Below are 53,564 nucleotides of genomic sequence, written 5' to 3'. Positions count from 1 at the left end.
AACCGAAACACTTAAAAAAGTGAGCTGAATACGGAACAACTAACTGAACACCCTACTTATTAAGCTTCATAGCTGCATTATAATGTATGACAGCATTTGCATAATCCTCCTCTTCCACACACATATCCCCTCTTAATATCCGCACATTATAGGTATATTTACATGGAGTCTTGATAAATTCTTCCAAAATTTTCAACCCGTTCTTCCTTTTCCCTATCTTCAGCATACACAATGCCATCCCGAAATGAGATTGTCTATTATCGTTATCCAACTTATATGCCTTGCTGAAATGTTGCAATGCCATTTCATAATCATTCTTTTCTCGCATACATTCTTCACCAAGCTCTGTAAACTCCTTTGAAATCTCCTTCAGAAGCCTATTCTTCGACTGCAATTCTTTCCGTAATTTAGTTATTACTGAAAGAAAACCGGCAATCATTCTTCTCACGCTTCTTTTTTCAAAAATATGCGTCAGGGTATCAGCCTCCCACAACATCTCAACTACATCATAGAAATCTCCTCGTGAAAAGGCATCAGCTGCCGATTTTGATAATCTGGCGGACTCTGCTTCCCTCAATACGCGCTCTATGACACGGTGATCATTATAGTTATAGCTGAATTCAGAAGCACCTCTACTTACTATTATATCACTACGTTGCAACGGATTGATAAAACGCACGCCTTCCAAACTCCTGCAACGACTCAAAGCCACGTAGGTCTGACCTGCCGTAAATGCTCCCCCCGTCATATCAATAGTGACATTTCCGAATGTTAGACCCTGGCTTTTATGTATCGTAAGTGCCCATGCCGCACGTAAGGGATATTGAGAAAAGGTGCCAATAACCTCCTCTTTTACTTTTCTCTCCTTCTCGTCATAAATATAATTAATATTCTGCCATTCCTCTTTTTCCACAGTCTCCACTCTATGATTTTCAAGCTCTACCTGAATCTTATCCTCAGATATATCTTTGACCATTGCTATAGTACCGTTCACCCATCTATGATCGCGATCATTTCGGATAAGCATCACTTGTGCACCTTTTTTCAATACCAGTTCAAGATCCGTGGGGAGTATCTTTTCAGGAAACTCATCCTTTATTTCCCCCTTAAAGATATACTCCTCCCCACTGAGAGCAGCCATCTTATCATAATTTATGGAAGAAGCCACATCCCGTCGTGTAGTCAGCGTTATACCAAAATCCCCACCATCATCAGAAGCAGTGGACATAATCCTTGAATTAAGTATCGCAAGATCTTCCTTTGTGGTTTGACTTAGACGAAGACGATCAAGCATACTTATGAATTTACGGTCAGTCTGACGATATATTTTCTTCAATTCCACCGATACCAGATTAGCAGAATCATACGCCCGCGCATTAAAAAAGAAATAATCTTGATAATATTTTGACAATATCTGCCTTGATTCATTCGTGACAACCGGCTCAAGTTGGAAAATATCACCGACGAGAAGAAGCTGAATACCTCCAAATGGTTTACCTCTACGTCCTGTAATTGCACGCAACACACGATCTATGAAATCAATCATATCCGGACGCACCATCGATACCTCGTCAATTATAATCAGTTCCAACTCTTTGATAAGCTTTATCTTATTTTTAGAATATCTTCTGCTTTTCTTAAGAGCCATGATTGAATAATCATCATCATCCGGAGGAACCGGTCGCAATGGCATCTGAAAGAATGAATGGATCGTAACTCCACCTACATTCACTGCCGCTACTCCGGTAGGAGCCAATACCACATATTTCTTCTTAATATTATTACAGATATACCGAAGAAAGGTAGATTTCCCGGAACCGGCTTTACCCGTAAGGAATACATTGGCATTCGTGGTGGTCAGCAATTTATACATCTGCTGAAATTCCTCGTTATCCAGATCTATGGTATGTGGAATATCTTTCATCTGCGCTTTTCTTTTCAATAAAGGTAGTAAGTAAATAATACCATTCCCACCAATTATGAACTCTTACATAATAAAATTGGGAACCAACTAAATATTGATTCCCAATCAGTTAAAATTTAGTGGAGCATATCGGACTCGAACCGACCACCTCTTGACTGCCAGTCAAACGCTCTAGCCAGATGAGCTAATGCCCCTCTTTTCTTTTGCAAATTTATAATATTCTATCTACTTTTCAAAATATTTCAAGAAATATTTTGAAAAAATTTTTATACCATATCATAATCATCTAAGAATCACAGATAAAAAAATCACACATCTCCATAAGAATAAATCTGGAGATGTGTGATTTTTTTATCCTAAATATCTGTTTCCTCACAAATTTTTCAGAATGTCTATCCGTTCATGAGGATTGGATGATCCAAACACGTAACTGCCGGCAACCAATATGTCGGCACCTGCCTCGGCAAGCTCAGCTCCTGTCCGATCATTCACTCCTCCATCTATCTGAATCTTGGCATGGCTTCCGCTTTCCTCTATTAGCCTACGTAATCTGCGTGTCTTTTCCAGCGTATGACGGATAAATGGTTGTCCGCCAAATCCGGGATTAACCGACATCAATAATACCAGATCCAAATCTTGGATTATATCGTTCAACATAACCACCGGTGTCGATGGATTCAATGTGACGCCTGCTTTCATCCCGGCTTGATGGATATGCTGAATCGTACTATGAAGATGCTTGCAACTCTCGACATGCACGTTCATCAGATACGCACCACAATCCCTTACTTGCGCCACCCATTTATCCGGCTCAACAATCATCAAATGTACGTCCATGGGCTTGCTGCATATCTTTCCTACAGCGTCAAGCACTGAAAAACCGAATGATATGTTTGGAACGAAAACTCCGTCCATCACGTCAAGGTGTAAATAATCGGCATGAGAATCATTTATCATCTCTACCTCTTTCCGCAGATTCAAGAAATCCGCAGCTAATAACGAAGGGGATACTTCCATGTTAGATTATAAGTATGTGTTGATTGCTTAAAGACTTTCCTTATGTTTGGGTTTGAATGCATTCCAAAGTATGAATATCAGACATACCAATGCTATACCATACCCAAACCATGTCAGATATTTGTTATACTCCTCCACCTTTTCGAAAAGCTGATCAGGTGATACTGTCGTCGACAACCAATAGCCGAGAGCTGCCAATATTCCATTCCATACCAATGCACCAAGACCTGTAAATATGGCAAACTGCCCTATATTCATTCGGGAAAGACCGGCAGGAATTGAGATCAACTGACGGATTGCAGGAATAAGACGTCCGATAAATGTGGATATTGCCCCATGTTTATCAAAATATGCCTCTGCCTTATCCACTTTCTGACGATTAATCATCAGCATGTGGCCGAAGCGACTGTCTGCAAATGCATACACCACAGGACGCCCTATCCATAATGCGATGTAGTAATTTATGAATGCGCCAACAAGAGCTCCCAAAGTAGCAAAACATACCACCATAAAGATATTCATATCCGACCCGGCCCCCGTATTAGTGCAGGCAAGATAAGCTGCCGGTGGCACAACAACTTCCGATGGGAAAGGGATGAATGAACTCTCCACTACCATGAAGAGAAACACAAAAAGATAATTTGCGTTCTCTACAAACCATTGAAAAAACTGGCTGGCATCAAATATTGCCAGAGGTATTAAATCAAGCATCATGTTCAATTTAAATAGGTTATTCAAATAAGTCCCGTAGATTCCAGCATACGCCTGTAATACCGGGCCTTTATCTCAAGTTTCATTGGATAAGCACGGGATGACGAGGGCATACGCCAATGACGAAAGACTCGTTCTTTGCCTTCAACTTCAATTCTACATTCAACCCATTCTCCGACCTTGGGCACTGTTGTCCCGGTAAGACCAGCCACAACACCAGCGGCCTTCTCACCCGTAGTGGCAATAGCGACACATTCCGGCAATGAGACAAGTGTTGACGACAGATCTATCGGCTTATTGATCTGAAGCCATTTGTCGGACGCATTATCCTTTATCCTGACCACTTCCTTGCCGGTATCGCTCAATGCTATCCCTTTTTCTCGAAGCAGGCTTTTGATTTTATCAAGATGAAATGTCTTGTGGGCATCATCCACTAATGCATCCTTACTTCCAAAATATATCAACCCGAATATTCGCCACATGTCGTTGATATAATTCGGATAATAAAAATGCATTGACCATCTATTCTGTTTCGGTGGAAATGTCCCACACATAAGCAGTTTGCTGTTTTCCGGAAAAAACGGCTCAAGAGGATGTGCCTCTGTCAAAATCTCATCCTTCATCTCTTCGTTAATACTGCAACAACATTCTCTGCCAACCGTGCTGCATCTTCAAATGTAAACTGAGTAGCCGACTGCTTCATATCCAGACTGTCAACAATATCCAATTTCATCTTTTCCGCATATTCCTTCATCTTGCCTGAAGCCGCCGATGCCCAAGTGAAGGAACTGAATGTAGCAAACACTTTATTCTTAATCTCCCTTGTAGACATTGCTATCAGAAATTGCTCCACCGGTGGGAAAATCTGCATGGAATATGTAGGAGAACCTACAATCAGACCCTCATAACGGAATGCATCTGAAATCATATAGCTCATATTTGATTTCGACGCATTATGTATCTTTATATTCTTGACGCCTCTCGCTGCAAGCTGTCTGCCGATTTCCTCTGCCACCTCTGCTGTATTTCCATACATCGACCCATATATGATTGTGACACCCGGCTCACTTTCATATTGGCTCAGGCGATTATAGATATCAAGAGCCTTCCCGATGTTTTCATGCCATATAGGTCCATGCGTGGAGCACACATACTTTATATCAAGACCTGACACCTTTGCCAAAGCCTTCTGCACAAAACGTCCGTATTTACCTACGATATTGGAATAATAGCGATACATCTCATCCCAATACCAATCCGTATTCATCTCTGTATCGATGACGCCTCCATTCAATGCTCCGAAGGTGCCGAGAGCATCTCCGGTAAACAATATGCAATCCTCCTCTACATAGGTCATCATGGTTTCAGGCCAATGCACCATCGGAGTCAAATAGAATTTCAGATTCTTATTGCCGAGATTCAGTTCTGCGCCATCTCCCACCTCTATGAAACGGTCATCCTCAATATGATAATATCCCTTGACCATAGATATTGTCTGACGGTTGCCCACAAGTTTTGCCATGGGATAATGTTCAAGTATCGACGGTATGCCTCCGGAATGATCAGGCTCCATGTGATTGATCACCAGATAATCAATCTGCGCATCTCCGATCTGCGATTCTATTGCTCTTATGTAATCGCGTATTGTGCCTATCTCAACCGTATCAATAAGAGCAATCTTTTCGCTCCCCTTAACGATATATGAATTATAGCTGACGCCGTAAGGCAATGGCCACAAGTTTTCAAATCTGTCGGTTGTTCGGTCGTTGACTCCAACATAAAAAACATCTTCTGTAATTTCGCGGATATTCATTATCTTTTTGTTTTACGCTCGGAATTTTATTCCGTTATGATTGTATCATATATTTGCGAAGCATTACGCCTCACCTATTATTTCTTTGCAAAATTACTTAAAAAACAATTCACAACCAAGATTGAATGACTTTATCTGACAATTGAAATGCACCTATACTCACTTTTTTCAATATCCAACCAAGAAATTTTTGTAATTTTGCATCGTTTTGAATCAATGATTTTAACAATAATGAAAACATCCTTAATCACCATCCTTCTGCTTGTCATATCTAATATATTTATGACATTCGCCTGGTATGGACATCTGAAGCTACAATCTTCAGGCATTTCTAAAAATTGGCCGCTTTTCGTGGTAATACTCTTCTCATGGGCTATAGCCCTTGCTGAATATTGTTTCATGGTTCCTGCAAACCGCATGGGTTATAACGGAAACGGTGGACCCTTCTCTCTCTTCCAACTTAAGGTAATGCAGGAAGTAATCACTCTCACTGTTTTTACAGTGGTAGCCATGTTCTTCTTTTCCGGAGAAAAATTGCAATGGAACCACATTGCTGCCTTCTTCTGCCTGATTGGTGCGGTATGCTTCGTTTTTCTTCCCAACAAATAATCTATTATGTTCTATCATTTCGCTCCGGTACAAGGTCATACCGATGCACCCTACCGACATTTCCATGCCTTTACATACGGCTCTGAGTCTATATACTATACCCCTTTCATCCGGTTGGAACATGGCGCATTGCGCCCTCGCGACCTGAAAGATTTCACAAGCGGTCTGAATGATAATCAAAAACTGATTCCTCAAATCATTTTCCGCGATAAGGATGAGCTTTCCGCTCTTGTCAGATTAATGATTGAGAACGGTGCTTCTGAAATTGACCTGAACATGGGATGTCCGTTCCCTCTACAGACAGGACATGGCAGAGGAGCCGCCACTGTCGCCAATAAGGATCTGGCTCATGACGTTGCCGAAATTATTGCGAATAATCCAGGGATAACATTCTCAGTAAAAATACGTCTTGGCTTTTCAGATGCCGATGAATGGAAGAATCTGATTCCTGAATTAAATAAAGTGGAGGTATCCCACATTGCAGTTCATCCGAGAGTAGCCAAACAGCAATATGGAGGACAGCTCATTCTCGACAGCTTCAAGGAAATTCTTGACCAAAGCAAGAATCCGGTTGTATTCAATGGAGAGATACATACCCCTCAGGATATTGATAAAGTCTTAAATGATTTCAATGGAATTAACGGAATAATGATTGGTAGAGGTCTGCTTGCCCGTCCCTCTCTTATTAAGGAATATCTATCCGGTAAGGAATGGGATAAAGCCGACAGAGTGGAAGAGATGCTGAAATTCCATCGTCTATTGCTCGACTATTATTCCGACACTCTATGCGGCGATAGCCAAATTATCTCAAAAATAAAACCTTTCTGGGAATATGCTGAAGAGGAAATCGGAAGAAAAGCCTGGAAGGCAATAAAGAAAGCCTCTAATATGGCAAAATACAATTCTGCTGTGGCTTTAATCTAACAACATTGTTCATAAAAACACTATATGCGTATTCTTATCTTAGCTGCAATGGACAAGGAAGTGCAGCTTATCAAAAACATCCTTGAGAATGCTAAATGCGAAAATGTAAACGGCAACTTACCTATTATCCGGGGATCAATAAATGGACACACCATATATGTCGGGAAATGTGGGATAGGGAAGGTCAACGCCGCCGTCAATACATTATTGCTTATTAACACTTTACACCCCGACTTGATTCTCAACAGTGGTGTGGCTGGCGGAGCAGGGCTTCCGATAGGATCAGTATTGGTGGCTGACAATGTGGCATACGACGATGTATGGTGTGGTCCCGGTACCACCTACGGACAGGCAGACAACAACCCTCTGTTTTTCACACCTTACACAGAAACAATAAATTTAATCCGCGACTCCGGATTGGATAGACATGTGGTATTCGGACTTATCTGTAGTGGCGACAAATTCATCTCTTCATCTGAAGAGATTGCATTCATCCGCTCCCACTTCCCCGACGTAAAGGCTGTCGATATGGAATCAGCAGCCATCGCCCACGTATGCCACATGACATCAACGCCATTCAATATAATAAGAGTGGTCAGCGACACTCCGGGAGAAGGTGAGAACATCAGCCAGTATAAGGATTTCTGGGTAAAGGCTCCGGAAAAGACATTTACCATCTTAAAAGATCTGATTCAACATATCTGACAGATGAAACTCACCATCAAAAAATCGCACATGAAGACCCTCATGCTTCCCATCGCAATGGTGGGAGGCGCGGTTTTCTCGCCTTGGATGCAATATCTCACTTTCCTCTCTCCTTACCTTATCTTCACAATGCTGTTCATCACCTATTGCAAATTGGAGATAAGAGACTTCAGACCTAACCGATTTGAAATCACCCTACTGTTCGCACAGATAATATTGGCTGCCGTGGCATACGGACTCACCTTTTTCTGGAATCGCACGCTTGCTGAAGGGGTGTTCATCTGCTTCTTTATCCCGACAGCCACCGCGGCTCCGGTCATCACCTCAATGTTGGGCGGAAGCATCTCAAAAGTTGCCACATACAGTCTGATGTGTAATGCTCTGGTAGCTGTGACCGGTCCGATTATATTTGCGGCAATAGGCGAACACTCAGAGATATCATTCTTTGATTCGTTCAAGCTAATCCTATCTCAAGTGTTCCCTCTTATACTGATGCCCCTTGCCATTGCGTTGATTCTGCGATATTCCGCGCCTGATATCCATTCAAAAATCGTTAGAATGCAACAATTGTCATTCTATCTATGGGCGATTGCCATATTCATCGTCGTGGGCAGCTGCGTAAGCTTCGCGATAAAGAATTGGACTCCTGACTCTACCGGCACAATATGCCTGCTGGCATTTGGTGCGCTTGTCGCATGCCTGCTACAATTCAAGTTGGGAAGAGTCATCGGCGGAAAATTCGGCGACAAGGTGGCAGGAGGACAAGGCCTCGGACAAAAAAACACGGTTCTCGCCGTCTGGTTAGCTCTCGCATACCTGAATCCATTGGCATCGCTTGCCCCGGCAGCCTACGTAGCTTGGCAAAATATCATCAACTCTTGGCAACTTATGAGACACCAGTCAAGAATAAATGCAAGGAGAATGGACAACTCTATTGGGCAGTAGTAGATGTATTATCCGATGATTTTGAAGGACGGGACTTCCCGTCCTTTTTTATTGTCCCTTTTTTATTACCATTCCTGCCACGTCCCTTTGTCCCGTGCCAATTCCCCTTTCTTTTTCTACTACCTTTATCCTCATCACGTTTATCATAGGAAGGTGCAGCGCCCAACTCCTCAGGCACCGGCAATTTCTCAACCTCTCGCTCCAGAAGGCGTTCAATATTTCTAAATTTACCTCTCTCCTTCTCGCTTATAAACGTATATGCACTCCCTTCTCGGTCAGCCCGCGCCGTGCGTCCGATACGATGCACGTAATCCTCCGCTTCATTCGGCACATCATAATTGATGACTGTCTCTATATTATCTATATCTATACCACGGGAAATGATATCCGTGGCAACCACCACATTAATCTTACCCGCCTTGAAATCAAGCATAACATCCTCTCTTACTTGCTGGTCAAGATCAGAATGCATCTCTCCCACTTTCAAATGCAGCTTACGCAGGGATTTCGCAAGATCTTTCACCTTATGTTTTGACGATGAAAAGACAATGACCCTACGTGGTGGTGTCTCCTTAAAGAATTTCTCAAGAATCGGCAGTTTCTGTGTCTCATAGCACACCACCGCCCGTTGACATATCTTCTCCGCAGGTTTAGACACGGCAATCTTCACCTCTACCGGATTATTAAGTATCTGGGCTGCCAATTGCTGGATCTTAGGAGGCATAGTTGCCGAAAACAGCAATGTCTGTCTATCTTTAGGAAGATGTCCTATAATTTGCATTATATCATCCAGAAATCCCATATCAAGCATACGGTCGGCCTCATCCAGGATGAAAAATGACACTTTCGACAAATCTACATACCCCATGCTGAGATGCGCGAGAAGACGACCCGGAGTCGCAATCACAACATCGGCACCCATTTTCAGTCCTTTTCTCTGTTGCTCATACGTGCGTCCGTCCGTACCTCCATAAATAGCCATGCTGCTGACAGGCATGAAATATGAGAATCCTTGCATCTGACGGTCAATTTGCTGGGCAAGTTCCCGCGTCGGTGCCATGACCACACAATTCACATTATCCTGAGAATAATTATCATTCACAAGTCGCTCTATCACCGGGAGAAGATATGCTGCGGTCTTACCTGTGCCTGTCTGTGCCACTGCAAGAAGGTCATGACCGGCAAGCACGGGGGGAATTGATAATTCCTGAATAGGAGTACATTCATCAAAATGCATATCATATAGTGCATCAAGCAAATCATCATTAGTCAATATATCTTCAAATTTCATTTCTGTCGATGTTATTTGTGCGTAGGCTGACGTCACAAGTTATTTTTTAGGGAGATGAAGTTCAGACAAAACTTCAATTACTCACTGCAAAATTAACGAAAAAAATCAGTTGACACAAATGATGATGTGCCAACTGATTCTTTATCCAATGAAGTTGTTTCCAATAATGAAAGAGACAGATATTATTATCTCATCATACGAAGCCATTTCCGATAGCCAAGAATAGCTATCACCGTGTAAATGGCATACAACAAGCAATAGAACGGAAGTCCCTTATAATAATACAATCCACTGCACACTATGTCTACGACAAACCATATCAGCCACTGCTCCGCATATTTACGCGCCATCATCCATAGCCCGACAATCGACAAAGCCGTCGTGAACGAATCTGCCACAGGCACCGTTGAATCGGTCAGACTCACAAGCATCCACCATATAGCATACCATAAAATAATGGCGACAATTGCTACACCACACCACACTCTTACCGGTGTATGCGTAATCTCACGTCCTGTCTGCTTATTATCCTGACTCTCATCCAACGCCTCCCCCGACTTTTTTTTCTTCGCCCCCCTTGTCCAGGAAATAAAGCCATACACCGCAATTATAAGATAGTAGATATTTATGGCAAAATCCGCATACAATCCTTTGGAATAATATATCCACATTGAAATCATTGGCATGACAACTGACGCAAGCCACACTTTTGCGTCTGCCTGATATTCCCACCAAAGATAAAGTATGCCTACTGCAAAGCCTAATATTTCTCTTATACTTCCGAAATCCATATAATCAGAACTTAAAAACCAAATTTGCCATCACGTGAGTGGGTGCCTGTGCGGCATAGCCTGCATACCGGTAAATCACCTTCTCTCCACCATCCATATAATAGCCTGCTCCGGCATAACCATTATTGAAATATTTCTTATTGAATATATTGTAGATAGAGAAGCCCACTTTCAATTCCTTTATACCCCACACCCTCTTGAAACTATATCCGAGATGCAGATCCGTCAAAAAATATGGATCAAGTTTTGCTTCCTCGCTATGCGCATTTGTCATATACTGTTTGCTTACATAACTGCTGTTGATTGAAGCCTCTGCATTTCCGTATGTGAAATTGAATGAATTGTTAAACAACAAATCCGGAGAGAATGATATCGGTGTGTCGCCTCGATCAAACGATATGGGATTGGTCCACTCATCCTCATATATATACTCCACAAAATTCTTTATACGGTTGCGCGACAACGTGAGATTAAACTGCCAGTCAAACCAATGACACGGTTTATACTCCGTCTGAAACTCCACACCCATTCTGTATGAATCAGGCACATTGACACTTAACGGATTGCCCGTATCAGATAATTCGCCAGTAGCAACCAATTGGTCAGTGTAGTGCATATAATAGAGATTCACTCCGGCAGAAAATACGGGAGTGCTATAAGAATAGCCTAACTCAAAATCATTCAGACGTTCCGATTCCGGTCTATGATTGGGATCACCATCCGTAAAGTTATCACGGGTAGGTTCTTTCTGGACCACCGACCAAGATGCAAACGCACGATGATTTCCACCGCTATAGTTCAATCCTAATTTAGGATTAAAGAAATTCCATATCCTATGCACGTCAAGCACCGCCGGAGCTCCAATATTCCAATCATAATTATCTGATTCTCCCTTTATAGTATAATGGATATGGCGATATTGTAAATCCACGAAAGCCGACAAATCTGAATTTATATCAAAATTTGTACGGACATAAGTATTTATATCGCTTTTCCTTCCGATATTATCATAATATCTCTGGAGTGGGTCGATCTCCCCTATATAATTCCTCACCCACTTTATCTCGCCATAATGATGTCCTTTGAAATTTGTGACAGCCACTCCCGCCACGGCATTCCACCGTGACCGTCTGTAGTTCAACGACACCTGAGCTCCATAGAAATCATTCACGTTATATTTAAGACGTATGAGATCCGACTTCTTAATCTCAGTCCCCGAAGCATCAATGAAAGGAGTCAGACCATACTCCACAAGCGTTCTGTTTGTCTTATACTGGTCATAATATCCATTATCCTTAGTATAATGAAGAGCAGCATTCAGACTGAAATAGTCGCCGAGGTGTCTGGATAGCAACGCCTGGAAATGATGCTGGATATAATTATCGTTCTGATCGGCATAATATGCCGTATTGCCATCCTTATCTGTATACTTACCGCATGGATTATATCTGCGCCCATATTTTACCATTTCTTCAAGAGAAGCATAATCCCATGCCATATAAGTCTTCTCCTTACCACCGAATACAAGGAAACGCAACTGCGTGTCAACATCTCGATATGCAGCCTGCGTGAAATAACTCCAAAGCTCACTTGACGCCCTGTCGATATATCCATCCGAACCCAGATGGCTGATACGCGCATCAAAACTCCAATGATTGCCCAAAAGTCCGGAACCTACCCTTATGGTCTCCCTATTCGTATTATAAGAACCATACGCACCCGACACCTCCGCATACGCATTCTCTGAAGGAGCATCTGTAACCATATTGACGCTTGCGCCAAATGCGCCCGCGCCATTCGTAGACGTGCCGGCTCCCCTCTGAATCTGTACATCCCGCAATGACGATGCCAAATCCGGCATATTAACCCAATACACATTATGACTTTCAGGATTATTTATTGGAATACCATTGGCTGTGACGTTTATACGCGAACCATCCGTACCACGTATCCGCATGGAGGTATACCCCATTCCGGCACCGGCATCAGAAGTAGTGGTCACAGACGGTGTCATTTTCAAGAGATAGGTCATATCCCTCCCATCATTCGTCTTCAGCAATTCCCGCTTTGATACGTTGGTATACGCAACCGGAGTCTTTGAGTTTGCCCGGTTTGCCACAATCTCCACTTCCTCAAGCATTGATGTCAAGGAATCATTCTGTTCAACCGACACATTTTGTCCGTTGGCAACAAAGCTGATGGGCAAGATAGCCATCGCCGATAAAATGTAAATTTTCATAAAAATTTCACTACGCCGGTATTATCCGGATCAGGTTCAAGGGTATAATCTCAGATCATCCAAGCTGAATCTCGTAGAATGAAGTCTATCCGGATTCAATAACCATACAAGGAATGAACACCCCAATTATGTAAATTATCTCTATGAATTACTCCTAATTCGGCTGCAAATTTATATCTTTTTATCAGAATAAACAAACATTTGTTTCCGATGCCATCTTCAAAATAAATAGTCCAGTATCATTTTCCTGCTCATTCCATTTTAAACTGCCTCAACTCATATTTTATAGACTGTCCATCACTTATAGTCATAAATCAACAAAATATATTTATCTTTTCAAAAATTATTATAAAGTTCTGAAACAATTTCTCATTCACGAATGTTATATGAATGTTAAATCAATTAAAACAACCGTCAAAATGAAAAAAAACGACTCATTCAAACAAAGACTTCTGGGACTACAGGGCAACCTCCTAAGTTTTGCATACCAACTCACCACTGACAAAGAAGAGGCTCGAGATCTTCTTCAGGACACCACTCTGAAGGCTCTCGACAACGAAGAGAAATACGTTGATAATGTCAACTTCAAAGGGTGGATTTTCACTATAATGAGAAATATCTTCATCAATAACTATCGTCAGACCGTAAGAAAGGCTACAGTTATTGATCAGACCGAAGATCTATATCACCTCAACATTTCCCAAGACTCCGGTCTTGACACTCCGGAAGGCTCCTTTGCTGTAAAGGAAATCTCTGCTGCCCTTGACGAATTTACCGATGATTATCGTATCCCCTTCAATATGTATGTCGCCGGATACAAATACAACGAAATCGCCGAGAAAATGAATCTTCCGCTCGGCACTATCAAAAGTCGTATCTTTTTCGCACGTAAAAGACTGCGTGAGCAATTGAAAGACTTCAGATAATTACCGACCCCAACAAGATTTATATTTATCCGACAATTATATTCATTTCAATTACGTATTATAACATTTTGACAGTTGACGTAATGAATTTAAATCAGGATCTAAGCAAAACTTATTTATTAAGGACTTATGCTTAACTGAATAACGTTCGGTCTAATTATTTGATTTCAAAGACCGGTCCGATGCTCGGATCGGTCTTTTCTATTTGGAATATGTATTGACAATTTTATAATACACCTCATCATAACTGCGTTTTAACATAAACTATACGTCGGCATAAGATGCCTGACAAAACTTCATATTTAATTTATCATCATGGTAAGTCAATTTGAATTTTCTCTAAAAGAACGGAATGCCGGATTCCATATCGTCACAAATGAGATTCTGTCTCATATTCCTCACCTACCGACGACAGGCATTATTAACCTATTCATAAAACATACGTCTGCAGCCCTCTCTATAAATGAAAATGCCGATCCCGATGTCAGGATTGATATGAAAAGTATTTTCAACCGATTAGTCAAGGAGCGAGAACCTTATTACCTCCACACCATGGAGGGTGACGACGATATGCCTGCTCATGCAAAATCCTCAATTATCGGGGTATCACTTACAATCCCCATCTCTAACGGAAGGTTAAACCTCGGAACCTGGCAAGGAATTTATCTTTGTGAATTTAGGGATTATGGTGGACCAAGAAAAATCGTGGCTACAATTATAGGGGATTGACACAATCCCCTATTTTCCACTTGACACGATTAAACCATCCGATAATCTCAGAACGAGAAATGCAACGATACCCGTACTCCGCTTTTATCACAATCCGGAGTGTCGCGGTAAGTAAGACGCCACACATAATCCACTCGCAGGAATGTCAATATATTGTCCAGACCAACCCCGATCTCCATATAGGGTGTGGATGACATCTTTCTTGCATCCGCATATTCAGGAAATCTGTAGATTGATGGATTATCCTCCGGATTATTCTTACGATTTAATCCACCGACAAGACCCTTGAACGTAACCGCTTCGCGCAACTTCAACTTATTCAGCAACGGGATATGATTAAATAATATGCCATTACCAAAATAAGTGAAATCTATTGAGGCATACTGATCATTCGCAAATTCCATCGCATTCATAAGAGAATAACTCTCAGGCTGGATAGTATACGACAAATTAGCATTTGGCCACATCAGAGCTGGATAATACACCTGACTCCATATCTTGCCGGCTTTAAGAATCAAGTCAGTATAACCAAATGCTGAAAGCCAAAGACGTTTTTGTATCGATAGCTCTGTCTTGTTGACCGTAAACGCTGACCCAAACATGCCTTTGGGTCCAAACTCATGCGTCAATTGAAAAACCCATGCATCCATGTTTACCGGGAGTCGTAGAGATCTTCCCTGAATGAATTTCTCACCCGGTGCCCATCTCAATGAAAGCCTGAATGCCGACTGATTATAACTCTTGTCATGTCTGCCATCTGCAAAATCAAACGGCACCCATCGGGTTGACTCCTGTGTCTCATATCTGAAACCTGCCTCTACAGAGAAATTATTCGGCAGTTCAAGCACATATCCCAACTCCGCAAGACGACGGTATGTGACAAGAATACTCTTTTTCCTTTTTAAGGAAAGAAACATATTGTCAGAGTTGGTGAAGAGGTAATGCTGTCCGAGCATATCAAGATCGTATGAATACGAACCATAAATACCATGTCGTGGCCATTCATACGAATGATTCTTTTTAGGCACAAAAGAATATTCGACATCTGCCTTATATTTCCATTTCCGGTCTTTAGTGCCATACGCCACATATCCCTTGGCAAACAAATGCGGATTCAACGGCGACATTGTCATGCCGCCTACTCGAAAACGCGCACCTTCAACCGTATTTGAACTGACAAGAGTGTTAAGTGGTCCGAAGTCAAATTTACTTGGTCTACCCGTTCTGACGTATCCGCTCTCCATCAGCGACAGCACCTTCTCCCCCCAATACAATATCGGCACCTTCCTCATCTCCTTCATCATACCCCCCATTCTTGATTCCGCTGCCGAGAGTGACACCATCCTCTCTCTCTGCCAAAAATCATCCGGACGCGTCCTTGCTTCCTCCAACTCTAAATTCCTGCCAAGTTTCTTATAAAAATCCTTCAGATCATCTCGCTTTGCATAGCTGAAATTATCGTAGGCGGTGGTTTTTCGTCCATACATCTTGGGTGTGCCTGACACTATCTGCATCTCCAGACAGATATCATCATACGTCTTATGTCTATTCCCGATGGAATCTTTCTCAAAAGACTGATTGATATACAGATTTTCCACATAATTAAGATTTATATCTTGCGGAGTTCGCATCGTGATTTTCTTTACAAACATCGTCGTGTCGTCGACAGGCACGTAAATCTTTCCATTAAAACCCATCGACTGTGGATTATGTGGGGCAAAGGATAACTCCACACACTTCTCATCTTCCACATACACCGTATCCGTGAGATAATACTTATAAAAATCCGGACCGATAGCTGAGAGAGGACTTACAAAACGATTCTGAAGAATCACCACATTATTGGAAAATATATCAATCTCCCTTATTGCATCCTCCAAGATTATCTGCATGTTCTCTTGATTAAGCACCTCATCAAGACCGGCACTCCTATATCCTCGCACAATCTCCTTATCAGCTCCCTCATCCCGGCTTGCTATTCTTGTGGAAGTCTTCTCCTTTAGCATCAGATCCAAGATTCTCTTACCGGTCCAGGAAGATGTGTCTACATAATTCTCAAACACCTTTCCTTTCTTAGACAAGAATCCCTTTGAAAAGTCACTACGGAAATCATTGAGTCCCAATACAGTCTTCTCATACTTATCATAACTGTAATACGGTGCATTCAGTGGATTATGCAATCCGTACTGACGGCGTATACTATTGACAAAATCAACTGCAGGATTATTCTTCTTCGAATATTTCTCCTTACGCGGACGAATCACAACCTCTGCAAGTTCCACTGACATTGGTGAAAGCCTAATCTCTATAACCGTATCCTTCAATATGTCAGGGATTATCTTTGTATCATAACCCGCATACGACACCTCCCATCTTCCCCCCAACGGCAAATCTAACCGGAATGAACCATTCTCATCCGCCACGAAATTATGACGGGGATTCTGTTTAGAATTAATATTGGCAAACGGGAGTGATTCCCCTGTGATTGAATCTTTGACATGACCAAATATCACTCCTCTGGCTCCTGCCGGAATGGCAAGAACGTTAGCTGAGAATATCGATACCACAGTCAACACCTTGGGCATATTTGCCCGCACAAGACCGATTGTCAGTATTTTTTCAATATATTTGGAAAATTTCCTTAATTTATATACCTTTGTCATAACCAGGTGTCAATATTAACGACATCTTTTGTGTCTATCTTATGAAGACCTTACCAAGGCTTACAGCAGGATTGTTAAATCACACGATTTTCAATCTCTGACTGATATTTACGGATAGACACTATATCATAACGTTTTTATATAGCAAAAATGTTATTTAAAAGAAAAGTTTTAGAAATATTATAAATATGGCACTTGAAATAGAACGGAAATTTATCGTTAATGACGACTCATTTCGGCAGATTGCATACAAATCAATAAGCATCCGACAGGGCTACCTCTCCCGCATCCCGGAAAGGACAATAAGAGTAAGGACAATTGATGACAAAGGATTCCTGACAATAAAAGGGAAAAACATCGGTATTGTCAGAAACGAATTTGAATATGAGATACCATTGGCAGATGCCTTAGAGATTCTCACAATGTGTGTTCCTCCTATTCTTGAAAAGACCCGCTACTTGATAAAATACGACAACTTAACTTGGGAAGTAGACGAATTTCACGGTGCCCGTCAGGGACTTATCATGGCAGAAGTGGAGTTGTCTACAAAAGACACTGAAATAACACTCCCACCTTTCATCGGGAAAGAAGTGACAGGAAATCCAGAATACTACAATTCCAATCTCTAAGGCTGCATTCCATTATACCCTTAAAATCGACCCTCAACGACGTTTCTCAAGGGCATTCAGCATAAGTTCCAGCTCGTCTCGCACGTCCTGGAGCTTACTGATTATATCCATCCGGTTGGAGATATTGGAACGGTTCAGTCGTATCTGTTCCTTTGCCGCATCCAATTTCAACCCCCTTATCTTTACCAGATAGTAAATCAGACGCAACGTCTCAATATTATCAGGAGTATAATACCTGATGTTCGTCGCGCTGCGATACGGTTGCACTTCAGGAAATTCACTTTCCCAAAAACGCAATGTTGACTGCGAGACACCCACCAATTCGGCGGCATCCTTTATCTTATAATATTTCTTTGTCAGATCAGATGAAGCCATCAGAAATTCAACCTTTCTTTTTAATTCTATTTATATAATATGAGATACTATTAATCCATCACGTGTCCGGCATTATCCGCCATCTGTATCATTTCCACGTACTCCTCTGGAGTAAGATCCATAAAATAATAGTTCACCGGATTCTGTGCCTCACCCTTGAATCTCACTTCATAATGAAGATGTGGTCCCGTGGATTTTCCTGTAGAGCCGACCTTGCCGATCATCTGTCCGCGTTTCACCTGACTACCCTCCTTCACAAGTATTTCACTCAGATGCGCATAACGTGTGAGATAGTTATAGCCATGGTCTATGTCAATACAATTGCCATATCCGGCCTCCCGCTTTGCCACCGTTATTTCCCCATCTGCCGTAGCATATACCGGCGTCCCTATCGACGCGGAGAAATCAAGACCTTCATGAAATTTTGAAGAACCATAGATAGGATCCCTGCGATAGCCATAACCCGACGACATTGTGTAATCCTCCACTTTTATCGGGAGCACCGACGGGATATGCGACAGTTTATCCTTCTGCTTCCCGACTGCATCTCGAAGCTGATCAAAACTCTGCACCTGTGCAAAAAGCTGTCGCTCCAGAAGATCCATCCGTTGGGTAAGGTATGTGACCAGACCGGCATCCGAAAGCTGCTGCAATTCCCGGTAGCGCGCCTCATTGTCAAGACCGGAATGACGCTGCAACGGACTCATCGGATCCATCTGCATCATGACTCGGTAAAAGTTATCATCCCTATCCTTTATCCGATCCATCACTTTTAGCGTATTGTCAAGACGCCTGTTCAATATCCCATACTGAGCTTTCAGTTCCGCATTTTCAGCACGAAGGTTCTCCTCTGTCGGGGAATCAAAACAATAGAACACGACAAAGAACAGGACTGCCGCAAGCACCACTGCCATCGACCAAAGCCGACCCCATGATGCCAGACGCATTCGCAACGACGGATAGACCCTTTCAAAGTTATCCGTCTCCGGATTATACTTATAATAAATATTCTTTGACAATTTACGTTTATTTATTCAGTAATCTGAAAAAATAAATTGGCTCATTCTAAAATTATTTCATTTCCAACTGTTCCAAGTTATTTTTTAGAGATTACACGGTAGTTTATATTGCAAAATTAACGAATTTTGAATAATTTTGCAATCCAAATAACATCAAGAAAATTTTCTTTAAGATGACATCTAACGAAATCAGAGAATCTTTCAAGACTTTTTTTCGCGAAAGAGGACACCAGATTGTGCCTTCGGCACCTATGGTAATAAAGGATGACCCTACCCTAATGTTTACAAATGCCGGTATGAACCAATTCAAAGACATCATTCTCGGCAACCGTCCGGCAACCCACAAACGCGTCGCCGACAGTCAGAAATGCCTGCGTGTATCCGGCAAACATAACGACCTTGAAGAGGTAGGTCACGACACATACCACCACACTATGTTTGAAATGCTCGGCAACTGGTCGTTTGGTGACTACTTCAAGAAAGAGGCAATCGACTGGGCTTGGGAGTATCTTGTAGACGTACTTAAGCTTGACAAGGACAGATTGTATGCCACCGTGTTCGAAGGATACAAGCCGGAAGGTCTTGAACGCGATAACGAAGCTGCCGGATATTGGGAACAACATCTCCCCGCATCACATATCATAAACGGCAACCGCCATGACAATTTCTGGGAAATGGGTGATACCGGACCTTGCGGACCTTGCAGCGAGATACACATCGACCTGAGATCTGATGAAGAACGTGCTTTGGTCGACGGAGCATCTTTGGTAAACAAAGATAATCCTCAGGTTATCGAGATATGGAACCTCGTGTTCATGCAATATAATAGAAAGGCTGACGGATCTCTTGAGCCACTTCCCGCAAAGGTGATTGATACCGGCATGGGATTCGAACGTCTTTGTATGGCTCTGCAAGGGAAGAAATCAAACTACGACACCGATGTGTTCACCCCTGTCATCTCCGTCATTTCCGACATTACAGGTCTTAAATACGGCGACAACGAGAAAATTGATGTCGCAATGCGTGTGGTTGCCGACCACCTCCGAACTATTGCATTCTCTATCGCCGATTCTCAGCTCCCCTCTAATGCCAAGGCAGGCTACGTAATCCGACGCATTCTTCGACGCGCCGTAAGATATGCATATACTTTCCTCAATAGAAAAGACGCGTTCCTTTATCTGCTCGTAGATAAACTTGTAGAACAGATGGGCGACAGTTATCCCGAACTGAAAGCTCAGTCCGATCTTATAAAGAAAGTGATCAAAGAGGAAGAGGAATCATTCCTTCGCACTCTTGACAATGGCATAAAGCTACTCGACTCTCTTATTGAGAAAGCAAAGGCTGATGGAAAAAATGAAATCTCCGGTAAAGATGCTTTCATCCTTTATGACACTTACGGATTTCCGCTTGACCTCACCGAACTGATTCTTCGCGAGAATGGCATGACCCTCGACCAGAAAGAATTTGATGAGGAGATGGAGAAACAGAAAGCCCGCGCAAGAAATGCCGCTGCTATGGAGACAGGCGACTGGATTGTCGTGAATCCCGGCGAACAGGTATTTGTCGGATATGATGAATCATCTGCACCCACAAAAATCCTGCGTTATCGTAAGGTAAAACAGAAAGGGAAGGAATTTTTCCAGATCATTCTTTCAAAAACACCTTTCTATGCTGAAATGGGCGGACAGGTGGGCGATCGCGGAACACTCACGTCTGCATCCGGCGAGACCATTGAGATTTTCGACACTAAAAAAGAGAATAATATCGGTGTGCATCTCGCTCACAAACTCCCGTCTGACCCGACTGAAGATTTCACTGCAAGTATAAACGAAGCTGCAAGAGCTGCCATCTCTGCCAACCACTCTGCAACCCACCTGCTTCACGAGGCTCTTCGCGAAGTGCTCGGTTCGCATGTGGAACAGAAGGGTTCTTACGTATCTCCTGATTCCTTACGCTTTGACTTCTCCCACTTCCAAAAAGTCTCTCCGGAAGAGATACGCAAGGTTGAGCACATCGTCAATGCCAGAATCAGAAAAGCAATACCTCTTGAGGAAGCAAGAGAGATGCCGATTGAAAAGGCTCGTGAACTTGGTGCCATGGCTCTCTTCGGCGAGAAATATGGCGACAAGGTTCGCGTCGTGAAGTATGGTACATCTGTCGAACTCTGTGGTGGAACACATGTGGCAAACACTGGCAACATAGGTATGGTGCGAATTGTATCCGAAAGTTCAATTGCTGCCGGAATCCGTCGTATCGAGGCTTTGACTGCTGCCGGTGTAGAAGATATGCTTGACAATCTGCAAGACACAATGAACGACGTATCTTCGTTCCTTGGGAATGCAGCAAACGTAAAGGTAGCTGTTGAGAAAGCCATAAAAGAGAATTCCGATCTTAAAAAGCAGGTGGAAGACTTTATGGAAGAGCGCACAAGGCATCTTGCTCTCGAATTGATTTCAAATGCCTCGACAATGAACGGCATAAAAGTATGCTCACTGAAAGGACTTCGTCTTCCCGAAATTGTAAAGAACGTGGCGTTCGCCATTCGCAAAAATTCTCCGGAACACACGATCTTCATCGGAGCTACAATAAACGCTGATAAACCCCTACTCACCCTCATGATCTCTGACGATATCGTTAAAGAGGGTTTCAACGCATCAAACATTGTGCGTGAAGCTGCGAAGCTGATAAAAGGTGGCGGCGGCGGACAGCCATTCTTTGCTCAAGCCGGCGGTAAGGATCTTGATGGTCTCTCTGCTGCATACGATAAGATTATCGCTCTCCTCCACTTGTGAATCTTATAAATTCTGATCTATAAAAATCGGGAGGTTCATTACAGAAACCTCCCGATTTTTTATATTGAAGTTGTTTAAGTTATGAAACGCGTGCATAATCCAAACATCACAAAAAAATCCGCGATTTTATCTATAACCTTCGGAATATTATCCGGCATCTCATTCAATATGGTTGCCGATGACTATGTAGTGGTTGGAAGAAACGCAAAAATATTTGATTCTCCCAATGTCAAAAGCTATGTGACCCTCAATTCAAAGAATCAGGAGGTAACACTCATTCCCGGAATGGCTCTGAAAAAACTTGAATCAAACAACGGATGGCACATGGTGGAATATTCACCGGGTCTGAGAGGATTCCTTTCCGTGCAATCCACTGCCAACGGACTGAAAATACCTGAAAGCGGCTCATATCCCATTAGAAATATTAAGAACAAACAATTAAAGGTATCCTGCAAGGAGAATATCTGGAAAGCCGAGACCGACAACAAGATCTACAAGGGTAAGCTATTCAATAATATCGTGATTTTCTTCAACGATAAAAATCAGCCGGCATATTCCCTCGTTGAATTAGAAGACGGAATCATCGCCATCTCCTACGATAATGCCGTCACTAATTTTTTTTAGACAGTTCAATTCTTTGACTTAGACGGCAGGAAATATTGCCCCTTACTTTGGGTGATTTTCCCATAAGCAACCGCATGACGGGGACAACTGTGATAGCATGCAAGACATGAGCAACAGTTGTCCCCCCATTTTGGACGACCATCCGACATCTGCACATTACCCAGCGGACAACTTTTTGCACATATCCCGCAACTCACACAAGTTTCCATACTATGCCATTTCCCCGGGAATATTCCCCAACGCTTAAACAGAGGATAGACCGTCTTGCTCTTAAGCCATGCCATGCTCCCTCTTACAACGTCAATAGTCTCCCGTTGCTGCATAATGCCCCTGCATATCTCCTTTAGCCTTAAGGGTGCATCTGCAAGTTTCTTATCTGCCAAATCCTTAGAATCAACGTCAAACCCGGGCAACAACACATAATTATTAGGCATTATCACGCTCCATATCGACCTGACCTCAACGTCCCTTCTCCTGAACGCATCCTGCAACATCTCCGGCGACATGGCAACCTCATCCCCACATGTCATGACACACCATATAGGGAGTTGACCTACTTTGACTTCATTCCAAAATGAATCCGGAAGACGATTGATAAAATCCATCACAAGCGGAGGTACCCCCCAAGAATACACCGGAAATACAAAACCGACCGACATTCCATCCGGTGATTCCTCTTCGGCAATCACCTTCGGAATAAACTCAACCCTCTCCAAGAGTTCCTTCGATAAGAAATTGGCTACATATCGCGAATTTCCGGTACCGGAAAAATAATATATCATCGTCCTAAAAATTTAATCAGAATTCAACTTGCCGTGAATATTTTAAATATAAGTTCCTTCAGCAATTCATATTCATTCTGCATGGAACCGATTCCTTTGCTTTGCGCATCATATTCCCGCAATGAATGTATCGCCGCCAATGCCATTCTTGCATTATAATACTGTAGGGCGGTGCGGTATTCCTTCAGTCCATAGCTCGATTTAAGGTCAAGAGCCGCCTGAAGGGAGGCATCCGACTTATCCTTAGTGACTGTCGCTATAAACAGTTTCGAGAAAAATCCAAACAACGTTGCCACTATCATTACCCCGGGATTCTGTTTCGGATTCTTTGAAAAATAATCCACTATCCTTATTGATTTATGATAATCCTTACGCGACAAGGCATTGATCAGCTCAAACGTATTGAAATCCTTTGAGATGCCGATATTTCGTTCTATCAGATCAGGAGTGATACGCTTTACGTCCTTCCCACACGCCAATATAAGTTTATCTATCTCTCCAAAAAGTTTGCTTAACGGATTCCCTATGTAGTCGCATAGCAACGACACAGCCTTATCATCTATACCGAATCCTTTTGATGCACAATAATCCGTAATAGGTCCCGGCAATTGATAGTCTTTCAACTTTTCACTCCTGAACACCACCGCAGAAGAATCCTTCAAGCTCTTCATCAATTGCGACGTTGCAGACAAAGAATCCCCCTTATACACCACCCCCAATACTGTAGTTGCGTTAGGGCGGACTACATACGATGCAAGCTTGTCAAGTTGTGATTTGGCCTTATCCATTGTCTGAGCCTCCTTAAGAAGCACAAGCTGACGCTCCGACATGACAGGATATTGCTGTGCACTCGCTATGATACTGCCGATATCCGCGTCCGCACCATAATACACGATGGAATTGAAATCCCGGTTCTCTTCATCAACTACATTATTTTCCAATGCCCGCGTCAACTCGTCAATATAATATGCCTCCTCTCCCATCAGTAGATAGACAGGCGCAAACTGCCCCTTCTTTATTGAAGTCATCACCTCGCGGAAAGATGGACCTGTAGATTTCTTTGCCATATCGGTATATTAGTTTTAGGAGTCTATTGCTGACTTTGTTTTAATGAAAAAATACTTTCTGAAGCGATACAGGAATATGGCTGTTGCCATCAGACTCGCCAATGCAGCCCATGGAATCTCACCATTCTCCACTATTCCCAATCCATTGACGCCATCTGAGTCTGCACCACCTATGAAATGATTGGAAACAACCACTACCGAGTTGTTCAATGCGTGTGCGAAGATAGGGAGCCACAAGGTTCTTGACCAATTAAAGAGATAGCCAAACATTGCGCCCATAAGCAAACGAGGCACAAAACCAAAAAATTGGAAATGCATTGTCGTAAACACGACCGCGCCTATCCATATAGAGGCTGTATTTCCTATTCTCGAACGGCTCATGATCCCTTGCAGTGCTCCACGAAAAAACATCTCTTCGGAAAATCCTGTGAGCACACCCACTACCCCTACGGTAGCAAGCATACCCCATATCCCTTGATAGTCCAAAGCCACTTTTGTCATGGTGGCAGCCTGATCCTCCATATCCCGAAAACTTTTCTCTATGCCTGAAGCCCATTCCGGGAAGTGGATATTTTCATTCCAATATATCACCTGGTTGAGAGCCGGTAATGCCAGCACAAATAATAATATCACCCCAATGATACCCTTTAGAGATGGTGACGTGCTCAACCCAAGCCAACCACCGGGAGAATCTGAGGAATATCTTGCACACAACCATGCCGGCAGACAGAACACGATTAGACACTGCAATGCTGAGGTCAACATCATATAGGTGTGATTCTGATCCCCTCCACAGGCGGCGGATAGTCCCAATAAGATGCCCCCTAAGACTAAGAAACAGACACTGAACGCACCGAACAATACCATCAGACGCAGCCCGGCATTACCCCTTAGATTTACCTTCCCGTCATTTGCTATCATCAAACTTCTTCCTCCTGAAAATAAAATTCCGTCCAAGATACTTCTCTCTCACCACAGGATTCTCCGCAAGCTGTTCGCTTGTGCCTTGGAACAAGATTTTACCCTCAAACAGAAGATACGCCCTGTCTGTGATACTGAGTGTCTCCGGAGCATTATGGTCGGTGATAAGGATACCGATATTTTTCTCCTTCAACTTGTAGACTATCTCCTGGATATCCTCAACAGCAATAGGGTCAACACCGGCAAACGGCTCATCAAGCATTATAAACTTAGGGTTTATTGCCAGACACCTTGCTATTTCTGTGCGTCGGCGTTCTCCACCCGACAATTGGTCGCCCAGATTTTTTCGGACTTTCCCAAGACGGAACTCTGCGATAAGGCTCTCCAGTTTCTCTTTCTGATACTCCTTTGTCGTAGGGGTCATCTCAAGGACAGCCCGGATATTATCCTCCACACTGAGTTTCCTGAATACGGATGCCTCCTGCGCAAGATAACCGATACCAAGTTGTGCACGCTTATAGACGGGATACCCCGTTATATCAATATTATTAAGGTATATCTTACCCTCATTCGGTGTGATCAGACCCGTGGTCATATAGAACGTCGTGGTCTTGCCTGCCCCGTTGGGACCCAAAAGACCTACGATTTCTCCTTGCCTCACATTGATGGAGACGTGATTTGCTACAGTTCGCTTGCCATATTTCTTGACAAGGTTATCCGTCTGCAATATTCCGGGTTCAGATTCAGTGACCACCATATTCTCCGAAATCTCACCCTCCGGAGTCTCTATCTCATCATCCACTTTCACCACCTGCTCAAGCATATCAGGCTCCGTCGCAGTTTCCAGTTGCTTTGCCTCTGCCTTCTCCTCAGCAGTAAGTGCCGGCGTGGATCTCTTTTTAAAAGGGAATAGCTTCATCAGTAAAAACAGTATTAACGTGCATCGGTAGGAAGAAGAGAACGGATGTAATCCGTAAGCAACTTTATAGCCACATTATTATTCCCCCCTTGCGGCACTATGAGATCGGCATAACGTTTAGAAGGCTCAATATATAGCTCATGCATGGGCTTAAGCATATCCCGATAGCGGTCTATCACCATCTGTGGAGTACGGTTACGCTCCACACAATCGCGGAGTATGACCCTTATCAGACGCTCATCGGCATCCGCATCCACAAATACCTTCACATCCAGCATATCCCGGAGTTCCTTATCTGTAAGAACAAGGATACCCTCGACCACAATCACTTCCCTCGGTTTGACAACCACCGTCTCCTTCATCCTGGAGCAAGTGATGAAATCATACGTGGGCATATCTATGATCTTTCCCGCTTTCAGTTCTCTGAGATGACGGCATAGCAAGCTCCATTCAATCGACGCCGGCTCATCATAATTCATCTTAAGTCTCTCCTCAAGAGGGATATCAGCATTATCCCTATAATAGGAATCCTGAGGAAGCACTGCCACCTCATCCTTAGGAAGAGAATCTATTATTTTCCTTACAACCGTAGTTTTGCCTGAGCCTGTGCCTCCGGCGATACCGATCACCAACATTATGCCTATCGTTTAATTAAATTTTCATATTATCCTCCGGAGAGGTGTGCATCACACACAAAAATACACGTACGTCCGGGAATAGCATCCCGGCAAACGCATCCTTTTCACGCAAAATTACTAAAAAAACATAAACAGACCAAACATTATGCTCCTTTAAGAAGTATATCTTTATGACCGAATAGTTATTCACTTTTTCTTTTGTGAATACCTGTTTGTAATTTTTTATTAATTTTGCAGTAAATATAACGGAATGTGTCTGTCGTCGGCTATCGGCGGGAGAATGATTCCAGACTAAATTTAGACTATGGTAGTTTCTTCAATTGCTTCTTTCGGACGATACTGCATGTTTATGATGCAGGTGTTCCGTACCCCCGACAAATGGAAAGTCTTTTTTCAAAGACTCGTCTCTGAAATCAGTAAACTGGGTGTTGACTCAATCCCATTGGTCATCATCATCTCCCTTTTTATCGGAGCGGTGATTACAATCCAGATGACCATCAACATCGTCTCGCCCCTTATCCCATCCTATTCCACCGGACTCGCCACCCGCGAAATCCTACTGCTGGAATTCTCCTCATCTATGATGTGTCTTATCCTTGCCGGCAAGGTAGGCAGTAACATAGCCTCTGAGATCGGGACGATGAGAGTCACCGAGCAAATTGATGCCATTGATATTATGGGCATAAACTCAGCCAACTTCATCGTGCTGCCGAAAGTAGTTGGATTCGTACTTTTCGTGCCGGTGCTTTGTGTGCTCTCAATGTTCATGGGTCTGGTAGGCGGATGGTTTATTGCCCGCTTCACCACAATGATATCTGTAGAGAATTACGTGTTCGGCATACAATCCTTCTTCAACGAATGGTACGTATGGTATGGCATCATCAAGACCCTTGTCTTCGCCTACATCATCGCAAGCGTGGCAGCATACTATGGCTACTACGTGAAAGGCGGTTCGCTTGAAGTCGGACAGGCAAGTACAAAGGCGGTTGTATCAAGTTCAATCCTCATCCTTCTCGCCGACGTGATCCTCACAAAACTCCTTCTCCAGTAATACCCTCCTCAATGCGTTTATAATATGATTGAAGCTAAAAACATATCAAAATGGTTCGACGGACAGAGAGTGCTGTATGACATCTCCGCCACATTCGACACCGGAAAGACAAACCTCATAATCGGACAGAGTGGTTCCGGAAAAACCGTATTTATGAAATGCCTCATCGGGCTTCTAACGCCGGAAGAGGGCACAATCATGTATGACGGACGAAATTTCCGCGAAATGTCGGTGCAACAGAAGAGAGCTCTGCGTTCTGAGATTGGTGTCCTTTTCCAAGGATCTGCACTCTTTGACAACGAGACTGTGCTCGGCAATGTGATGTTTCCACTGAAGATGTTCAGTCCCCTCTCTCATGCCGAACAACTCGAAAGGGCTCACTTCTGCATACAACGCGTGGGGCTCACAAATGCCGATGAGAAATATCCCTCCGAGATATCGGGCGGTATGCAAAAACGTGTGGCTATTGCCCGCGCCATCGCATTAAACCCCAAATATCTTTTCTGCGACGAACCGAACTCCGGACTTGACCCAAGAACGTCAATCCTCATCGACGAACTTCTGAGCGACATCACCCATGAATATGGAATCACCACGATCATCAACACCCACGACATGAACTCCGTGCTGGGTATCGGTGAGAAAATCGTGTTCATAAATAAAGGACATTGCGACTGGATCGGCAACGACAAGACTATCTTCCGCAGCACAAGCCAGTCGCTGAATGACTTTGTATTCGCATCACAACTTTTCCAAGAGGTAAAGAAATTCTTAGAGAGAGAGTATGAGGCGAATAAAAATGTCTGAGAACTGAGTCTTTACCAGCTCAATATCTATATCCCTGCCGATTTCTCGCGCCATGGAGGTAACTCCCCGGTCGACAAATCCGCAGGGATTTATTATTGAGAAACCATCAAGCGATGTGTTGACATTAAGGGCAAGACCATGCATCGTGCAGAAACGTGAGCATTTCACTCCAAGTGCACAGATCTTTCGTTCATCAGATGTGCCGGCGCCTATCCACACCCCGGATGCACCATCTACACGTTCACCCCTTATGCCATAAAGGGCAATCGTCTGTATGACCGCCTCCTCAATCAACCCGACATAATCCTTCACTCCAAGATGATGACGTTCGAGATCAAGTATCGGATACGCCACAAGTTGTCCCGGTCCATGATACGTCACATCCCCGCCACGTTCCACATGATAACAATCCACACCACGAGCTGCCAACATGCTCTCCGAGACCAAGACGTTGCTCTCCTTCGCATGTTTCCCTAAAGTGACTACCGGTGTATGCTCCACCAGCAGGAGATATTCTCGCGATGGCACTCCGCCACGCTTCTTAATCAATACCATTTCATCAAAAAGGGTATGTTGTAACCTCCATGCTTCACCGTATGCCATTACGCCAAGATTCCTGACCTCAATGGCAGGCTTGATATTATCCATTGAATATTATCGTGAATATTTAATTCCCCGGATTATTTCACATGCTTCTCTGCATGATAACTTGACCGCACCATCGGACTGCTCTCTATATGACGGAACCCCTTTCGCTTGCCTATATCACCATACTCCGCAAACACGGATGGATGAACATATTCCTGAAGAGGATAATTACTCTTAGCGGGCTGTAGATACTGACCGATGGTCATAACCTCACACCCTACCGACAGAAGATCATCCATAGTCTCCAATATCTCTTCGCGAGTCTCGCCAAGACCAAGCATTATACCCGACTTCGAACGTATCCCGCTCTTGGCAATATGCCCTATCACCTTCAGAGACGTGTCGTATGTAGCAAACGTCCTGACCTCCGGAGTGAGACGTCTGACGGTCTCCACATTATGGGAAATCACATCCGGATGTTCGGCTATCACAAGATCCACCAGATCCAGTCGTCCTTGAAAATCCGGAATAAGAACCTCCATCGTGATTCCGGGGCAATTCTCCTTCAGACTCCTGATCATATCCGCCCAATGATGCGCTCCAAGATCCGGAAGGTCATCGCGATCTACCGACGTGATCACCACATGACGCAGATTAAGCTCCTTTATGGAAGACACAATATCATCAATCTCCTTCCTGTCTATCGGCAACGGCTTGCCGTGAGTGACATTGCAGAACCTACAGTTGCGGGTGCATATATTACCACCGATCATAAACGTGGCTGTGCCGTTTCCCCAGCATTCCGCCCGGTTCGGACACATCCCGCTGCTGCATATCGTGTGGAGATGCTTCTCATTCAAAAGCCCTATCACCTGACTTGTCTTGAAGCCTCTCGGCAGTTTTATTTTAAGCCATTCCGGTTTCCTTCGGTAATCCACCTTGCCATTAGACGAAGTGCCATTCTCATCGGTTGTCATATCTGTTGTTTTCATTTATTTAGATTTAAGAGTTCGCTTTACAAAATTTGAATTATTCAATAAGTACCTGCGAATAATAAATGTGCATATATAGGGATAAGATTTTATGCCGTTCTGCACTCTTGAAGTTGGAGTGTAACCAGTACTACTCGACTGATGAGAGAGTATGACATAGTTTGAAAGATATTCATAGATTTGTTTATTTATTATTCATAGGTAATCATTCATAATGAAGTTGTCTAAACTTCATTACAAAATTAGCGAAAAACCTTATCATGTACAAATATTAATCCGTAGTTGTCACCCATACCAACCCAACAATGAATCTACAAAACACACCTTATTCAACCTTCTTTTACCTAGTCAATGAGAAAAAAATGATTATTTATAACAATTATACTAAATATATTATTGTCATTTAACAACCTTTTTTGTAATTTTGCGAAAGTTAAAAACGGATGCCGGCAAATCCGGATTACGTATAGAATATCATGGGAACGATAATCTAAATTAAGATAATCTAAAATTATGGAACTTATCAAAAATCACATATCTACATTTTTATGAAAAAGTATTATCTTACACTTGGGCTTATACTGTGGGCTATCGTGGCTTATGCTGCCGACGGCATCAGTTGGTCATTCCGACTGATCGGTGACAACACCGGGAATCCCGCAATTGAAGCCACTGCTGATGTCGATCCGGGCTATCATCTTTTCTCCGTTGACAATCCGGAAGGTGGCTCAGCCCCACTTGAATTTTTCTTCGAAGTGAAAGGTTGTCAGCTTGATGGGAAACCGGTAGCTAACAAGCCTTATACAAAAGTCTTCGACGAAATCTTTGAGGTTGACCAGCATTTCTACACCGGTAAGGTGACGTTCACCCAAAAACTGAAGCCTACGGAGAAAAATTTCTCCGTCAGCATGGAAATTAAAGGACAGATCTGTAACGACACAGGATGTATCCCCGTATTCGCATCCCATTCCTTCTCCGGTACTGCCCCGGTAGCTGAAAAAGCTGCTGCTCCGGAGCCTGAGACTCCGCTTGCTCCGACAGCCGAGAAGAACGACGCTAAGGAAGAAACCGTAGCCTCGGCAACAATGACAGATTCAATCACAGGCTCTCTATCAGCGGCAACCGCTACGCCTGACAATATCGGTAGTGATAATCTCGCCAAGGAATGGTGGAGCAATGTGGAGAAGGAACTTAACGCATTCTCCGACGAACCGGCTAAGCAAGGTCAATCTCTCCTCTATATATTCCTTGCAGGCTTTATCGGTGGTCTTATCGCCCTGGTCACTCCTTGCGTATGGCCTATGATCCCGATGACTGTAAGCTTCTTCCTAAAGCAAAATAAGTCGCGCAAGAAATCCGTGATGACAGCATCCATATATGGTCTCTCGATCATCGTCATCTATGTGGGACTCGGACTTATTGTCACAGCCCTATTCGGAGCATCGGCATTGAATGAACTTGCCACAAGCGCAGGTTTCAACATTGCATTCTTCCTCCTCTTGGTGATCTTCGCAATATCATTCATGGGTGGTTTCGAATTGACACTCCCCGCCTCTTGGACCAACAAGATGGACTCTAAAGTGGATTCCACCACAGGCTACCTCAGCATCTTCTTCATGGCATTTACCCTTGTGCTCGTGTCATTCTCCTGCACAGGTCCGATCATCGGCACACTCCTCGTGGAGGCTGCCGCCACATCCAATTTCATCTCCCCCGCTGTCGGAATGTTCGGTTTTGCGTTGGCACTCGCCCTACCGTTCTCTCTCTTCGCAATGTTCCCGACCATGCTTAAATCAATGCCTAAGAGCGGAGGCTGGATGAACACCGTGAAAGTGGTGCTCGGATTCCTCGAACTCGCACTTGCACTGAAGTTCCTCTCCGTGGCAGACCTCGCCTACGGTTGGAGAATACTCGACCGCGAAGTCTTCATATCTCTCTGGATCGTGATATTTGCCCTCCTCGGTCTATATCTTCTCGGCAAACTCACATTCCCACACGATGATGAAGTGGAGAAAGTGAGCGTCACTCGATTCATGCTTGCATGCATCTCCCTCGCATTTGCAGTCTACATGCTACCCGGTCTCTGGGGTGCACCTCTAAAGAGCATCAGCGCATTCTCACCGCCGCTCTATACTCAGGACTTCTCTCTCTATGAAGGCGAAGTGGCTGCTCAGGTAGATGATTTCGAAGAAGGCATGAAGCTCGCCAAGCAACTCAACAAACCTGTCCTGCTCGACTTCTCCGGATACGGATGCGTCAACTGCCGCAAGATGGAGGCTGCCGTATGGACCGACCCAGATGTAAAGAACTCAATCGACAATGATTTCGTGCTCGTCACTCTGATGGTCGATGAGAAACGCGCACTTCCGGAACCGATAAAAGTGACCGAGAAGGATGGCACTGTCAGGACCCTCCGCACCTACGGCGACAAATGGAGCTATCTCCAGAGGTCTAAATTCGGTGCCAACGCACAGCCGTTCCACGTGATTGTAGACAACGATGCCAAGCCCCTCGCTCCGGCATTTGTATATAAGGAAGACATTCCCGCTTATAAGAATTTCCTGAATACCGGCATCGACAGATACAAGAAGGGGAATTGATAACCACCATTTGAAGTGACCGCTTCCAACATTAAATAGAAGAACCGACTTCATCACAATCGTATTTTAACGAATTTTATAATAACGAAAGCCTTCCGCGCATGCAATTATGCACGGAAGGCTTTCGTTTATTTATTATGAAAAAATTATCCATGAAAGAATTATCTAAGATATCATCTCTCGCTATCGCTGCTCTTCTACTCACCGTAGGAACCGCACACGCAACATCTCCGGAATATCTCGCTCTCGTAGATTCTGCCGACAATTTTATCCGGCATCAACGCTGGATGGAGGCAGAAAGCACAATCATATCCGCGTTGCGTCTTGAGCCGGCAAACTACACCAATTCCATGCTCTTCTCAAATCTCGGAGTGGTGCGTACCGAACAAGGGAAATACAAGGATGCTGTTGAAGCTTTTAATCTCGGACTCTCAATCGCGCCCGAATCAAAAAGCATTCTCAACAATAGGGCACGCACATTTATGCTGATGAACGACTACGACGGTGCGCTTACCGACATAGACGAGAGCCTACGTCTCGATTCAATTCAGGAATGGCCTCTACAGATGCGCGGTCTTATAAGGATTAGCCGCAACGATACTATTGGCGCGAAACACGACCTCCTACTCCTCGCAAAAAATTTCTACAAAAACGACAAAGCATTTTCCGGATTAGCAAGAGTAGCGGAAATGGAAGGCAACAACGAGGATGCAATAAAATATTATGATGAGGCTATCACCATAAACGATGATCCCGACATCCGATCCGCACGCATACTTCTAAAGATAAAGATGGAGAAATATTCAGAGGCTTCAAAAGACATACGCGAGAGCCTTGAAAAACATCCGCAATACCCTCTCTTCTTCGTATGGAGAGGTTATCTGCATCGCCTAAACTACAGATATGAGGAAGCGGATGCCGACAAAAAGTCAGCCATCAGCAAAGGGGTTGACCCTCAATTTGTTGAGCAGTTCATTCCCAAAACATCAAAATAAACTGACTCTCATCCTTTTTAGAATCACGTCCAACAATCATGATTCATAAAAAATCAGGTGACAAATACCCCTACGTTACAAAAAAATTATTAACTTTGCACTCGTAAACGTAAAACCTCTTTTCTTTAGAAATCATGAATCCCTTTTTTCAACATATCGAATTTCTTCTATTGCGCCACGATTGCGTGGTTATTCCCGGATTAGGTGCCTTTATCGTAAACATGGTGCCCGCTCACATCGATTATGAAAAAAGGGTGGTCACTCCCCCATCTCGTTCACTGATGTTCAATCAGGCTGTCGCCCTTGACGACGGTCTACTTGCCAACTCCATAGCAAGAAAAAACAGCATATCCTTCGAAGATGCCCGTCAAATTGTGGTGCGCCACGTGGCTCTTTTCAAAGAGGAGCTTGAGAAATCCGGGAAAGCCTCGGTAGGCAATCTGGGCACACTCTCTATGGGCGAAGAGGGCAATATCATATTCTCACCGGCAGAATCCAACTTCTTCTCCCCCTTTGCCATCGGATACGCCTCAATCCCACTCCAATTCCATTCCGATTCAACCGACCCTCAACAGGAGAGCGAGAATACCCAATCATCCGACAGACGTTTCAATCTTAGGATAACCCCCACATTTACAAAAATAGCAGTGATGGTGGCAGTGATTCTGACTGTCGTGATAACCGTAATACTGAACCCACTCCCCTCCGACAATCGGGAGCAACGAGCTTCAGTCGTGCCTGTGGAATCAATACTGAAATCCACGCCTGCCACACCCGCAATTGAAAAAAGCATACACGTGACGGATTCCATACCGGCTCCTGCAATAAAGGAAGAGTCTGAACCTGCTATTCCCAACCACTACATAATAGTGGCTACATTCCGTTCAGCAAAGGAAGCAGAAGAGTATGCCACAAAAAATTCCACTTCCGAATTTCAACTCTCCGCCATACCATCACGCAAAGTTACAAGAGTGGCAGTAGCCGCCTCCGACAACAAAGCAGAACTGCAAAAAGAACTAAACTCCCGGACCATATCATCAAAATTTCCAAAAGCATGGATCTGGAGCCGCAATTAAAAAGAAAAAATGAATCATACCATAAAAAGTCGGAGCATCAAATTGACGCTCCGACTTTTTTCATCACACATCAAAAACGGCTCATAAAACACGACTCCATTATCATCCAGAAATAGGGGTACCGATTCCATATAAATACTCAGGAGCAAAGTCAGCTTCATTCGGCCATTCTATAGTATTGAATCGTATTGCAAATTTCTTAAAAAAATCCAAGTCTTTTAATGGCTGGAATACAGGTCCATTAAGAGAATCCTTGAGATCCACCATTCGCATCTCGCCATTGTTAAACCACAATTTGATACGATACTCGTTGACATATTGAGCTTTTATAACTTCAAGAAACATATTGCCTTTATTTAAGTGGTTCAATCTTATTCGGATGTTCTCCATTTATTGCCTTATTCCATGCCTCCAAGAGTTCCTCTTTATGCATATCCATCCATTCAAATATCATTTTGAGTGCACGAGCAGGCATTTCCCCCCTAACTATTCCATCCTTTATATTTACAATACATTTATGATCTCCATACCAAGCATGAAAATGTGGTGGCATGTGGTCCGAAAAATTTAGGAATATTATTATTCCATAGAATGAACTTATCTGAGGCATAGATTTCTTATTTTTGTCATATATCAATATTCTTCATCGGAATGTAAATCCGACATTACAAATTTATAAAATATTTCACAAATAGCCAACAACTTATATGTAAAATCAAACACATAATGCACGTCATGCCATTACATCATGCACAACAAATTATATTGTGCATGATGTAACAGCATATTATACATAATGTAACATCCTATTGTGCATGATGTAGCGCCATATTGTGCATGATGTCACTCCTTGATGTGCATGATGTCACCAACTTATTGTGCATGATGTCATTCCAAACGCATCAGCCACCGCCTTATACGTGATCTTCCCATCCACTATATTCACACCCTCGGCAAGACCAGGATCACGCCGGCATGCCTCCTTCCAACCCAAATCGGCAAGACGCAACGCATACGGAAGCGTCGCATTTGTCAATGCCTGCGTCGAAGTAAACGGCACCGCTCCCGGAATATTGGCTACAGCATAATGCACAATACCATCCACCACGTATGTTGGCGCAGAATGAGTAGTAGGATGCGTAGTCTCAAAACATCCACCCTGATCAACAGCAACATCCACCATGACAGTCCCCGCACGCATAAGACCCAACATATCCTTTGTCACAAGATGCGGAGCCTTCGCGCCCGGAATAAGTACCGAACCGATTACCAAATCCGTGTGTGGAAGCTCCAACTCTATATTATGACGCGATGAATAAAGTGTCTTCACATTCTTCGGCATGACCTCTGCACAATGACGCAACGTATCAAGATTAACATCGGTCAAAGTCACGTCAGCACCAAGACCGGCAGCCATCAACGCAGCATTACGCCCCACAACACCGGCACCAAGAATCAGCACCTTCGCAGGACGTACCCCCGGCACACCCCCTAACAAGATACCTCTTCCACCCTGTGGCTTCTCAAGGAATCTGGCACCCTCCTGCACCGACATACGACCAGCCACCTCACTCATCGGGATAAGCAACGGCAATTTCCCCGCCTTATCCGTAACTGTCTCGTAGGCGATACACACCGATCCACTCTCAAGCATAGCCTCCGTAAGCTCATACTCACTCGCAAAATGGAAATACGTAAACACCACCTGTCCTTTCCTCACAAGACCATACTCCTCACGGATAGGCTCCTTCACCTTTATGATCATATCGGAAACGGCATACACATCCTCAATCTTATCAAGAATGACTGCCCCCGCCGACTTATATTCCTCATCCGAGAATCCGCTACCTTCGCCGGCTGTGTGCTGCACATACACTTCATGACCGTGACGTATAAATTCCTTTACCCCTGCCGGAGTCGCGCCTACACGGTTCTCACTGTTCTTAATCTCTTTGGGAATTCCGATTTTCATAACATACAGTGTTTATTGTGAATAAATACATAGAAAGAACTGACACCCTCAATATTTATGCGACACTATCACATGCCTAAGTCTTACCCTGTAAACCACATGCAAGACACATTAAATATCTTCGGAATAATCGCCCCAAATATACAAAAATTATTTGCGATTTATCACAAAATAACACATGTTATAAAACATCCGCAAACAACATATCTGCACAACACAACATGCCCGCACGCCGTGCCACACAACATAACCTCACAGCACGTTCCGACCCCTGTCAAGAAAGTTTGAACACGATACGCTGCACGCCATCCTGCCAACGTGTGCTCGATATACGGAACACACCTATCTCCGAAGTACTCCTCACATGCAGACCCGCACAAAGGCACTCATCATAATCACCGATACGTACCACCCTCACAAACTCCGATGCATTCTCCGGCAAACGGCTCATATCAAACCTCGACCCAACCTCATCAAGACGGACAAATTCCTCCGTCACCTCCACATCCTCTCGGATCACACCATTCATATAATCCTCAATACCCTTAATCTCCTCAGCCGACAAAGGTTTATCCAGACGATAATCAAGCTTCGTCTTCTTGCGCTCCACATGTCCGCTAAACGCCCGACCGCACCCATATTTCCGGACCATCATCCCATTAAGCAAATGCTCCGCACTATGCATCGGAGGATACTCCTCCTTATTATGCGCATTCAGCACCACTCTCTCATTCAATTCCGTTTTCTCTTCCATACTCAAAAAATTAAAATCAAAAAAATACTCCCAACCCATCCGATCACCATACAATCCATTCATCTAAACCCATCCATCCAAACTATATCAGAATGAAGCCGCCGCATATTCTTTGGCAAGAGAATGTATCCCATCAAGTATTACCCTCTCCCTCTCTTTTGATGGTTTCTTAAAACCATTTATATAATTACGCAACAATGATGCATCAATACCAATCTTTCGAGCAAATTCCGAAATCTTAATCTCCTTATGCATCAAAAAGAATCTCTGAAAAGAGGTAGGTTCCGCATCTTCATAGAAAAAACTCTCAAAACTCACATCCACATCCAGATTTCTCCAATGAAACCCGTCAAGACCAACAGTGTAATCATTACGCTGCTCACTTGTTGCATCCATCAATTCCGGATACCAAAGAAGAGACTGACTCCATTCCTTCCCATTCTCATCAATACCATAGATATGGCTCTTGTCAAAATAAATATTCTTAATATCCATAATTCAATCCTCATTCCCACTCTAAAAGGATTCTGGCATAATCTTAAATTTTAATCACGCAAAAATAGGTATTATTTTTAATACCCACAACATTAACAAAATTCATTCGACAAAATATAGGAATTTTTGAGAAAACTAACATCTTGAATATCCGATTGCGTCCACACTGCGTTTGCAATTCAACTGGACTCAATATAAACTTCTTATATCCATGATATAGACTCCATCATAATTGAAAAGACAGATAAAATTTACAAAAGTATAGTATTTTAACCCTTCGGAATAAATTTAGACAACTTCGATAGCCACAATTCATTAAGTTCTCAAAATTTCTTATTACCTTTGTAACTAAGAATAGCCATCTTAATTCTTAATATTCCAACGATGACACAAGCAGAATATAATTCATATCGGTTTGACAGTCAGAATGACCCATCTGATGAACAGTTAGGACAACTCATGGAAAATGCCGCAAAGAAAGTACGTGAAACAAATCGTGAGTCAGATGTAAAATTTTATCAGGAGCTTAGACGCGCAAGCGACGAAGCAAAAAGCCGCACCTCTAAATCTAAGAATCCATGAGAAAAAAGGTCATGCACAAAATATATTGCCGAAAACATGAAATTAGAATTTCCACATATAGATTCAGCATATAGATTCAAAAGATTAGAAAGATTTTTATTCAAATGATATAATCTTTAAAATTCTTTTAAATCTATATGTATAAAATTCAGCACATAGATTCGAACGATTTTATTCAAAAACAATAATCTTTAAAATCTTTTAAATCTATATGCAAAATTACGATTTAGGATACAATAAGGAATTTCTATCTTTTTCAAAAAAGTGAGACAGTGTCTCACTTTTTTGACATGGAGCCATTATTTTGAACTTCTGAAGTGCGAGGATGAGATGGAATATGCTCTTGAAGGTATCACTTGCCAACTCTTTGTTGCCAGTTATTAGCTATATTTGCCAAGGCAAAAAGAGTTGTAAGAGCAGTTGGACAAAGTTCTAATAAAAACAAGCGAACAGAATATTTAAAAATGTATATTATGGCAATACCGATAAATGTTGAAGACCTACTGATGCAGAGGAAGGAGGAATCTAACCGGATTGAATTTAAGAAGGGTTGGAATCTGGATAAGATATATCGATCAATTTGTGCGTTTGCCAACAATTTTGACAATATCGGTGGCGGCTATATCCTTGTCGGTGTTGAGCCGCAGTATTATAATTTTAAATGAATGGAACTATGACTGATAGGAATGACATTATGGCGAGTATGCCGGCGGCGGATTACGAGACGCTGGTTGGACGAATTGATAACCTATGGAGTACGGCGAGGAACCGTGCTGTGGAGGCTGTCAATACTGAATTGCTTGACGCCAATTGGAAAACAGGACAATATATTGTTGAATTTGAGCAACAAGGTAAAATACGTGCCGAGTATGGCACACAACTCATAAACCGTTTGGCAAAAGATTTGACTGCCCGTAGAGGAAAGGGATTCAGCCGATCGAATCTAATATATATGAGAAAGTTCTACCTCTGTTTCCCAAAAAGTGTGACAGTGTCACACCTTTTGACATGGAGCCACTATTATGAACTTCTGAAGTGTGAGGATGAAATGGAGATGCAGTTCTATTATAAAGAAGCTCTTAATCAGAAGTGGAAAGTTCGGGAATTGCGCCGTCAGATTAAGTCTTCGCTTTTTCACCGTCTTGCGCTGAGTACGGATAAAGCGGGTGTGTTGGCTCTTGCCAGACAGGGACATCCTATATTGACTGCGGATGATATTATCCATGACCCGTATGTATTGGAATTCACAGGACTGCCGCAGAAGAAACGTTATAAGGAGAATGATTTGGAAAAGGCTCTCAAAGACAACATGGAGAAGTTTCTGCTGGAGCTTGGGCGCGGATTCGCTTTCATCGGTCGCCAATACGTGATGCCTATCGGTGGACGGCAATTCAAGGTAGATTTGGTGTTTTACCACGCCATATTAAAATGTTACGTTTTGATTGACCTCAAACGGAATGAAATATCACATGGTGACATCGGGCAGATGAATCTATATTTGAATTACTTTAAGAATGAGGTATGTATGCCCGACGACAACCCGCCAATCGGCATTGTACTTGGAGCCAAACGTGATGAAGTGTTGATGGAATATGCTCTTGAAGGAATCACCAACCAACTTTTTGTTGCCCGTTATCAGCTCTACCTGCCAAGGAAAGAGGAGTTGCAAGCCCAATTAGACAAAGTGCTAAATGATAATGCATAATTCTTTCGCTTATTCATTGCTTTTGCAAATTTTTGACTAACTTTGCATTGTCATGATAAAATTGCCCTTTCTACATATATCCCTGCTGGCTCTGGCGACTGTCCCTTTGGCATGCGGCTCCAACAAAGCTGCATCCGGAGAAACGGATGGCAACGTGCCCGACACACTGCACGCTGCCACACTCTATGGACCCACTTCATATTTCTCCTATCGTGGTCAGACAATGGGCTTCGACTATGAGAACGTGAAACGCTTTGCCGAGGATGAGAACCTTGTGCTTGACCTTAAAGTGGCTCCTTCACTAAATGCCCTACTGAAGATGCTCGAAAACGGGGAAATTGAACTCGCGGCGTATCCAATACCGATAATAGAGGAATATAATAAGGTGGTCAGACATTGCGGTTACAAGGAAATCACATGGCAGGTGCTCGTACAGCCCCACAACAAGGAGAGGATATCCGACGTAACCGGTCTTGTGGGGAAGGACGTATATGTGGAAAGCGACTCAAAGTATTATTACAGACTGAAAAATCTTGATCAGGAACTTGGTGGCGGAATAAACATCGTCACCATTACAAAGGATTCCCTCATCACCGAAGACCTGATCCGGATGGTGGATCGCGGAGAGATTCCATTGACAGTAGTTGATTCCGACATAGCTGAACTCAACAAGTCATACTATCCACGTCTTGACATTGGCATGAAGATAAGTCTCGACCAATTCTCCTCATGGGCAGTAAGAAATGATCTTGATTCACTCGCATCCAAAATCAATAATTGGGAGAAGAGACACGATAATTCCCAAATGCTCAGGGAGATCTATAAGAAATACTTCGAGATAAGCAAGTCTTCCGCCCCATACGAAAATCCTGTTGAAGCTCTCGGCGTAAAGATCAAGAAAGGAAAACGCATATCAAATTACGATGCAACCTTTCGTCGACACGCAAAGATCCCGGGCTACGACTGGCGTCTTTTGGCTTCGATTGGCTTCAACGAATCAAGTTTCAACAACGACACAGTGTCATGGGCTGGTGCAAAAGGACTGATGCAGCTTATGCCAGCCACGGCAAAGACCGTCGGCGTTGAGCCGGAGGAGCTTGTAAATCCCGAACGCTGCATCTTCGCCGCCGCTTCTCTCCTTAAGAAGCTTGATCTCGCTCTGGCAGAAAAAGTGCCTGATCCCGACGAGCGTCAGCGTTTCGTAGTGGCTGCATACAATTGTGGACTCGGACATATCTATGATGCCATTGCTCTCGCCGAGAAATATGGACTCGACAGCAAGCGATGGATCGGCAACGTAAGTGAAGCCGCACTAATGAAGTCAAGACCAAAATATTATAACGACAAGGTTGTGAAAAACGGTTACTTCCGCGGACGCGAGACAGTAGACTTCGTTGACAAAGTGTTCAGCGTGTACGACTTTTTTATCAAGCATACACAATGAACTTCCACCCTCCTTTTGTTGTTACACTTTAAACCATAAACTATAAACATTAAACCATAAACCAACATTCCGCATAAATGAAAAAGAACTATGTCTATGTCGGCGCAATCCTGATGCTCGCTGCCACTCTCCCACTCCAATCATGTATCGGCAGCTTCTCTCTGACAAATAAGGTGCTTTCCTGGAATAATCAGGTAGGTTCAAAATTTGTGAACGAACTCGTGTTCTTTGCGTTCTGGATTCTTCCCGTATATGAAGTGACCTCTGTGGCAGATCTGCTAATTCTCAACTCAATAGAGTTCTGGAGCGGCAATAATCCGGTGGAAGCATCTACAAAGGTGATCGATACAGACCAAGGCAGATATTACATAGCATGTGATGGCAAAGGATATGACATCACAGCTCCTAACGGCGACAAGGTGCGTCTGGATTTCGAGGCAGATTCCCAGACATGGTCAGTAGGAGTCAATGATGAGGAAACAATCCCGTTCATGACCATGATTGATGATTCCCACGTCAAGATGATCACTCCGCAAGGTGATTTCCGCGCCATACCGCTCTCCGAGCAGGGTGTCATGGCTTACTCCTCTATGACACAAGGCACCACACTCTGCATGAAATAATATCGGAAAAACAGTCGCCTGCGCAATATCATAAAAGTGCGGCACGTTTCTTAACTAAAAATAATTTGAAAATTTTTAATCTCCGGTTAATCCATTTTCAAGTTTAATTGTTAGATAAAGAGAAGCAACATTATTCTTCCGCTTGCTTCTTTACCGAATTAACTAAATAACAAAAATATAAATCAAACAAGCATTATTAAAAATGAAAGCACTCCACTTAATAAGCGCAGTTATCGGCGGAGCAATCGCCGGCGCGGCTGTAGGTCTCCTCGTAGCTCCTGAAAAAGGTGACGACACTCGTAAGAAAATCCTCAACCTTCTGAAAGAGAAGGGCATCAATCTCAAGAAATCAAAACTTGAGGAACTTGCTGATGAGATTGAAGATCAGATCGAACAGGCCCTCTGATTTAATAATCCCAAATAATCTTTCTTATCTGTAATCAACGAATCTTTGTAAGTATGAAATCTCTTAATATCCTTTATGCTTTCCTTGGAGGCGCAATCGTAGGATGCGGTGCAGCTCTCCTTCTTGCTCCTGAGAAAGGTGCTGATGTTCGCTCAAAAATATGCGATATTCTGAAAAGAAAAGGCATCAAGATCAGCGATGATGAGGTTGACGCTCTCGTTGCGGAGCTTGCTAAAACTGAAGAGTAACATTTCTTTTAAACAATATAGAGAAAGGAGGGAGTGGTTCCACTCCCTCCTTTTTTAAGATTACTAAAAGCACACCTAACCTTTTTCTGATGAAAACAAAAATTACTGATGAAATAAAGGAGCTTTTATCTCAAAGCGTAAATTGGGCTAAACTTGAAGTGGAGTATTTCAAACTGACGGCTGCTGAAAAAATCATAATACTTCTCAGCACCCTTATAGTCGGTGGAATATGCATGGTGCTTCTTCTCCCGCTTTTCATGATGCTCCTTATGGCGTTGGCAGGCGTCTTCAAGCTTTTCCTGTCGCCACCTCTCGCCTACCTTGCTGTCAGCGGAATCGTTGCCATAATGATTCTCCTGATATTTATCTTCAGGAAACAACTTGTCATCACTCCTGTAGCAAAGTTTATAACCCGTCTCTTTCTTGAGAAGGATCACCAGAAAAAATCTTAATTATTGCTGATATGAATGAGATTGCGAAAAACCAGCCTACTGCAAAAGAGATCACGCAGCCTAAATCATCCTTCAAGGGTTATTCTCTTGAAGAAATAAGATACCAGCGTGCTCTGGTGGCTCTTCAGAAAGAGTTCTGCAAGACTAAGATCACCCGCAGCCTATCAAATCTGCAAAAGAATAATCCTTTGTCGCCAAATGCTTCGCCCGCAGCAGGATTGCCGGGTAAATTCGGAGCCATTACAGGAAAGTTCCTGAAAGGATTGAATTATCTTGACTATGCAATGATCGGATTCTCCGTATTCGGATCAGTAAGGAAAGTGATGTCTTTCTTCCGCCGTAAAAAGAAGAAATAGTTAAAATCTGTTAATTAAGGATTGCCTGTTAAACTATTTCGTCTTTCAAGCGTCTATTAAGTATATAAGGTAATTGTCGCCGACATTGCCAAGAAAAATAATAAAACAATGCTATCGCGACAAAACGGAGCTGGGTCGAGGCCTTCGCTCCGTTTTTCTTTAAATTCTCCCGCCGTCTCAATGGAATACGAAATTGTCAATAATTTTTTTGATAAAGTTCTTGCATATTACAACCATTCCTATTAACTTTGCGTTATGAAAATAGAGAGGGCAAGAGAGCTCTCATTCCCATACCACATCAAAGTAATATTTGGGAAACTCATCAAACTATTATGAAATACCGAGACAAGCTGTCGTATCAATGGCGGGCCCCCCGCTTTCGGGCGGTGCTCTTCTGAGCGCAGGCGGATTACAAAGATACGATGGCACTCAAATCCTGTCAATCGGAGTTTCATCACAAATCCTTTGATGTGGCTTCATAAAAGTCGATGATTGGGCAAAATGCCTTTTCATCGACTTTCTTTAAATAGGCAGAATATATATCCCCACTCTCCGGCTCTCGGATAAGCACGAAAATCCGACTCTCCTGATTTTCTGAAATCTTTTTGTTAAATCTAATATTTTTTATCTCTATGAAATCTGTAGAAGAATCACTTCTTAAGCGCACAAGCGTCAGACGCTACGAACGCGAGGCAATTCCCGAAGAGACGATGCAATTCATCTTCGATGCCATCCGCAATACACCCACGAGCTACAATGGACAACAGTTCTCCGTCATCGACATCGATGACCAGGCTCTTAAAGAGGAACTGTATGCACTCACGAATCAGAAACAGCTGAAGACCTGCAACCGTCTGTTGATATTCTGTTCCGACTACAATAAGATCACCCGTCTTGCAGAGAAGAAAGGATTTGACGTTCCTCCGTTCACCAATACCATGGACGGAACCATCATCGGCATAATCGATGCCTCGCTCGCCATGATGAGCGCGGTGGTGGCTGCACAGGCAGCCGGGCTCGGAAGCAACTGCGTAGGCTACCTGCGTACTGTTGACCCCGCCAAAGTGGCAGAGCTGCTCCATCTCCCCAAGGGTGTGTTTGTAGTCTGCGGTCTTGCCCTTGGTGTGCCCCGTGAGCAACCCGACCTGAAACCGAAGCAACCCAACGAGACTGTATTCTTCAAAAACAGATACTGTGCCGATGAGAATCAACTCGTGGATGACCTTGAAAAATATGACGAGCTTATCAAGCACTATAATGCTACACGTGCCGGAGGCACATCCGATAACGACTGGTGTGACCACATCCTCGGCTACTATCGTCATGCCATGAACTACAAGATTCTTGAATATCTCAAGAATCAAGGCTACGACATCTCCAAGTGATCAAAAAAATTGACACTTCTATAAGAATATCCAAACAAAAAAAGAGGGGTCTGAAAAATTTTTCAGACTCCTCTTTTTGTTTGCTTGAGATAATCTTATTTCACCTTGTCAACGATTGCCTTGAAAGCCTCAGGATTATTCATTGCGAGGTCAGCGAGCACCTTACGGTTGATCTCGATACCTGCCTTGTGGATAAGACCCATCAACTTGCTGTAGGAAAGATCCTCCAGACGAGCGGCAGCGTTGATACGCTGGATCCAGAGAGCGCGGAAGTTGCGTTTTTTCTGCTTACGGTCACGATAAGCGTAAGTAAGACCTTTCTCCCAGGTATTCTTGGCAACTGTCCACACGTTACGACGGCTTCCGTAGTAACCACGGGTGAGTTTCAGTATTTTCTTTCTTTTAGCTCTTGAAGCTACATGATTGACTGATCTTGGCATTTTTGTTCAGTTTTTGAATGTCAGCGGCATTATACATTGCTCTTGCAGTGCTGCGCATTCGGTTAATATAATAAAATGATAAAAATGAAACAAGAAGGCGGAGCAGACCGGATTCTTGTATGGTAATTTTACACGACCGATCAACGGATGTTAAGAAGCTCTCTAATCTGACGCTCGTTTGCACCTGCTACAAGTGCAGTGTGGTCAAGATTTCTTTTACGCTTTTTCGACTTCTTTGTCAAGATGTGGCTGTGGTAAGCGTGTTTTCTTTTGAGTTTCCCTGTCCCGGTGAGCGCGAAGCGCTTCTTGGTCGCGGAATTGGTCTTTACCTTTGGCATTTTGTAAAAATTTAGTTGTTGAAAATTCACCTCGGCACGAAGTGCCTACGGTCTCTATTATTTTATTATTCCTTTGATTCTACTTCTTCTGTAGAAGCAGCGGCTCCATTGGATTCCGGCTGACGGGCAGCCTTATTCTCCTTCCCCTCTTTCTTAGGTGCTACCTTTAGGGGCGAAACCATAATGATCATACGTTTTCCTTCAAGCACGGGCATCATCTCTACCTTGCCATATTCCTCCAGATCGTTAGCGAATCGGAGCAGAAGCACCTCTCCCTGTTCCTTAAACAGGATTGAACGTCCTCGGAAAAATACATAAGCCTTCACTTTTGAGCCCTCCTTCAGGAAGGATATCGCATGCTTCAGCTTGAAGTTGTAGTCATGGTCGTCCGTCTGCGGACCGAAACGGATCTCCTTAACCACCACCTTCGCAGCTTTCTGCTTCTGCTCTTTCTGGCGTTTTTTCTGCTGATAGAGGAATTTCTGATAATCCAGAATTCGGCATACAGGCGGCTCCGCATTAGGCGATATTTCTATCAGGTCGAGCTCCATTTTCTCCGCGAGACGAAGTGCCTTATCTATCGGATAGATACCTTGCTCAACATTATCGCCAACCAGACGCACTTCTCGTGCCCGGATGTGTTCGTTGATTACGTAAGGGTCCTTGCTGTTGCGCTCAGCACCACCACGACGTGGTTTCTGACCTGCGGGCGATGCCCCGGCGGGACGTGGAGGACGCGGTGCGCCTCCGGCGGGCCTGCGAGGACCGGTAAATTGCGTTTTTTTCTCCATTCAGTTGTTGCTTTTTCTTTAGAGCAGCTTAATTTTTTTGTTTATTTTATCATGGATGCGATCTCTGCATTCAATTCGGCTGCAAAGTTAACGATTTTCATCGAACCTTTATCACCTTCGCCCTGTTTTCTTACAGAAATTTCATCATTTTGTGCCTCTTTTTCTCCTACGATAAGCAGATAGGGCACTTTTTTCAATTCATTGTCGCGGATTTTCTTCCCGATCTTCTCATTGCGGTCGTCGACAAATGCACGCACTCCCTCCTCATCAAGCATCTCAACTACCTTGCGGGCGTAGTCGTTGAATTTCTCACTGATGGGAAGCACCACTGCCTGCTCCGGTATCAGCCAGAGAGGAAGTTTGCCTGCCGTGTGCTCAAGAAGCACAGCCACGAAACGCTCCATTGATCCGAATGGCGCACGGTGAATCATCACAGGGCGATGTTTCTGGTTGTCGCTGCCTGTATATTCCAGACCAAAACGCTCCGGAAGGTTATAATCCACCTGAATTGTGCCGAGCTGCCAACGGCGTCCGATAGCATCCTTCACCATGAAGTCAAGTTTCGGACCGTAGAACGCTGCCTCACCCTCAACCTGCTTTGCCTTCAGACCCTTCTCGGCACAAGCCTCGATAATGGCGTTCTCAGCAAGGTGCCAGTTCTCATCGGAGCCTATATATTTCTCCTTATTATTAGGATCACGCAATGAGATCTGTGCCTCATAATTCTTGAAGTCGAGTGCCTTGAAGATATAGAGGATGATATCCATCACTTTCAGGAACTCACCCTTTATCTGGTCTGCCGCACAGAAGATATGAGCGTCATCCTGAGTAAAGCCTCTCACCCTGGTCAAGCCGTGGAGCTCGCCGCTCTGCTCATAACGATATACTGTGCCAAACTCCGCAAGACGCATCGGAAGATCGCGGTAGCTGCGCGGGCTTGACTTGTATATCTCGCAGTGATGAGGGCAGTTCATCGGCTTCAGCATATATTCCTCACCCTCTTCCGGAGTGTGGATAGGCTGGAATGAATCCTTACCATATTTTGCCCAATGTCCGGAAGTGACATACAATGCCTTATTTCCGATATGCGGGGTGATTACCTGAAGATAACCATACTTCTTCTGTATCTTTCTGAGGAACTGCTCAAGCCTGTCGCGGAGCGCGGCACCCTTGGGAAGCCACAAAGGCAGACCCTGTCCCACTGTCGGCGAGAATGTGAAAAGCTCCATCTCCTTGCCGAGCTTACGGTGGTCACGTTTCTTAGCCTCCTCAAGAAGGGTCAGATACTCATCAAGCATCTTCTTCTTAGGGAATGTGATACCATATACGCGCACAAGCTGATTGCGTTTCTCATCACCACGCCAGTATGCTCCGGCAAGAGATAATATCTTGGCAGCCTTAATCGGCGATGTGTTGGCGATATGCGGACCACGGCAAAGGTCGGTGAATGCACCCTGAGTATAGGTGGTGATATGTCCGTCCTCAAGCTCGCTGATAAGCTCGCACTTGTAGGTCTCGCCCCTGTCGCCAAACATTTTGAGGGCATCCTCCTTAGAGATGTCGGCTCTTACTATGTCCTCCTTACGGGCAACAAGCTCCATCATCTTGTCTTCGATCTTCTTGAAGTCGTCTGACGTGATCTTATGCTCTCCCGGATCGATATCGTAATAGAAACCGTTCTCAATAGCCGGACCAATGCCGAACTTCACACCGGGATAAAGCTCCTGCAGTGCCTCTGCAAGAAGATGGGCAGACGAATGCCAAAACGCATGCTTACCCTCTTCGGAATCCCACTTGAAAAGCTCTATGCTTGCATCCTCAGCAATCGGACGGGATATATCCCAATCCTGCCCGTTGACTTTCGCAGCAAGTACATCTGCTGCAAAACGGGGACTTATGCTTTCTGCTACCTGAAAAGGAGTCACCCCCGATTCATATCCCCTTACGCTTCCATCGGGGAAAGTGATGTTGATCATATTATGATGTATGTTGTTGTTTCTTTATTTTTAACAGACCTTAATGCCGACCTGTTTTATTCGCGCAAAATTACTAAAATTTTCCAATATTTCCATCAATTCATCTTAATATTTTTAACGCTACTCATTATTTTAAACATTTTATAGCATGTTTAAGGGAGTTTTAATACCCTTTTTCATCTTCTTCTGCTATTTCTTCTCTTTTTTTGTTAATTTTGCATCTTGTTATGAAGATTCCCGCATTCAAAATATTCCGCTTACGGCGCCGAGCCCTCATCGGGCTCGGGCTGGCAGCATCTTTTTCTCCGCTATTCGCCCAGGTAAATGCCGAGCAGGTGCTGACTATCGGACGAAACGTATTGTCGATGGAAGACTATATGCTCTCCATACAATATTTCAATCAGGCAATAAAAGCCAAACCCTATCTTCCCGACCCTTACTTTTTCAGAGCTATCGCCAAGCTCAGTCTTGACGACTATCAGGGGGCGGAGGAGGATTGCAATAAGGCCATCGAGCTCAACAAATTCAAGACAGAGGCATATAAAGTGAGAGGATTCGCTCGCCAATGCCTGGGAAAGGAGGAAGCGGCCATCGACGATTACGACATCGGATTGTCGCACAACCCTGTCGACCGGAATTTTCTTTTCTACAAGGCTGTCGCACAGACTGAGCTGAAACGATATGAGGGTGCCGACTCAACATTCTCCACTCTCCTACGTCTTTTTCCGAAATTTGAGGAGGGATGGGCAGCACGTGGCAGGCTAAATCTTGAAAAGGGCGACACCATCGCCGCGCTCAATGACCTTGACGCTGCGCTCAATCTCTCTAAAAGTCTTATAAATCCCTACCTGATAAGGGCATCCATAGAATGGAAGCGAAAGGAATGGGACAAGGCTGCGGAAGACATGGACGCGGCAATAAGATTGCGTCCTGAGGTTGCCGACCTATATGTAAACAGGGCATTCATCAGATATAACTCGGATGATTTCTTCGGAGCCATGAGCGACTACAACTACGCAATCGAGCTTGACCCGAAAAACACCTCCGCGCTCTTCAACCGTGCGCTGCTGCGATATGAAGTGAAAGACCTTGCACGTTCGGAAGCTGACATGACGGCGGTGCTTGAGATTGAGCCTGCTAATTTCCACGCATTATACAACCGTGGTCTTGTACGGCTCGAACAGGACAAAAACCGTGAGGCTCTTGCCGATTTCGAGGCTATCTCAAAAAAATATCCACGCTTCTACCCCGTCTATTATGCCATGGCTGAAGCCCACAGGAATCTCGGCGACATGCGTTCCGCCATGCAGCTTGCATTCCATGCCGATGACCTCGTGAAAAACTACGTGAAGAATCCGGAGAAGAATCCACTTGACCGTCCGGCAATTGCTGCTGCCGAGAGCAACGACCGAAACGATCATGCCGACCATGAAGAATCGGAAATCGAGGTAATGGATAAGTTCAACCGCCTCGTCACTGTGTCGGATGCAGTAGAGACCCAACTCTCCTACAACGAGAAAATTAAGGGACGCGTACAAGATAGGAACGTACAGGTGGAATTGGAGCCTATCTACGCACTCACGCTTTCAGAGACCCCACTCACCCTTAAATCCGTGTCAAACTATTTCCGCGACCTCGACGATCTCAATCAGCAGCACTATATCGCAAAGATGTTTTATCTGAATCCGGGCACTCCGGCTGCCTTCGATGAGAATGACGCCGAACGTCTTTTCAAATATTCCGACGAACTGAAGCAACTCATCGCCTCAGGGAAAGGACGCCCCATCGACAGGCTCGCGCTTGCCGTCACCCTTACAATGCTGAAAAACTATCCTGAGGCAATCGAGAATCTTGATAAGGTTATTGAGATTGACGATAAATTCACCGTTGCTTACATGGCTCGTGCATTTGCAAAGTTGGCTGATGCTCAGGCAAAATCCAAATCCCGGCAAGAGGGTGCAGATGAAAAGAACGACTATCTGCAACGCCGTGCGCTTGCCGCCGCATTGCAAGACGTAATCTCCGACTATGATCGTGCAATAACGCTCAACCCCCGATTGATATTCGCATGGTTCAACAAAGGCAATATCTATTATTCCGCTGGTGATTTCACGTCGGCACTGCAATGTTTCAGCGAGGCGATAAAGACTGACCCGAACTTCGGTGAGGCATATTTCAACCGAGGACTCACCTATCTGCAATCCGGCAACAAGAAACAGGCTTTCGCCGATCTGTCAAAGGCTGGTGAGCTTGGTGTGCTCCCGTCATACAATATCCTCAAGCGCATGCAATAATCTGACTTGCATCCTCAAAAAGGATTCTGTCAACCATACGCATAAAAATACACATAAAAAAAGTCCGCATCATTAATGATACGGACTTTTTTATGCTTGCTGATGCTATGATTACTCGCCAGCCTTTGCTGCTGCACCACGAGCTGCACGAGTCAGCTGTACGGCACATACCACTGCATTCTTAGCATTGATAAGCTCAAGACCCTCATAGTGAAGATCGCCTACTGCCAAGCTCTTGCCAAGACCAAGTGAATCCACGTTTACTACGAGACGCTCAGGAATCTGGTCATAGATAGCTTTCACTTTGAGTTTGCGGAGTGAAAGTGTCAGCTTACCACCGGCTTTAACACCCTCAGCGTGACCTTCGATCTGAACAGGAACCTCCATTACGATAGGTTTCTCAGGACCAACCTCAAGGAAGTCGATGTGAAGAACTGTATCCTTCACCGGCTGGAACTGAATCTCTTTCATCACTGCGATACGCTTGTCGCCATTGATGTCAAGGTCGATTTCGAAAATATCGGGTGAATAGATGAGCTTACGCACATCCTCTGCTTTCACTACGATGTCGGTAGTGATGAGACCACGGTTGTCAGCGATCTCTACAACCTTCTCACCAGCTTTAAGCTCACCTGCATAAGGAAGCTCTACAATTTTACCACCGTTAAGAACTGCGGGGATTTTACCCTCTGCACGCAAAGCCTTTACCGACTTCTTGCCAAGCTCAGTACGAGGCTGAGCGCTCAATTGAAATTTTTTCATTGTTGTTTGTTGTGTTACTCAAAATAAGTTTTTCGCTCCGGACATATCGTCTTCGGGGAGCCGCCACGGGAGCTTTCGCACCGGGCAACAGATTTCCCATCACACGTTTTTGCTCAAAAGCTGGCGCAAAATTACAATTTTTTTTCCATTCCCGCAATACCGGGACAGTCCTACCAACGTTTATAAGCCGAAATTTACATCATTTATTATAATGATTCATTGCAAACGCGGCTCCACTAAGGCAAAATGCCTTAACTGCATCCGCTGCCGTCTTAAGCTTCGCCGGAAGCTCCTTCTTCTCCTCCGGAGGAAATTGTCCGAGCACAAAATCTATCTGACCTCCCTTGGGAAAATTGTTACCCACACCGAATTTCAATCTCGCATAATTCTGTGTACCGAGTTGTTCCGCTATGTTTTTAAGTCCGTTATGTCCGGCATCCGACCCACGTTCCCTGATTCTTATGGCTCCAAACGGAAGCGAAAGGTCATCCACTATCACCAGCAGATTCTCAAGCGGGAGTTTCTCCTTATTCATCCAGAAACGCACAGCCACGCCGCTTAGATTCATAAAAGTGGAGGGTTTCAGCAAAAGCAGTTCACAGTTTTTCACCTTCACCTCTGCCATATCGCCATATCTGCACGACTTGAATCCGATCCCGGCATCATCTGCTATGGTATCGCCTACCATAAAACCCACATTATGGCGTGTGCCCTCATATTCCGGTCCTATGTTTCCAAGACACACTATCAAATATCTCTTCACTACCTCTTTGTTTATTTCCGTCTGCCCGGCATGGGTGTCCCGCCGGAACAGACGTCTTAGTAATTTAATCATCATCTTCGTCATCATCTTCCCAATCAAGGAAAAATGAATCTGCATAACTCTCCTCCTTAAAGCGCGACAACTCGCGGCTATCTCGCTTGGTAGGTCTACCGAGACCTTTCTGACGGTCAACAAAACCCGAGATCTTGGTCATTTCAAGAAGTTCATATTGAGACGGAGAGGTCAGATTCTCCAGATATTCCGGCACAAGTTTCGCCCCCAATCTATTTGGGGGAATCTGAAGCACACGAAACGTATACGTCACCGGCGGTTTCTTCACGTCGACCACATCGCCCGGCTTTATCATCCTTGAAGGCTTGAGCGACACGCCATTTATCGTGACCCTCCCCTTCTTACATGCGTCTGTGGCTATAGTGCGCGTCTTAAACACACGCATACACCATAGCCACTTGTCAATTCGTTCTTCTGCTTTAGGCATATCAATCAATGTATCATTTAAGTTTCGCAAGTTTTCCAACTTGCTTCACTTAAATGGTTTAAGGTTTAATGTTTATGGTTTATGATCATTAAATTTTGTATAATGAAAAGATTCGTG

Annotated in this window: 54 protein-coding genes, 1 tRNA gene and 1 pseudogene; 25 read left to right on the top strand and 31 right to left on the bottom strand. The window is 43.9% G+C overall.

The annotated features are described in order from the left end of the window. Window positions 1-52: 52 nt before the first annotated feature. The 6 genes from E5331_RS17115 to E5331_RS17090 all read right to left on the bottom strand — a co-directional run bounded on the left by E5331_RS17115 (window position 53) and on the right by E5331_RS17090 (window position 5,465). Window positions 53-1,924 (bottom strand): AAA family ATPase, encoded by a 1,872-nt coding sequence (locus E5331_RS17115; protein ID WP_135985149.1) that lies wholly within the window; start codon window positions 1,922-1,924, stop codon window positions 53-55. A gap of 120 nt (window positions 1,925-2,044) precedes the next feature. Continuing rightward, a tRNA-Ala gene (locus E5331_RS17110) sits at window positions 2,045-2,118 on the bottom strand. A 178-nt stretch (window positions 2,119-2,296) separates the two neighbouring features. Continuing rightward, window positions 2,297-2,941 (bottom strand): ribulose-phosphate 3-epimerase, encoded by a 645-nt coding sequence (gene rpe, locus E5331_RS17105; RefSeq protein ID WP_123481313.1) that lies wholly within the window; start codon window positions 2,939-2,941, stop codon window positions 2,297-2,299. Window positions 2,942-2,968: 27 nt separating this feature from the next. Beyond that, a complete protein-coding gene (locus tag E5331_RS17100; RefSeq protein ID WP_275441278.1) occupies window positions 2,969-3,655 on the bottom strand; it encodes a DedA family protein in 687 nt (228 codons plus the stop codon). A gap of 20 nt (window positions 3,656-3,675) precedes the next feature. Further along, on the bottom strand, window positions 3,676-4,263 hold the full coding sequence (locus E5331_RS17095; RefSeq protein WP_275441280.1) for a uracil-DNA glycosylase family protein: 588 nt from the start codon (window positions 4,261-4,263) through the stop codon (window positions 3,676-3,678). Between the two features lie 8 nt (window positions 4,264-4,271). Continuing rightward, entirely contained in the window at window positions 4,272-5,465 is a 1,194-nt protein-coding gene (locus E5331_RS17090) for an FprA family A-type flavoprotein (protein WP_135985147.1), read from the bottom strand. A 231-nt stretch (window positions 5,466-5,696) separates the two neighbouring features. Here E5331_RS17090 and E5331_RS17085 point away from each other — a divergent pair, with 231 nt between their 5' ends. From E5331_RS17085 to E5331_RS17070, 4 genes are read left to right on the top strand one after another with little or no spacing between them, the layout of a single operon-like run. Beyond that, the gene (locus E5331_RS17085) at window positions 5,697-6,074 is read left to right on the top strand and encodes a DMT family protein (RefSeq protein ID WP_123481475.1); all 378 of its coding nucleotides are present in this window, start codon (window positions 5,697-5,699) and stop codon (window positions 6,072-6,074) included. A 6-nt stretch (window positions 6,075-6,080) separates the two neighbouring features. Continuing rightward, window positions 6,081-6,998 carry a tRNA-dihydrouridine synthase family protein gene (locus tag E5331_RS17080; protein WP_123481310.1) on the top strand — a complete coding sequence of 306 codons (918 nt, stop codon included), beginning with the start codon at window positions 6,081-6,083 and terminating at the stop codon, window positions 6,996-6,998. Between the two features lie 24 nt (window positions 6,999-7,022). Beyond that, a complete protein-coding gene (locus E5331_RS17075) occupies window positions 7,023-7,703 on the top strand; it encodes a 5'-methylthioadenosine/adenosylhomocysteine nucleosidase (protein ID WP_123481309.1) in 681 nt (226 codons plus the stop codon). A 3-nt stretch (window positions 7,704-7,706) separates the two neighbouring features. Then, window positions 7,707-8,648, top strand: a complete 942-nt coding sequence (locus E5331_RS17070) for a bile acid:sodium symporter family protein (RefSeq protein ID WP_275441277.1) — start codon at window positions 7,707-7,709, stop codon at window positions 8,646-8,648. Here E5331_RS17070 and E5331_RS17065 read toward each other — a convergent pair. The 3 genes from E5331_RS17065 to E5331_RS17055 all read right to left on the bottom strand — a co-directional run bounded on the left by E5331_RS17065 (window position 8,635) and on the right by E5331_RS17055 (window position 12,969). Continuing rightward, window positions 8,635-9,939: a DEAD/DEAH box helicase gene (locus E5331_RS17065; protein WP_123481308.1), complete on the bottom strand. Its 1,305-nt coding sequence runs from the start codon at window positions 9,937-9,939 to the stop codon at window positions 8,635-8,637. The two genes, E5331_RS17070 and E5331_RS17065, sit on opposite strands and share 14 nt — an antisense overlap. Before the next feature lie 185 nt (window positions 9,940-10,124). After that, window positions 10,125-10,730 carry a nicotinamide riboside transporter PnuC gene (gene pnuC / locus E5331_RS17060; RefSeq protein WP_123481307.1) on the bottom strand — a complete coding sequence of 202 codons (606 nt, stop codon included), beginning with the start codon at window positions 10,728-10,730 and terminating at the stop codon, window positions 10,125-10,127. A gap of 4 nt (window positions 10,731-10,734) precedes the next feature. Then, window positions 10,735-12,969 (bottom strand): TonB-dependent receptor, encoded by a 2,235-nt coding sequence (locus E5331_RS17055; protein WP_135985145.1) that lies wholly within the window; start codon window positions 12,967-12,969, stop codon window positions 10,735-10,737. A 419-nt stretch (window positions 12,970-13,388) separates the two neighbouring features. On the opposite strand from E5331_RS17055, the gene E5331_RS17050 reads away from it, so the two are divergent. Next, on the top strand, window positions 13,389-13,895 hold the full coding sequence (locus E5331_RS17050) for an RNA polymerase sigma factor (protein WP_123481472.1): 507 nt from the start codon (window positions 13,389-13,391) through the stop codon (window positions 13,893-13,895). A 315-nt stretch (window positions 13,896-14,210) separates the two neighbouring features. After that, window positions 14,211-14,624, top strand: coding sequence for a secondary thiamine-phosphate synthase enzyme YjbQ (locus E5331_RS17045; RefSeq protein ID WP_123481306.1), 414 nt, complete (start codon window positions 14,211-14,213; stop codon window positions 14,622-14,624). Between the two features lie 47 nt (window positions 14,625-14,671). Here the strand turns inward: E5331_RS17045 and E5331_RS17040 are convergent, their stop codons facing one another. Then, the gene (locus E5331_RS17040; protein WP_123481305.1) at window positions 14,672-17,287 is read right to left on the bottom strand and encodes a DUF5686 family protein; all 2,616 of its coding nucleotides are present in this window, start codon (window positions 17,285-17,287) and stop codon (window positions 14,672-14,674) included. A gap of 188 nt (window positions 17,288-17,475) precedes the next feature. Here E5331_RS17040 and E5331_RS17035 point away from each other — a divergent pair, with 188 nt between their 5' ends. After that, on the top strand, window positions 17,476-17,916 hold the full coding sequence (locus E5331_RS17035; protein ID WP_123481304.1) for a CYTH domain-containing protein: 441 nt from the start codon (window positions 17,476-17,478) through the stop codon (window positions 17,914-17,916). A 33-nt stretch (window positions 17,917-17,949) separates the two neighbouring features. Here the strand turns inward: E5331_RS17035 and E5331_RS17030 are convergent, their stop codons facing one another. Continuing rightward, the gene (locus E5331_RS17030) at window positions 17,950-18,291 is read right to left on the bottom strand and encodes a MerR family transcriptional regulator (protein ID WP_123481303.1); all 342 of its coding nucleotides are present in this window, start codon (window positions 18,289-18,291) and stop codon (window positions 17,950-17,952) included. A gap of 50 nt (window positions 18,292-18,341) precedes the next feature. Continuing rightward, window positions 18,342-19,310 (bottom strand): M23 family metallopeptidase, encoded by a 969-nt coding sequence (locus tag E5331_RS17025; protein WP_275441276.1) that lies wholly within the window; start codon window positions 19,308-19,310, stop codon window positions 18,342-18,344. Between the two features lie 173 nt (window positions 19,311-19,483). On the opposite strand from E5331_RS17025, the gene alaS reads away from it, so the two are divergent. Together alaS and E5331_RS17015 are read left to right on the top strand one after the other, a co-directional pair. Continuing rightward, the gene (alaS, locus tag E5331_RS17020; protein ID WP_123481302.1) at window positions 19,484-22,102 is read left to right on the top strand and encodes an alanine--tRNA ligase; all 2,619 of its coding nucleotides are present in this window, start codon (window positions 19,484-19,486) and stop codon (window positions 22,100-22,102) included. 81 nt (window positions 22,103-22,183) lie between these two features. Beyond that, window positions 22,184-22,726: a hypothetical protein gene (locus E5331_RS17015; RefSeq protein WP_123481301.1), complete on the top strand. Its 543-nt coding sequence runs from the start codon at window positions 22,184-22,186 to the stop codon at window positions 22,724-22,726. Window positions 22,727-22,731: 5 nt separating this feature from the next. Here the strand turns inward: E5331_RS17015 and E5331_RS17010 are convergent, their stop codons facing one another. The 5 genes from E5331_RS17010 to udk all read right to left on the bottom strand — a co-directional run bounded on the left by E5331_RS17010 (window position 22,732) and on the right by udk (window position 27,050). Then, window positions 22,732-23,508 carry an EFR1 family ferrodoxin gene (locus E5331_RS17010; protein ID WP_123481300.1) on the bottom strand — a complete coding sequence of 259 codons (777 nt, stop codon included), beginning with the start codon at window positions 23,506-23,508 and terminating at the stop codon, window positions 22,732-22,734. A gap of 23 nt (window positions 23,509-23,531) precedes the next feature. Beyond that, window positions 23,532-24,575 carry a DNA polymerase III subunit delta gene (gene holA / locus E5331_RS17005; RefSeq protein WP_123481299.1) on the bottom strand — a complete coding sequence of 348 codons (1,044 nt, stop codon included), beginning with the start codon at window positions 24,573-24,575 and terminating at the stop codon, window positions 23,532-23,534. Window positions 24,576-24,590: 15 nt separating this feature from the next. Then, window positions 24,591-25,496 carry a CPBP family intramembrane glutamic endopeptidase gene (locus E5331_RS17000; RefSeq protein WP_123481298.1) on the bottom strand — a complete coding sequence of 302 codons (906 nt, stop codon included), beginning with the start codon at window positions 25,494-25,496 and terminating at the stop codon, window positions 24,591-24,593. Continuing rightward, window positions 25,483-26,253 (bottom strand): LPS export ABC transporter ATP-binding protein, encoded by a 771-nt coding sequence (lptB, locus tag E5331_RS16995; RefSeq protein ID WP_123481470.1) that lies wholly within the window; start codon window positions 26,251-26,253, stop codon window positions 25,483-25,485. Before lptB ends, E5331_RS17000 begins: the two co-directional genes overlap by 14 nt. A 176-nt stretch (window positions 26,254-26,429) precedes the next feature. Then, a complete protein-coding gene (gene udk, locus E5331_RS16990; protein WP_123481297.1) occupies window positions 26,430-27,050 on the bottom strand; it encodes a uridine kinase in 621 nt (206 codons plus the stop codon). A 307-nt stretch (window positions 27,051-27,357) separates the two neighbouring features. On the opposite strand from udk, the gene E5331_RS16985 reads away from it, so the two are divergent. After that, window positions 27,358-28,104, top strand: coding sequence for an MlaE family ABC transporter permease (locus E5331_RS16985; RefSeq protein WP_420813840.1), 747 nt, complete (start codon window positions 27,358-27,360; stop codon window positions 28,102-28,104). Between the two features lie 24 nt (window positions 28,105-28,128). Continuing rightward, the gene (locus tag E5331_RS16980; RefSeq protein ID WP_135985144.1) at window positions 28,129-28,911 is read left to right on the top strand and encodes an ABC transporter ATP-binding protein; all 783 of its coding nucleotides are present in this window, start codon (window positions 28,129-28,131) and stop codon (window positions 28,909-28,911) included. On the opposite strand, the gene lipB is transcribed toward E5331_RS16980, so the two are convergent. Both lipB and lipA read right to left on the bottom strand, forming a co-directional pair. Next, window positions 28,876-29,559, bottom strand: coding sequence for a lipoyl(octanoyl) transferase LipB (lipB, locus tag E5331_RS16975; RefSeq protein WP_123481294.1), 684 nt, complete (start codon window positions 29,557-29,559; stop codon window positions 28,876-28,878). The two genes, E5331_RS16980 and lipB, sit on opposite strands and share 36 nt — an antisense overlap. Before the next feature lie 32 nt (window positions 29,560-29,591). Beyond that, complete coding sequence (gene lipA / locus E5331_RS16970; protein ID WP_168355282.1) at window positions 29,592-30,491, bottom strand: lipoyl synthase; 900 nt, start codon at window positions 30,489-30,491, stop codon at window positions 29,592-29,594. 548 nt (window positions 30,492-31,039) lie between these two features. Here lipA and E5331_RS16965 point away from each other — a divergent pair. The 3 genes from E5331_RS16965 (at window position 31,040) to E5331_RS16955 (ending at window position 35,162) form a co-directional block, all read left to right on the top strand. Further along, on the top strand, window positions 31,040-33,091 hold the full coding sequence (locus tag E5331_RS16965) for a protein-disulfide reductase DsbD family protein (protein ID WP_123481293.1): 2,052 nt from the start codon (window positions 31,040-31,042) through the stop codon (window positions 33,089-33,091). 152 nt (window positions 33,092-33,243) lie between these two features. Then, window positions 33,244-34,086, top strand: a complete 843-nt coding sequence (locus tag E5331_RS16960) for a tetratricopeptide repeat protein (RefSeq protein ID WP_168355281.1) — start codon at window positions 33,244-33,246, stop codon at window positions 34,084-34,086. A gap of 134 nt (window positions 34,087-34,220) precedes the next feature. After that, on the top strand, window positions 34,221-35,162 hold the full coding sequence (locus E5331_RS16955) for an HU domain-containing protein (RefSeq protein WP_135985142.1): 942 nt from the start codon (window positions 34,221-34,223) through the stop codon (window positions 35,160-35,162). A gap of 102 nt (window positions 35,163-35,264) precedes the next feature. On the opposite strand, the gene E5331_RS16950 is transcribed toward E5331_RS16955, so the two are convergent. From E5331_RS16950 to E5331_RS16930, 5 genes are all read right to left on the bottom strand, one after another. Beyond that, complete coding sequence (locus E5331_RS16950) at window positions 35,265-35,507, bottom strand: DUF2442 domain-containing protein (RefSeq protein WP_123481290.1); 243 nt, start codon at window positions 35,505-35,507, stop codon at window positions 35,265-35,267. A 7-nt stretch (window positions 35,508-35,514) separates the two neighbouring features. Beyond that, window positions 35,515-35,772 (bottom strand): DUF4160 domain-containing protein, encoded by a 258-nt coding sequence (locus E5331_RS16945; RefSeq protein WP_123481289.1) that lies wholly within the window; start codon window positions 35,770-35,772, stop codon window positions 35,515-35,517. 255 nt (window positions 35,773-36,027) lie between these two features. Continuing rightward, window positions 36,028-37,134, bottom strand: a complete 1,107-nt coding sequence (gene ald, locus E5331_RS16940) for an alanine dehydrogenase (RefSeq protein WP_123481288.1) — start codon at window positions 37,132-37,134, stop codon at window positions 36,028-36,030. A gap of 274 nt (window positions 37,135-37,408) precedes the next feature. Beyond that, window positions 37,409-37,870: an alanyl-tRNA editing protein gene (locus E5331_RS16935; protein WP_123481468.1), complete on the bottom strand. Its 462-nt coding sequence runs from the start codon at window positions 37,868-37,870 to the stop codon at window positions 37,409-37,411. A gap of 105 nt (window positions 37,871-37,975) precedes the next feature. Further along, the gene (locus tag E5331_RS16930) at window positions 37,976-38,383 is read right to left on the bottom strand and encodes a DUF2442 domain-containing protein (RefSeq protein ID WP_123481287.1); all 408 of its coding nucleotides are present in this window, start codon (window positions 38,381-38,383) and stop codon (window positions 37,976-37,978) included. A 384-nt stretch (window positions 38,384-38,767) separates the two neighbouring features. Here E5331_RS16930 and E5331_RS16925 point away from each other — a divergent pair, with 384 nt between their 5' ends. The 10 genes and pseudogenes from E5331_RS16925 to E5331_RS16875 all read left to right on the top strand — a co-directional run bounded on the left by E5331_RS16925 (window position 38,768) and on the right by E5331_RS16875 (window position 45,584). After that, window positions 38,768-38,965: a hypothetical protein gene (locus E5331_RS16925; RefSeq protein ID WP_135985809.1), complete on the top strand. Its 198-nt coding sequence runs from the start codon at window positions 38,768-38,770 to the stop codon at window positions 38,963-38,965. A 473-nt stretch (window positions 38,966-39,438) separates the two neighbouring features. Next, a pseudogene (locus tag E5331_RS16915) lies at window positions 39,439-39,612 on the top strand (AlbA family DNA-binding domain-containing protein); the annotation flags it as partial. Between the two features lie 26 nt (window positions 39,613-39,638). Further along, entirely contained in the window at window positions 39,639-40,670 is a 1,032-nt protein-coding gene (locus E5331_RS16910) for a PDDEXK nuclease domain-containing protein (protein WP_275441275.1), read from the top strand. Between the two features lie 52 nt (window positions 40,671-40,722). Next, a complete protein-coding gene (locus tag E5331_RS16905) occupies window positions 40,723-42,114 on the top strand; it encodes an MltF family protein (RefSeq protein WP_123481286.1) in 1,392 nt (463 codons plus the stop codon). 77 nt (window positions 42,115-42,191) lie between these two features. Then, window positions 42,192-42,737 (top strand): DUF3332 domain-containing protein, encoded by a 546-nt coding sequence (locus tag E5331_RS16900; protein ID WP_123481285.1) that lies wholly within the window; start codon window positions 42,192-42,194, stop codon window positions 42,735-42,737. 202 nt (window positions 42,738-42,939) lie between these two features. Beyond that, the gene (locus E5331_RS16895) at window positions 42,940-43,143 is read left to right on the top strand and encodes a YtxH domain-containing protein (RefSeq protein WP_123481284.1); all 204 of its coding nucleotides are present in this window, start codon (window positions 42,940-42,942) and stop codon (window positions 43,141-43,143) included. A gap of 53 nt (window positions 43,144-43,196) precedes the next feature. Continuing rightward, window positions 43,197-43,391, top strand: a complete 195-nt coding sequence (locus tag E5331_RS16890) for a YtxH domain-containing protein (RefSeq protein ID WP_123481283.1) — start codon at window positions 43,197-43,199, stop codon at window positions 43,389-43,391. 89 nt (window positions 43,392-43,480) lie between these two features. Continuing rightward, complete coding sequence (locus E5331_RS16885) at window positions 43,481-43,843, top strand: phage holin family protein (protein WP_123481282.1); 363 nt, start codon at window positions 43,481-43,483, stop codon at window positions 43,841-43,843. 11 nt (window positions 43,844-43,854) lie between these two features. Next, complete coding sequence (locus E5331_RS16880) at window positions 43,855-44,199, top strand: hypothetical protein (RefSeq protein ID WP_123481281.1); 345 nt, start codon at window positions 43,855-43,857, stop codon at window positions 44,197-44,199. A gap of 632 nt (window positions 44,200-44,831) precedes the next feature. After that, window positions 44,832-45,584: a nitroreductase family protein gene (locus E5331_RS16875; protein WP_123481280.1), complete on the top strand. Its 753-nt coding sequence runs from the start codon at window positions 44,832-44,834 to the stop codon at window positions 45,582-45,584. 95 nt (window positions 45,585-45,679) lie between these two features. Here the strand turns inward: E5331_RS16875 and rplT are convergent, their stop codons facing one another. From rplT to thrS, 4 genes are all read right to left on the bottom strand, one after another. Continuing rightward, window positions 45,680-46,024 carry a 50S ribosomal protein L20 gene (gene rplT / locus E5331_RS16870; protein ID WP_123481279.1) on the bottom strand — a complete coding sequence of 115 codons (345 nt, stop codon included), beginning with the start codon at window positions 46,022-46,024 and terminating at the stop codon, window positions 45,680-45,682. A 140-nt stretch (window positions 46,025-46,164) separates the two neighbouring features. Then, on the bottom strand, window positions 46,165-46,362 hold the full coding sequence (gene rpmI / locus E5331_RS16865; protein ID WP_123481278.1) for a 50S ribosomal protein L35: 198 nt from the start codon (window positions 46,360-46,362) through the stop codon (window positions 46,165-46,167). Between the two features lie 65 nt (window positions 46,363-46,427). Then, entirely contained in the window at window positions 46,428-47,153 is a 726-nt protein-coding gene (gene infC, locus E5331_RS16860; protein ID WP_123481277.1) for a translation initiation factor IF-3, read from the bottom strand. A gap of 41 nt (window positions 47,154-47,194) precedes the next feature. Further along, window positions 47,195-49,129, bottom strand: a complete 1,935-nt coding sequence (gene thrS / locus E5331_RS16855; protein ID WP_123481276.1) for a threonine--tRNA ligase — start codon at window positions 49,127-49,129, stop codon at window positions 47,195-47,197. 227 nt (window positions 49,130-49,356) lie between these two features. Here thrS and E5331_RS16850 point away from each other — a divergent pair, with 227 nt between their 5' ends. Then, window positions 49,357-51,423: a tetratricopeptide repeat protein gene (locus E5331_RS16850; RefSeq protein ID WP_123481275.1), complete on the top strand. Its 2,067-nt coding sequence runs from the start codon at window positions 49,357-49,359 to the stop codon at window positions 51,421-51,423. A gap of 111 nt (window positions 51,424-51,534) precedes the next feature. Here E5331_RS16850 and E5331_RS16845 read toward each other — a convergent pair whose 3' ends face one another. The 3 genes from E5331_RS16845 to E5331_RS16835 all read right to left on the bottom strand — a co-directional run bounded on the left by E5331_RS16845 (window position 51,535) and on the right by E5331_RS16835 (window position 53,447). Continuing rightward, a complete protein-coding gene (locus E5331_RS16845; RefSeq protein ID WP_123481274.1) occupies window positions 51,535-52,185 on the bottom strand; it encodes a 50S ribosomal protein L25 in 651 nt (216 codons plus the stop codon). Window positions 52,186-52,384: 199 nt separating this feature from the next. Then, complete coding sequence (gene pth / locus E5331_RS16840; RefSeq protein ID WP_275441274.1) at window positions 52,385-53,065, bottom strand: aminoacyl-tRNA hydrolase; 681 nt, start codon at window positions 53,063-53,065, stop codon at window positions 52,385-52,387. Next, entirely contained in the window at window positions 53,013-53,447 is a 435-nt protein-coding gene (locus tag E5331_RS16835) for an RNA-binding S4 domain-containing protein (RefSeq protein ID WP_123481273.1), read from the bottom strand. Before E5331_RS16835 ends, pth begins: the two co-directional genes overlap by 53 nt. Window positions 53,448-53,564 lie beyond the last annotated feature (117 nt).

Origin of the sequence: Lepagella muris, from assembly GCF_004793975.1 — a bacterium.
Lineage (GTDB): Bacteria > Bacteroidota > Bacteroidia > Bacteroidales > Muribaculaceae > Lepagella > Lepagella muris.
This window is presented reverse-complemented; position numbering and strand designations above follow the sequence as displayed.

Excerpts from the sequence above, each read along its gene's own strand:
- E5331_RS17115 (WP_135985149.1), bottom strand. The coding sequence starts at position 1,924 with ATGAAAGATATTCCACATACCATAGATCTGGATAACGAGGAATTTCAG.
- rpe (WP_123481313.1), bottom strand. The coding sequence starts at position 2,941 with ATGGAAGTATCCCCTTCGTTATTAGCTGCGGATTTCTTGAATCTGCGG.
- E5331_RS17100 (WP_275441278.1), bottom strand. The coding sequence starts at position 3,655 with ATGATGCTTGATTTAATACCTCTGGCAATATTTGATGCCAGCCAGTTT.
- E5331_RS17090 (WP_135985147.1), bottom strand. The coding sequence starts at position 5,465 with ATGAATATCCGCGAAATTACAGAAGATGTTTTTTATGTTGGAGTCAAC.
- E5331_RS17085 (WP_123481475.1), top strand. The coding sequence starts at position 5,697 with ATGAAAACATCCTTAATCACCATCCTTCTGCTTGTCATATCTAATATA.
- E5331_RS17080 (WP_123481310.1), top strand. The coding sequence starts at position 6,081 with ATGTTCTATCATTTCGCTCCGGTACAAGGTCATACCGATGCACCCTAC.
- E5331_RS17075 (WP_123481309.1), top strand. The coding sequence starts at position 7,023 with ATGCGTATTCTTATCTTAGCTGCAATGGACAAGGAAGTGCAGCTTATC.
- E5331_RS17070 (WP_275441277.1), top strand. The coding sequence starts at position 7,707 with ATGAAACTCACCATCAAAAAATCGCACATGAAGACCCTCATGCTTCCC.
- E5331_RS17065 (WP_123481308.1), bottom strand. The coding sequence starts at position 9,939 with ATGAAATTTGAAGATATATTGACTAATGATGATTTGCTTGATGCACTA.
- pnuC (WP_123481307.1), bottom strand. The coding sequence starts at position 10,730 with ATGGATTTCGGAAGTATAAGAGAAATATTAGGCTTTGCAGTAGGCATA.
- E5331_RS17055 (WP_135985145.1), bottom strand. The coding sequence starts at position 12,969 with ATGAAAATTTACATTTTATCGGCGATGGCTATCTTGCCCATCAGCTTT.
- E5331_RS17050 (WP_123481472.1), top strand. The coding sequence starts at position 13,389 with ATGAAAAAAAACGACTCATTCAAACAAAGACTTCTGGGACTACAGGGC.
- E5331_RS17045 (WP_123481306.1), top strand. The coding sequence starts at position 14,211 with ATGGTAAGTCAATTTGAATTTTCTCTAAAAGAACGGAATGCCGGATTC.
- E5331_RS17040 (WP_123481305.1), bottom strand. The coding sequence starts at position 17,287 with ATGACAAAGGTATATAAATTAAGGAAATTTTCCAAATATATTGAAAAA.
- E5331_RS17035 (WP_123481304.1), top strand. The coding sequence starts at position 17,476 with ATGGCACTTGAAATAGAACGGAAATTTATCGTTAATGACGACTCATTT.
- E5331_RS17030 (WP_123481303.1), bottom strand. The coding sequence starts at position 18,291 with ATGGCTTCATCTGATCTGACAAAGAAATATTATAAGATAAAGGATGCC.
- alaS (WP_123481302.1), top strand. The coding sequence starts at position 19,484 with ATGACATCTAACGAAATCAGAGAATCTTTCAAGACTTTTTTTCGCGAA.
- E5331_RS17015 (WP_123481301.1), top strand. The coding sequence starts at position 22,184 with ATGAAACGCGTGCATAATCCAAACATCACAAAAAAATCCGCGATTTTA.
- E5331_RS17010 (WP_123481300.1), bottom strand. The coding sequence starts at position 23,508 with ATGATATATTATTTTTCCGGTACCGGAAATTCGCGATATGTAGCCAAT.
- holA (WP_123481299.1), bottom strand. The coding sequence starts at position 24,575 with ATGGCAAAGAAATCTACAGGTCCATCTTTCCGCGAGGTGATGACTTCA.
- E5331_RS17000 (WP_123481298.1), bottom strand. The coding sequence starts at position 25,496 with ATGATAGCAAATGACGGGAAGGTAAATCTAAGGGGTAATGCCGGGCTG.
- lptB (WP_123481470.1), bottom strand. The coding sequence starts at position 26,253 with ATGGTGGTCACTGAATCTGAACCCGGAATATTGCAGACGGATAACCTT.
- udk (WP_123481297.1), bottom strand. The coding sequence starts at position 27,050 with ATGTTGGTGATCGGTATCGCCGGAGGCACAGGCTCAGGCAAAACTACG.
- E5331_RS16985 (WP_420813840.1), top strand. The coding sequence starts at position 27,358 with ATGGTAGTTTCTTCAATTGCTTCTTTCGGACGATACTGCATGTTTATG.
- E5331_RS16980 (WP_135985144.1), top strand. The coding sequence starts at position 28,129 with ATGATTGAAGCTAAAAACATATCAAAATGGTTCGACGGACAGAGAGTG.
- lipB (WP_123481294.1), bottom strand. The coding sequence starts at position 29,559 with ATGGATAATATCAAGCCTGCCATTGAGGTCAGGAATCTTGGCGTAATG.
- lipA (WP_168355282.1), bottom strand. The coding sequence starts at position 30,491 with ATGAAAACAACAGATATGACAACCGATGAGAATGGCACTTCGTCTAAT.
- E5331_RS16965 (WP_123481293.1), top strand. The coding sequence starts at position 31,040 with ATGAAAAAGTATTATCTTACACTTGGGCTTATACTGTGGGCTATCGTG.
- E5331_RS16960 (WP_168355281.1), top strand. The coding sequence starts at position 33,244 with ATGAAAGAATTATCTAAGATATCATCTCTCGCTATCGCTGCTCTTCTA.
- E5331_RS16955 (WP_135985142.1), top strand. The coding sequence starts at position 34,221 with ATGAATCCCTTTTTTCAACATATCGAATTTCTTCTATTGCGCCACGAT.
- E5331_RS16950 (WP_123481290.1), bottom strand. The coding sequence starts at position 35,507 with ATGTTTCTTGAAGTTATAAAAGCTCAATATGTCAACGAGTATCGTATC.
- E5331_RS16945 (WP_123481289.1), bottom strand. The coding sequence starts at position 35,772 with ATGCCTCAGATAAGTTCATTCTATGGAATAATAATATTCCTAAATTTT.
- ald (WP_123481288.1), bottom strand. The coding sequence starts at position 37,134 with ATGAAAATCGGAATTCCCAAAGAGATTAAGAACAGTGAGAACCGTGTA.
- E5331_RS16930 (WP_123481287.1), bottom strand. The coding sequence starts at position 38,383 with ATGGATATTAAGAATATTTATTTTGACAAGAGCCATATCTATGGTATT.
- E5331_RS16925 (WP_135985809.1), top strand. The coding sequence starts at position 38,768 with ATGACACAAGCAGAATATAATTCATATCGGTTTGACAGTCAGAATGAC.
- E5331_RS16910 (WP_275441275.1), top strand. The coding sequence starts at position 39,639 with ATGACTGATAGGAATGACATTATGGCGAGTATGCCGGCGGCGGATTAC.
- E5331_RS16905 (WP_123481286.1), top strand. The coding sequence starts at position 40,723 with ATGATAAAATTGCCCTTTCTACATATATCCCTGCTGGCTCTGGCGACT.
- E5331_RS16900 (WP_123481285.1), top strand. The coding sequence starts at position 42,192 with ATGAAAAAGAACTATGTCTATGTCGGCGCAATCCTGATGCTCGCTGCC.
- E5331_RS16895 (WP_123481284.1), top strand. The coding sequence starts at position 42,940 with ATGAAAGCACTCCACTTAATAAGCGCAGTTATCGGCGGAGCAATCGCC.
- E5331_RS16890 (WP_123481283.1), top strand. The coding sequence starts at position 43,197 with ATGAAATCTCTTAATATCCTTTATGCTTTCCTTGGAGGCGCAATCGTA.
- E5331_RS16885 (WP_123481282.1), top strand. The coding sequence starts at position 43,481 with ATGAAAACAAAAATTACTGATGAAATAAAGGAGCTTTTATCTCAAAGC.
- E5331_RS16880 (WP_123481281.1), top strand. The coding sequence starts at position 43,855 with ATGAATGAGATTGCGAAAAACCAGCCTACTGCAAAAGAGATCACGCAG.
- E5331_RS16875 (WP_123481280.1), top strand. The coding sequence starts at position 44,832 with ATGAAATCTGTAGAAGAATCACTTCTTAAGCGCACAAGCGTCAGACGC.
- rplT (WP_123481279.1), bottom strand. The coding sequence starts at position 46,024 with ATGCCAAGATCAGTCAATCATGTAGCTTCAAGAGCTAAAAGAAAGAAA.
- rpmI (WP_123481278.1), bottom strand. The coding sequence starts at position 46,362 with ATGCCAAAGGTAAAGACCAATTCCGCGACCAAGAAGCGCTTCGCGCTC.
- infC (WP_123481277.1), bottom strand. The coding sequence starts at position 47,153 with ATGGAGAAAAAAACGCAATTTACCGGTCCTCGCAGGCCCGCCGGAGGC.
- thrS (WP_123481276.1), bottom strand. The coding sequence starts at position 49,129 with ATGATCAACATCACTTTCCCCGATGGAAGCGTAAGGGGATATGAATCG.
- E5331_RS16850 (WP_123481275.1), top strand. The coding sequence starts at position 49,357 with ATGAAGATTCCCGCATTCAAAATATTCCGCTTACGGCGCCGAGCCCTC.
- E5331_RS16845 (WP_123481274.1), bottom strand. The coding sequence starts at position 52,185 with ATGAAAAAATTTCAATTGAGCGCTCAGCCTCGTACTGAGCTTGGCAAG.
- pth (WP_275441274.1), bottom strand. The coding sequence starts at position 53,065 with ATGCAGATTCATTTTTCCTTGATTGGGAAGATGATGACGAAGATGATG.
- E5331_RS16835 (WP_123481273.1), bottom strand. The coding sequence starts at position 53,447 with ATGCCTAAAGCAGAAGAACGAATTGACAAGTGGCTATGGTGTATGCGT.